The sequence below is a fragment of the Pantoea cypripedii genome (assembly GCF_011395035.1).
GTDB classification, from domain to species: domain Bacteria; phylum Pseudomonadota; class Gammaproteobacteria; order Enterobacterales; family Enterobacteriaceae; genus Pantoea; species Pantoea cypripedii_A.
In genome coordinates, this window is record NZ_CP024769.1 from 42,869 (window position 1) to 100,539 (window position 57,671).

Below are 57,671 nucleotides of genomic sequence, written 5' to 3' on the forward strand. Positions count from 1 at the left end.
AACGCCCGGCACGAACGGATGCATCGTTCACTGAAGGCGTCGATGAGCCACGACAACATCTTCACGACGCTGGCGGAGCAGCAGGCATGGTTCATACGGTGGCGTGAGGAGTTCAATAACGAAAGACCTCATGAGGCCCATAACGGAAAAACGCCGGGGAGCTGCTGGACGCCTTCAGCACGGCAGTGGGATGGCAAAGTGCCAGAGGTGAGCTATCCGGAAGGGTCGACGTTACGCCTTGTGGGAATAAAAGGAGATATCTGTCTGGGAGGAAGGCTGTTCGTGAGTGCAGCGCTGAGAGGAGAATATGTGCGGTTCGTTGAAGTGGATGACGGTCTGGACGTCATCCTCTTCGACAGGCTGATCCTGGCGTATTACGACCGGTCTGAAAGACGTATTATCCGGATAGACTGAGCACAAATGTGTTACCTATGTGCCCGGTCTGATCTGTTACCCATGTGCCCGGTCGTACCTTAATGCCGACCAGGTTAATAATCGCGCAGAGCCGTAACGGTTAGTTCTTTTCCGGATAACTCAGCGTAATCGCATCGTCAGGAAGTTTGGTGAAATCTTTAATAATGGTGTGGAAATCGGCGGTTGGATTGAGATCGCTAAATTGCTGCGGATAGAGATCTTTGGCCAGAATTTCCATGCCGATGATATTGTACGGATGGTTATAGAAGTGGTGATAAACCCCGTACACCCGGCCCTGTTTCACCGGTTCGATCTGCGCCAGACCGGTACGGCTCAGCAGTTTCTGGAAGGTGACACCCACATCTTTGGGATCCACACCGTAACCAAACGGCAGCACATTGGTATTCGGACGCTTTGAACCGGTCATGATGTAGACATCCGGCTTCATGGCGATGATTTTTTCCAGCGCGACAAAACCAGAGCTGCCTGGCAGCAACGCGGAACCGATATTTTTGCCGCCCACGGCTTCAACCAGACCACCCCAGCCATTATGACCGTGAGTAAAGCAGCAGTTGTCGCTGTTACCCGCAATCGGCTCGATAAATACCGTGGGTTTATTTTTAATCTTATCAATCGTCTGCGTCAGCTTTTGCATATGCTGCTGATAGAAATCAGTATAGGCTTTGGCCTGCGCTTCGCGGTTCAGCACCTTACCCAGCAGGGTGACAGACGGCGCGGTATTCTGAGCGGGGTGCAGTTCGTAATCAACAAACACCACCGGAATATGCAGGTTGTTAAGCGTATCCAACACACCCGATTGCTTCAGCGCCGGTTTGGCGCGCAGCTGCGCAATCATCAAATCTGGCTTTTGCGCCAGTACGCTTTCCAGGTTGACCTGCCCCTGATCGTTGAACCCCATATCGACGATTTTCGTCGCTTCCGGCCAGCGCCCTTTCAGCATGTCCCAGGTCTGGGTGTCCTGCTTTTTCGGCAGGTTATTCCAGGCAACCACGCGTTTGAAGGGGTCATCACGATCCAGCAAAGCCAGCGTCAGGACATCACGACCATCCTGCAAAATAATGTGCTGCGGTTCTTTGTTGATGGTCTGGGTATGACCATCCATGTCGGTAATGCTCACTGGATACGTGGTGGCCGAAGCCGCCGTTGAAGCCAGTAACCCCATAGCCAGTAACAGGCGTGTTTTCATCGCAAACTCCGTGATAAAAAGAATAGTTATTATTATCAATAACCTTAACACAACCTTAAGAAGCAAAAATAAACGCTACTTCAATCAGTTGTGTCGGAGTCTGGAGAAAACTCGGAGGGGATCAGGTGAAGTCAGACAATCGTTGCCCGGAAACGATCAACTCTTGCAACAGCATCTGGCGACGCTCATCTGGCGTATCGCGGCTTACCATAAAGCAGATGGCTGCTACCGCTTGCCCGCTACGCGAGCGAATCGGGGCCGCCATGCAGCAGGTAAAGCTCTCGGATAACCCCTCCGTCAGGCAATAACCCAGCTGCCCGGCGCGGTGGATGTCCGTCAGAAACGCCTGTTTATCGAGGATTTGTCCATTCGCCAGTTGATAATCTTCTTCCGGAATCAGATCGAGAATCGCGCGATCGGACCAGTTACTTAACAGCAAACGTCCTGTGGCTGTCCAGGTGATGGGGACCCGTACACCGATATCCGAGGTGATTTTGAACGGATGCGCATTGCTTTCCGACAGCACCACGGTGTACTTATCCCCTTCCAGCATGCAGAGCTGCACGGTTTCGCCATGACGTGCGACTATTTCTACCATTAACTGATGGGCACGACGGATCAGATCGTTATGGGCCATGTAGTCTGCACCGTAGTAGTGCATTTCCCGCCCAAAGAAAACCGCGCCATCGGCATCCAGTTCCACCAGACCCGCTTCACTTAACAGGCTGACTAACTCATAAACGCTGGAGCGTGGTGCGCCAGTGGCATCGATCAAATCACGCATTGCCATCGGCTGCCGGGCGATGTGCAACTGGCGAAAAATGTCGATAACCCGGTCAACGCCGCGCGCCCGTGATGGCTTCTCATCCGGCATAAGCAAATTCTCCTGAGGCAATAATGCGGTGGCTGAACTGTGCCAAAAAGAAAAGCATCATACACCCAGCGTTGACGTTAACCCATCCCTGTTAATTAAAATTTTATTTTCTGTCCTTATATTTCCCTGTTCTATTTTGGTGCCTCATTTTAGCGCATGATGTTTGATGTATTTTTTAAAATCACGAGACTGGTCACATTCCGATTACGAAAACTTTAGCTTCGCTTTTTTATTTTGCGATCGCGACGACATCACAAAAAATTAAATCCCCTCCCACATATTGCAAAAGCAAAAATCCTGTGCAAATCTTGCCCTATCCGATATTGCAGATACATGTCCGATATACCGGACAACCCAAATAAGGTTTGTTCTGACCAAAAAGGAGCAGAGTTGCATGACGATAAAACGTTATGGCATTGAAGGGGGTACCGGCACCGGCGGCCAGAAACTGCCGTTCGCACGGGCTGTGGAGGCGGATGGCTGGCTGTATATCTCCGGCCAGACTCCCATGCGTGAGGGTGAAGTGGTGGAAGGCGGCATCATCGAACAGACCCGGCTGGCGTTCGACAACTGCCTGTCCATCATGCGGGAAGCCGGTTACCGGGTTGAGGATGTGGTGCACGTCACGGCGGTATTAACTGATGCCCGCTACTTCAGTTCATTTAATAAAGTATTCAGTGAGATATTCAGCGGAAATCCTCCGGCGCGCATTTGTAGCGTGCAGGATTTAGTTGTCGACTGCAAAGTCGAAGTCGATATGAAATGTTTTCGTGCCGACCGTAAATAACATTACCTCAGCCACAATAAACTGATTTTTTATTTTTTCGCCCACACCAGGGCAGGCATTAATAATTCCTGTTTTTTCATGTTGTCTCCATTAAATAAGAGAGCATAAAAAATGAATGCAATTTCGTTGAAGATGAGCGCCAGAATGGTCGCAGGTGCGCTGGTTATGCTGGCCGTCGCCGGTTGTACCCCCACCGAAGAGAAAAAAGAGGCTGGAGCGGCTCCCCAATCCGCGCTGCAAACCGTGCTACAACGCGGCACGCTGCGCGTCGGTGACTGCCTGAGTTTCGCACCTTTCGGCTTTTACGATAAGGACGGCAATGCTGATGGCTATGACGTCGATTTAGCCAAAGCGCTGGCGAAAGAGATGGGTGTCAAACTGGAAATGGTCAACACCACCAGCGCCAACCGCATTCCCAATCTGCAAACCAATAAAGTGGATGTGGTGTTCTGTAACTTCACTCGCAATCTGGAGCGCGCCAAAGAGATTGGTTTCACCAACCCGTATGTGGTGGCGAGTGAAGCGATGCTGGTACGCAAAGAGAGTGGCATCAAATCCGCTCATGACATGGCCGGTAAAACCATCGCGACCGTCAAAGGTTCAACCAACGGTGACGAAGTGCGCAGCATGGGCATCGACGTGAAAATCCAGGAATACGATTCCTCGCAGGCGGCAATCCTCGCGGTGAAACAGGGACAGGCGGATGCGATGATCGAGGATAACAACTTCCTCGCTTATCAGGCCAAACTCGATCCGACCCTGACCGTCACCAACGAAGCACTGGTACCGCTGGAATACAACGCCTTTGGCGTGAAACAGGGCGACCAGGTATGGCTTAACTACCTGAACGAGTTCCTGTTTGAAATCAATGCTTCCGGTGAAAACGCCACGTTGTACCAGAAATGGTTTGGCAGCAAACCGCGTTACCCGCTGAACCCGCAATTCTGACCGTATGCGGCGCAGCGCTGCATGCTGCGCCGTCAGAAGGAGTAAGCCCATGAGTTATCAATGGTTAACCCTGTGGAATTATGGCGAAACCTTTCTGGCCGCCGCCTGGTTGACGCTCCAGGTCACCCTGCTCGCCTTTGTTCTGGCGGTGGCCCTGGGGTTGCTGGCGGCACTGGCGAAAGCCTCACCGCTGGCACCGGTTCGCTGGGTAAGTCACTGTTATGTCGAATTTATTCGTAACACGCCGGTACTGCTGCAAATCTTTATCATTTTTTTTGGTCTGCCTTCACTCGGCATCACCATGAGTGCTTTCACCGCTGGCGTGCTGGCGCTGGGTATTAACGTCGGTGCCTATCTGTCGGAGACTTTTCGCGCCGGGATTCAGTCGGTGGCCAAAGGGCAGTTGGAAGCCGCATGGATTCTGGGTATTCCGCGTCATCAGGTATTTCTCAGCGTGGTGTTGCCCCAGGCCGCGCGCGCGGTATGGCCAGCGATTATCAATAACCTGATTCAATTGCTACTCGGGACTTCGTTGCTGTCGGCAATTGCCTTGCCAGAACTGACCGGCACGGCAACGGTGATCAACGCCCGTACCCTGCTCTATATCCAGACTTTCAGCGTGGTGACGGTGGTGTATTTGCTGTTGAGCAACCTGTTCTCCTGGCTCGGTAATCTGGCAGGACGACGGATGTTCCATCCGCCGCTGGTGACCCAGGTAAAAAAGTCCGCCTGGTGGTGGGCAAGAAAATGGCTGACTAACCCACTGAAACGGGAGAACGCGCTATGAATGACCTGATCATCAGCTCGTTACCGCTGTTGCTGAAAGGGCTGGGTATCACCCTGCTGCTGTCAGTAGCGGCGATTGTTGGCAGTACCTTACTGGGTCTGCTCGCCGCGGTGCTGCGTACCAGCCGGTTACCGGTCGCGCGCCAGGTTGCCGTGCTGTATACCGAACTTTTTCGCGGTACGCCGGTGCTGATCACCCTGATGTTTATTTACTTTGGCGTGGCGTATTTCGGCTATGAGATCAACCTGTTTGCCGCCGGGATTCTCGGTCTGAGCATTTACCAGGGTGCCTATATCGCCGAAGTGTTTCGTGCCGGGATCGAAGCTGTGCCGAAAGGACAATGGGAAGTCTCGTGGATCCTTGGCCTGTCGAAACGCCAGACCTTTCTTAGCGTGGTCCTGCCGCAGACGCGCGGCATCGTGCTGCCGCCGCTGGTGGGCCAGTACCTTTCCCTGATTAAGGATACCTCGATCGTCAGCATGATCGGCATGTCGGAGCTGATGCATCAGGGTCAGGCGATTGTTGACCGCATCGGCCAGCCGGTGGTGGTTTATGGCCTGGTGGCCGTGCTGTACTTCGTTGTGTGCTTTCCACTTTCCCGTTGGGTTCAACATCATCAAACCAGGAGCCAGTTATCATGAGCCAATCCGCCATTACGCTGAGCCGTATTACTAAATCCTTTGGTGCCACTCAGGTACTGAAAGAGATCAGCCTTGATGTCTCGCCCGGCGAAGTGCTGGTATTGATTGGTGCATCGGGTTCGGGGAAAAGTACCGTGCTGCGCATTATGAGTGGGCTGGAAACTGCCGACGGTGGCGAGATCTGGGTCAATCAGGTGCCATTGCACGATCGCAAACGCAGCCGGGAAATCTGTGGTCACGTTGGCATGGTGTTCCAGCAGTTCAATCTGTTTCCACACAAAACTGCGCTGGGTAACGTGACGCTGGCGCTGATCAAAGCACAGAAACTCTCCGAAGCCGAAGCCAATAAGCGTGGCATGGCGGCATTGACCCGTGTCGGTCTGGCCGAGCGCGCGCATCATTATCCGGCGCAGCTGTCAGGCGGCCAGCAGCAGCGTGTGGCCATTGCCCGTGCGCTGGCGGTTGAACCTAAAATTATGTTTTTTGATGAAGCCACATCAGCTCTCGATCCGGAGTTAGTGGGCGAAGTGATGGAGGTGATGCGTAGCCTGGCACGCGAAGGGATGACCATGGTGGTGGTGACCCATGAGATGGGTTTTGCGCGCAAAACCGCCGACCGCGTGGTGTTTATGGACCAGGGTGTGATCGCCGAACAGGGATCGCCAGAGCAGATTTTTGTCCATCCACAGAATCCTCGCACGCAGCAGTTTTTATCACGCGTACTTGAACATTGATCGGGGGCGTTATGTCGATTCAATTCCCGCTGGTGGCGGATGGCAAGCTGGATGCGCAGCAACAGGCTCCAAAATTTAAATCCGTTGCCGGGGCGGGTGATACGCCGCTGCCAATCGGCACGGCCGTGCTTGCCAGTGACAAGGTGTTTTCACCGCTGCTGTTGATGAAGCAATCGGCGCTGGAGAATAACCTGCGCCAGCTGGCGGATTTTTGTCGTGAACAGGGCGTGATGCTGGCGGCACATGGCAAAACGTCAATGTCGCCCGCCATTTTGCGTCGCGCCATCACCGAAGGCGGTGCCTGGGGACTGAGCGCCGCCACCCCGGCGCAGGTACGCGCGCTGCGTCAGTTTGGTATCCGCAACGTCTTCCTCGCCAATCAGCTGGTCGATCCTGCGGGTATCCGTTGGATTGGTGAGTGGCAAAGACAGCATCCCGACCACGGTTTTCTCTGCTACGTAGATTCACTACAGGGAGTACGTTTGCTGGAGCAGCACCTCGGTGGCGGTCAGATTGCGGTATTGCTGGAAATGTCCGTCAGTGGCGGACGCACCGGCTGCCGTAGCCTGGGCGAGGCACTGGAAATTGCGACGGCAATCGCTGCCAGCCCTGCCCTGCAACTGGTGGGGGTCGCGGGCTATGAAGGCGCATTGGGAGCGGGTCGCGATAGCGCCGGTATCGCCCGCGTACATGACTACTGTCAGATGCTGATCGCCACTGCCGCACGGCTGGCGGAAAAACAGCTGTTCGCGAGCGAGCACATCATTCTCAGCGCCGGTGGTGGTGCCTGGTTTGACGTTGTCACCGCCTGTTTCACCGAAGCGCAACTGCCATTACCCGTTACCCCGCTGATTCGTTCCGGTGCTTATATGGCGCACGATAACGGGTTATATGCGCGTATCAATCCCTTCTCGCAAGCGGGTGCCACGCATCACTTTAATGCCGCACTGGAGATCTGGGGTCGCGTGTTATCACGCCCGGAGCCGGGACTGGCGTTTGTGGATTTTGGCCGCCGCGATGTGCCGTTCGATCAGGATTTGCCGAACCCGATGTGGGTACGTGAAGCCGATGGCAGCGCACCTCGTGCGGCTGGCGCGATGCGCATCAGCGAAGTTAACGATCAGCATGCGTATCTGCTGTTGCCGGAGGACGATGAATTAAAAGTGGGAGACTGGATTGGTTGCGGCATCTCGCATCCCTGCACCGCATTCGATAAATGGCGCTATCTGCCGCTGGTGGATGATGATTATTGCGTCACAGATTCACTGGAAACAGCATTCTGAATAATTTATTGCGGATACAGATGGCATTCATAAAACCTGCGCGATAAATCGCGCCGCTACAAAACCGTGCGATTATTGGCCTGGTCGGCATCAATGCCGACCTTACAGCACCGTAGCGGCGCAATTTATTGCGCATCTGCTGTCTTTGATTAATGAACGGCATTTATAGGGGCTAGCGACCGAAAAAGCTCATTCCCTCTTTATCCAGGCGCTATGCTTTTTAGTTCTCCATCGACACAGGAAGGATAAAATGCAAAGCATCCTGTTAAATAACGGCGTCAGTATGCCAATGCTGGGATTTGGTGTTTACCAGATTACCGACCCGGCAGAGTGTGAAAAATCGGTGCTGGATGCCATTGAGGTCGGCTATCGTCTCATCGATACCGCAGCTGCCTATCTGAATGAAACCCAGGTCGGCAACGCTATCCGCCAGAGTGGGATCAAACGCGAAGACCTGTTTATTACCACCAAACTCTGGTTGCAGGACACCAGCTACGAAGGGGCTAAAGCCCAGTTCGAACGTTCTCTTAACCGCCTCCAGCTTGATTACGTGGATTTGTATCTCATCCACCAGCCTTATGGCGATGTGCATGGTGCCTGGCGCGCGATGGAAGAATTATCCGAGCAGGGAAAAATCCGTGCCATCGGCGTCAGCAATTTCCACCCGGACCGGCTGGCAGACCTGATCGCCTATAACCGTATCGTTCCGGCAGTGAATCAGATTGAGGTAAACCCCTTTCACCAGCAGCTGCATCCTGTTGCGTGGATGCAAAGCCGCCAGATTCAGCCGCAGGCATGGGCACCTTTCGCTGAGGGCCGCAATAATCTGTTCGAAAATCCCCTGCTCACCGAAATCGGCCAGCGTTATGGCAAATCGGTTGGACAAGTGATTCTGCGCTGGTTATGGCAACGCGGCGTGGTCTCGCTGGCAAAATCGGTGCGTAAGCAACGGATGCAGGAGAACTTTTCTATCGGTGATTTTGCGCTAAATGCGGAAGAGATGATGTTGATCACCGCCATGGATAGCGGCACCAGCGCCTTCTTCTCGCACCGCGACCCCGCTCGCGTTGAAGCAATAACCAAACATAAGCTGGATATTTAAGCCGCGTGACGCTGGCCACTCCGGGTGGCCAGAGGCCCGCCTGATTAACCCGGTGTTTGCAATTTTCCTGCGCGCATTGCCGCAATCACACCGCCATCAATCAGTAAATCGCTGCCGGTAACAAATCCGGCATCCGGACCCAGCAGGAAAGACGCTGCGACAGCAATTTCCCCGGGAGGAGCCATACGTTTTACCGGAGAGGCATCGACCATAGCGCGATAGATGTCGCCAATCTCGGAGTTGAGTTCATGCTGCGCCAGCGGAGTCACAACCACGCCTGGGCTTATTGAGTTAACCCGCGCCCCCTTCTCACCCCAGCTGATTGCCGATGCCTGCACACGCAGATGATTGGCACGCTTCGCCATCATATAAGCTACCAGGGTATTCGGGATGGCATCCTGTTGCAGGAAAGGTAAATCCAGTAATTCATCTGCTGGCGTAAAGGCTAACGCCTGGTCCTGTTCCGCTGACAACGCCGGCATCATATGGCCTGCCATGCTGGAGATAATCAGGCCAGCACCACCGGGAGCGATAACTTTTTCAAACTCATCAAACACCAGCGCAGCACCGTAGAGATCAACCGCAAGTACTTTGTCTACCGGGGCCATATTCGGTGACAGACCCGCTGTATTAACCACCTGCATCACATTGCCGAGTGACGCCGCATAAGCAGCCAACTGTTGTACCGAGTCACGGGATGTCACATCAACATGTTGTGACTCGACGCGGTAACCCGCTGCCAGAAGTTGGTCAGCAGCCTGTTGCAGAGTTTGCGTATTAAAATCGGCCAGCAGCAGTGTCTTGCCAAATCCCTGACGGCGCGCAATCGCCTGACCAATGCCACCCGCGCCGATAATTACCACGATGTCTTTCGTCATGTTGACCTCTCAATAGTTCGTCATAGGTGATTGCCGCCCTGCGGTTCAATCAATGAGCGAAAGTCTATACGTGGGTGATTCAGGTGATAATATGCTTAATAGTTAATGAACTTATATTTGAGATTTATGAATGCTACGAGACGAGCTGGGCGACCTGGCCGCTTTTTTGGTGGTGGCAGAAGAAAAAAGCTTCACGCGCGCGGCTGCGAGGCTTGCCACTTCGCAACCGTCGCTGAGCCAGACCGTGCGACGACTGGAAGAGCGCCTCGGCGTACGTCTGTTGATACGGAATACGCGCAACGTGGCGGTAACCGAGGCCGGTGAACAGCTGGTAAATACTCTGCGTCCGGCGTTTAGTGATATCGATAACCGCTTACAGGCGCTCAGTCAGTTCCGTGATAAACCCGCCGGAACGGTGCGTATCACCGCCGGTCAGCATGCGGCAGACACCTTAATCTGGCCCGCCATCAACGAGGTGCTGCAAACTTACCCCGATATTAAAATTGAATTGTCGCTGGACTCCGCGCTGACCGATATCGTCAGTGAACGCTTTGATGCCGGTATTCGCCTCGGTGAGCGGGTGGAACAGGACATGATCGCTGCGCGTATTGGCCCTGAGTTACGTCTGGCGGTGGTGACAACACCTGATTATTTCACCAGGTATGGTGTCCCCACATCACCACATGATTTAACCCATCACTCCTGTATCAATATCCGTTTGCCCAGCTCGGGCGGAATCTACGTGTGGGAATTTAATCAGGGAGAACGCGAACTTAACGTGCGCGTGGAGGGGCAATTTATTGTTAACAACATCGTCGCAGCGCTGAAAGCCGCTGAAGCCGGGTTGGGGTTAGCCATGGTGATGGAAGATATGGTTGAGGCCCAGATCGAGGCAGGTACGCTGGTTCGGGTGCTGGAAACCTGGTGTGCGCCCTTTGCCGGTTATCATATTTATTATCCCAGCCGCCGCCTGCTTTCTCCGGCGTTTCAGGTGTTTTTACAGACCTTACGCCAGAGAAATGAGGCAGCAGAAAAGCAGCGCAGGGAGAAACGTTTAGGCTGAAAGCGCCAGCTTCACCGCGTCCTGAGCATGAATCAGCGTGGTGTCGAACAACGGGACAGTCGCATCTTCCGGTTTGACCAGCAGGGTGATTTCTGTACAGCCAAGAATGATCGCCTCAGCGCCGTCGGCGACCAGTTGCGCGATGATCTCGCGATACTGCGCAAGGGATTCCTCACGAATCACACCGAGGCACAACTCCTGATAGATGATATCGTGCACCACTTTGCGCTGCGCTACCGCAGGCACCAACACATCGATACCGTATTGCTGTTGCAGGCGGCCTTTGTAGAAATCCTGTTCCATGGTAAAGGCCGTCGCCAGCAACCCCACGCGTTTAACCCCCGACTGACGGATACGTTGCGCCGTGGCGTCAGCAATATGCAGTAGCGGAATCTGCACTGCTGCGGTTATCTGGTGAGCGACTTTATGCATGGTATTGGTACAAAGCACGATGAAAACCGCCCCGCCCTCCTCCAGGCTGGTGGCGGCCGCAGCCAAAATCTCCCCGGCCTTTTCCCACTCCCCCGCCACCTGCAACTGTTCAATTTCCTGAAAATCGACGCTGTACATCAGGCTGCGCGCTGAGTGCAAACCACCCAGCTGCTGCTTCACCTGCTCATTGATGATGCGGTAATAAAGCGCGGTCGACTCCCAGCTCATCCCACCAATCAGGCCGATCAGTTTCATTGTGCGTCCTTTATTTTGTCCGGCCATCGTGCCGTCGGAAACAACGATAACCGAATATTGAATAAATGGAACAGCGGAACGAACAGGGCGCGATCCTGTAACGCACCCGTCTCAAGCCCCAGCAACAAACGGTTCAACTCCAACAGCAATGCGGGCTGAGGCTGAGTTTGCAGGGACTTCAGCCGTTGTTTCAGGAATACATTCAGCTCATGAAACATCGCATCGCTATCAATGTTATGCGTCGCCAGTAACGTCTGATGGCGGGCATAGAAGTCATAGCAATTGGCTCCCAGCCAGGCTTCTGCGATCAGGTTGCCACCTGACACCAGGTCCGGCACCGGATCAACGCGTTTACGTGGCAGGATCACATTCACCTTATCCAGCGTGCGCGCCACAAATTGCTGGCGCATCGACATGGTGACGCCGCTCAGCCGCATCGTCGTAATAAATTGCAGCAGTTCACGAATGCCTTTGCGCATCGCGCGTTTCGCCGTCCATGATGGCCGTTTATTACGGATCAATGCGGTTATCACCACACCAAACACAATCCCCAGCATGGTGGAAAGTACCGCGTTCACTATAAGCAGCAAATCAGGTTTGAAGTGATGACTCATCCCGATAAAACCCGGTATCTGTGTCGCCACAATCAAACCAATCAGGTTCGTGGACGGATTGGCGATCACTAAACCCAGCGCCAGCAGGCCCGGTGCCAGACAGATGATCAGCGCTTCAAAGGTGATGGCCTGCGGAATAAGAAACACGATATACATCAGGCTGATGGCTACCGCGATAATCACCCCTTTCAGGAACAACTTCATCGGTGCAATGGGGCTGTCCATACCGGCAAAGAATGAGCACAACACCGCCGCCATCATCGGCGCGGTAGAACCATCCACCCAGCCACTGCCGATCCAGAACAAACAGGTGGCAAAGGTGGCGATAAACGCGGTAAAGGACGAAAGCAGCAACAAACCTTTGTCGATATGCCGATGGGTACGTGCCACGGTTTTTCCGGGTTTCACCGTTGGTGTCCACTCACTCACACGCTCACTCACGCTGTGGTAGGCATGCGCGATACGGACAAAGTTCAGCAACCGTTCCAGCAATCCGAGCAATAAAATGCTCTCCTCGCTGTTCAACCTGCCCTCTTCCCATGCCTGCTTCAGTTGATCCTGCGCCGCCACCAGATTGGCATGCACGGGCTGATCGTCATCCCCATTTAGCCACAGCAGGAATTGCGAAAACGCCTGCGCGACATACTCGGGAAAAAGAATTCCCTGTTGTGCCAGCAGGTTAAGTCGCGACTCAATTGCCGTCAGTGTCGGGATAAGGTAAGACAGATGCTGATACTGCACGCTAACCAGCCGCACCAGCCGCCGCGCAGCATCCCCTTCGTAGACGCAGTGGGTAATCAACGTCTCGACATTCAGCGGGTAGTTAGCCATCTGAATCAGGATACCTTCCCGTTCAACCGTCTTATCTGCGGGCATCGCCGTCACCAGTTCACGGCAAAGATTGCGCGCGTTCTGATACCACTGGCTGACGCTCTGTTCCAGCAGATGACGCATCGACACCGGCATAATCAGGCGATGTACCAGGCTACTACACACAATCGCCACGGTGATTTCTTCAATACGCGAGATGACGGTGTAAGTAATCGAGGCGGGTGATGTCACATCGGGGAAACCCATAATGGCTGCACTATAGCCCGCCAGCATAAACACATAGCTTTTCGGGGTGCGGTCGTGCAACGACAGATAGAGGCAGACCGCCACCCACAGCGAGATGGCCATGCTGAACAGCATCGGATCCTGCACCGTGACCGGGTAGATCAGCAGCGTAAACAGGCCACCCAACACCGTACCAAAGAAACGGAAGATCGATTTCGATACCGTTGAAGCGGAGTAGAGCTGAGAGGCAACATACACTGTAGTCAGCGACCAGGCCGGTTTATCGAGATTGAGTTCCAGAGCAATGTAAAAAGCCAGAAAGGCAGCAAGACAGGTTTTGGCAGAAAACAGCACTGCGCTTTGAGAAAACCACTTCATAAAGCTTAAAAGACCTTGAGCAGGCAGGGATGGCGTCTATCCTGGCAGAAGCGTCTGTGGTTGGCATTTTGATTTGTTATACAAATTATTACCGTGCTAATTATATGGGCATCTATGGAAATTTTTCGCGACATTTTGCCCGTTTACTGATTACAGTGAACACCAACAAAAGCAATATTTAGGTTATAAGCGATCGAAAATCGTTATTTATTGGTTATATATGCGTTTTGCTATGGTGGTGAAAAAACCACGAGAGAACAACGATGAAACGTAAAACGCATGTATTAAGCACGCTGGCGTTAAGCCTTGGGCTGCTTTCCGCACACAGCTTCGCGGCGAATCCGGAAACCGTCACTATCGGCTATCAGAAAGCCAACATTTTCGCGCTGTTGAAATACCGTGGCACGCTGGATGACACCTTTAAAAAGGAAGGCATTAATGTTCGCTGGGTCGAATTCCCTGCCGGCCCGCAAATGCTGGAAGGACTGAATGTGGGCAGTATCGATCTGGCCGCTACCGGGGATGCCCCACCGGCCTTCGCGCAGGCGGCAAAAGCTGATCTGGTCTACCTCGCGCATTCGCCAGCTAACCCAAAAACCGAAGCGATTGTGGTGCCAAAAGATTCAGCCATTAAAAGCGTCGCCGATCTCAAAGGTAAACGTGTTGGCCTGAATAAAGGTTCTGACGTCAATTACCTGCTGGTGAAAGCGCTGGAAGAAGCTGGATTGAGCTACAAAGATATCAAACCGGTTTATCTGCCCCCCGCCGATGCCCGCGCTGCGTTCCAGAAAGGTGCGATTGACGCCTGGGTGATTTGGGATCCGTTCCTGGCCGAAGTGGAAGCACATACCGGCGCGCGTCAGGTACGCAATGCCGAAGGTTTGGTGCCGCATTACACCTTCTATCTGGCCAGCCGTCATTTCGCTGAAACCTATCCACAAGCGGCGCAACAGGTGGTGGATGAGCTGAGTAAACTGAGCGACTGGGCTAACCAGCACCAGGATGACGCCGCCGCGATTCTGGCAAAATCAACCGGGCTGGATCAAGCTATCTGGCACACCACGCTTACGCGCTTGCCTTATGGCGCACAGCGCATGACACCGCAGGTGTTTGCTGAACAGCAGGCCCTGGCGGATAGTTTTACCCGTGTCGGCCTGTTGCCGGTGAAGGTGGACGTGCGCAGCGCAACCTGGTCACTGGATAAACACTAAGCTAACTTTTAGCTCGAACCGTGCATCGTGCCGGAAAAACGCGCGATAAATCGCGCCGCTACGGTAGTGTGCGGAGATTGGCACCGTAACACCATGTCGCACCCGGCTGTAGCGGCGCAATTTATTGCGCGGGTGTTTTCTACATCGCGCGCAGGATTGCGCGATAAATCGCGCCGCTACAGCCTCCTGACTACCCCTCTCCCCTGCCGATTTGCCAGATCGCTGTCGGCGGTGTGCCATTGACTTTCCAGTCGCCAATATCGCGTGCTTTGTAGATCACTGGATTGTGTGAAGCCACGGTACGGGCGTTACGCCAGTGACGGTCCAGCGCTTTGCTCAGGCGGGTATCCGATGCCCCCAGGGCATTGAACAATTCTGTCGCGGCGCGGGGCACCAGTTCACTGGCAATCACCTGTGCCTGTCCTGCTTCGGCTTCCGCCTCAGCATTGACAGTGTTGATGTAGTCCTCATCAGCACTGATATGCGCTTCATATGCTGATTGCAATGAATGTGCTGCGCGGATCACCGTCGCCTCCACGGCAAAGGCCAGGCTGGTGACTTCACCTACCACCTGTAACACCTGCACATCCTGACGTGACGCGCTGCCGTTGCTGTGGCTGTAAATCCGCTGGCGAGCCGCTACTCCCTGTGCCGCATCCCGTGCGGCCGCACGGGCGATCCCGGCCAGCGTCGCCAGCAACACATGTTGATAGAATGCAGTTTGATAGCGGAATCGCTCGGCAAAGTCGTACACATGTTGCTGCTCAACATGGGCGTTATCGAAGCGGGTGGTGCCGCTGCCGGTTAAACGCTGCCCGAAACCATCCCAGTCATCTTCACGGATCACGCCTGGCTGATGGGTACTGACCAGGGCGATGACATCCCCCTGGTTATCATTGCGGCGTGCATAGACATCAATCCAGTCGGCAAACAGGGTCCCGGTGCTGTAAAACTTCTCACCGGTGAGCGTCCAGCCTTTTTCATCCGGCGAGACGCGGGTAATCACGTCCCCCAGTTTGACCGCACCAATTTCCGTCCACCCGCTGCCCACCAGCTCCCCGTCGATAAAACGACGAAACCAGCTATCCCGTTCCGGGCTATCCGGTTGGTTCAGGCGATCTTCGACAAAGGCAAAATGCGCCCGCAGCGCCTGCGGCAGATTAGAATCCGCTTCGGCAAGTTCGGTGAGCAACTGGAATAGCTGCGGCAGTGATGCGCCCCAACCGCCTTTTTCACGTGGGATACGCACCGTGCCGAAGCCCGCTTCTTTCAGCCATTGCAGCGGTTCATCTGGCAGCGTTCGTTGACGTTCACGATCGGCAGCCCCGGTGGCGATACGGGCAAAAACCGGGCGGAAATGGGCGGCAAGCTGCGCATAATCAGTGCCTGTTGCAAGTAAGGTCATGATTTACTCCTGAGGGGAAAGGTCGTCGATGTCGTGACGGGTTGGCTCATGGCGCACCGCCAACAGAAAGAAGATCGGGATAATCGCGCTCAGCGACACCACCCAGAACATGTTGGTACCGAGAGCCGATTGCAGAATGGGCAGAATAAACAGCGCTAAGGCGCTACCAATGCCCGACAGCGCACGGCTAAAGCCGACACCGGTGGCGCGAATCGAAGTGGGATAAGACAATGCCGGATAGACCATCAATTGAGCGCCCGGACCGAAACCTTCAGCAAACAGCCACAGGCCCAGCATCAACACCGCAAACACGATGCCTGCGATCGCCTCGGGATGGCCAATCAACGCCAGCGCAATCAAGGCGAGAAATTGCAAAGCAAATCCGGCGATGGCCACATGGCGTGACGGATATTTCCATGCCAGGCGCATGCCCAGCAGACCACCGGTGAAGGCGAACAGCGCATTCAGGCCCAGCGAAGCCGAAATGGTTTCAAATACGCCCGCGCCGAGAAACTGCGCCAGAATCGACGGCAGGAAGAAAGCAATGGCGGTGTATTCAAACGAGATACAAATGTTCATCACCCCTGCCACGATGGTGCGTTCACGCCACGGTTTCTGAAACAGCACGCGGAAGCTCACCTTGGGCGCGGCAGATGCCGGAGGCGCTTCTGGCTCTGCTTCATGGGCATGGATGCCATAGGAATCACGCAAAATTCGCACCGCCGATTTCAGGTCGCCCTGATTGGCAGCCCACAGCGGGGATTCGTTCATAAATTTGCTGCGCACCGCGATGATAAGCAGGGCTGGCACCGCGCCAAATAACAGCGAGGCGCGCCATAGCCAATCCAGATGTTCTTTCGGTAACAGAAAATAGAGGCCGAAGATCAGCAGGAAGCACAGCGTTGAGGCGGCATACCACATCGGGCACCAGGCCGCGAGCCGGGCCGCTTTGTTACCCTTACCGGCGAATTTGGAAAACTCCGCCAGATAAGACATCGCCACGGGCAAATCAATCCCCACGCCAATGCCCATCAGGAAGCGCGCGCCAATCAGCACCCAGACATTGGGAGCCAGCCCGGCGGCAATCGCCGACACCACAAAAAACAACATGTCGGCCATAAAGACCGAGTAGCGGCCATATTTATCGGTCAGCCAGCCGCCAATCAGGTTGCCGACGATTGTCCCGACCATGATCGATGAAGTGACCAGTCCGGTAATAAACGGTGAGATCTGGAATTCGCGCACCACGTCATCAATACCATATGACAACGTAGTGAGGTCATAGGCGTCGAGAAAGACGCCGCCAAGAGCGAGAAACACAATCATGCGGGCATAGTTGTTTTTATCACTGCGGGTGTTGATCAGTCGCGCGACATCGCTGACCGAACGAACCGGTTCTGAAACCGGCAAGGTGTTTTCTAAAGGGATGCTACTCATAACGCCTCACGATGCTTTTAGTTATGCAGGTGAGGTTGTTATAAGCGTTAATCATGTCGATCCAAAACAACAAATATTGATATTTATTTGTTATATATCAATAAGATAAATAGAAAAAAACACAAAAGCCCGGGCACGCATAGCGTGACCGGGTAAGCGCGAAAAATGACGGGTTCAGTCAGCGGAAACCGGCACCAAAACACCTTTTACCAGCGGATCATCGGTGGTCTTCAGCCATTGCTGTAAGCGCGGGTCAGAAAACGCCTGTTTCAGCTTTTCGATATTCTCCTGCGACAGATACGGCGTGCCGATCACCAGCTGTGAGGCAAACGTCTTTGGCGCGGGCGGGAACAAAATGCCTTTGTCACGCGGCACCTTCCCGGCATCAAACTGCGACACATAACCTATCGCCGCATCAACTGAGTTCAGTGCACGTGGCATCGTCAGCAAATCCAGTTCTTTGAACACAAAACCGTGTGGATTGCCGGTGATGTTTTTCAGTTTTGCAGTACGAGGTTCAACATTAGGATCGAGAGTAATCAGCCCCTGGCGTGCCAGCAGCCACAACGCTTGCCCCTGGTTCGCCCCATCATCCGGAACAACAATGGTTGCGCCCTGTGGCAACGCCTCAACCGAGGTATAACGATCGGAATAGATACCGAATGCCCACTGGAATAACGGTAATGCTGGCGTCAGGGCAAAATTATTCGCATCCACGACCTGCTTTAGCCACCATTGATGCTGGTAAACCGTGGCGGCATATTGTCCCTCGGCTACCGCCCGGTCTGCCTGCACCGGGTCCTGAACGCCTACCGCTTCCAGCTTCAGGCCATAATCTGGCGCGATATGGTCGTTCACAAACTCAATCAGCTTCTGCTCACCCGCCATCGCCGGTTCATAGTGAATTTTTAAGGTAGTGCCAAACACCACCGCCTGTGGTTGCTGGCTACGCCATAACCACGCCGCCGCCGCGCCAGCAATGACCACTATAATCAGTAGCAGCCACGGCCAGCGGCGGGTTTTACGTAATTCAAATTCTTGTGTTGTCATAGCGATGTCCCCTGAGGATGGCGTAATGCGGTAACCAGCCGGTCACCGAGAAATTGAATCGTTTGAATAAGGGCGATCAGCACCACGATGGTGGCGACCATGATGTGGTTATCAAAACGCTGATAGCCATACACCACCGCCAGATAGCCAATCCCGCCTGCGCCGATGGTGCCAGCAATCGCGGAATACTCGATCATCGAGATCAGGTTGAGCGTGATGGCGGCAACGATGGCTGGCAGGGCTTCACTCAGCTGCGCCTGACGAATGATCTGCCAGCGCGAACCACCGCATACCAGCCCCACGGCCGTCACTTCGGCCGGCAATTCACGCAGCGCGTTATCCACTAAGCGGCCAAAAAACGGGATACCCGCAGCGATCATTGGCACTACCGCAGCCGGAATGCCGATGGTGGTACCGGTCAGCCAAAAGGTGAACGGAATAATCGCCGCCATCAGGACCAGAAAGGGTAACGAACGGCCCATATTGACGATCCAGCTCAGTACCCGGTGCACGCCACGGTGGGGAAACAAACCCCGCACGGAGGTGTTAAACAGCACCACCCCCACTACCCCACCGCAGCTCACGACAAACAGCATCACGATACCGACCATCAACGCGGTTTCTTCGATGGCAGGCAGCATCAATGCCGGGATCTCATTCCACGGAGTATCCTGACTCATCACGGAGACACTCATACCGCCTCCTTTAATACCGCTACACCCGCGACGACGCTGCCGCTTAACCCCAGCTGTTCCAGCTGGCTGAGCAGATGTGACAAAGGCACACGCTCACGCTGAAAATGAACGCCAACCTGCAGGCGTCCCAGTTGCAGGCCATTCACCTGCTCAACGTGTGCCCCCAACAGATCGATGCGCAGTGCAAATTGCTGGCTCAGGCGTGATATCCAGTCACTGGCAACCGGCACATCGGTGCGATAACTGAGCTGAAGCACCAGTTCTGACGACGCGGGCTGTGGAGCCAGCGGCAACAGCTGCTGTGCCAGGCGTGAATCAGGCTGCGCCAGCAGCTGTTTCACCACGCCGTAATGCACAATCTGCCCGTCGCGAATCTCCGCGACGGCATCTGCTGCCCGACGCACCGCGTCCATCTCATGGGTAATCAATACGATTGCCAGACGATACTCATCACGCAGCTTGCGCAGCAGGTCGAGAATGGTGACGGTGGCTTCAGGATCAAGGCCGGATGTCGCTTCATCGGCCAGCAATACCGAGGGGCGCAGTGCCAGCGCTCGGGCGATACCAATACGCTGACGCTGCCCGCCGGAAAGCTGCGCAGGAAAGGCCCTGGCTTTATGGCTCAGCCCGACATTTTCCAGCAGCTCCCCTACCCGCGCCGCGATATCACGCTCAACCACACCGAGATAGCGCAGCGGTAGTGCGATGTTTTCCCACGCCGATTTACGCTGTAGCAATGCGGAAGACTGAAACACCGTCCCTATGGCGCGTCGTTCACGACGCAGGACCTCACCACTCAGCCGTGAAAGATCGTGACCATTAACGCGGATGCTACCCGCACTCGGCTGCTCCAGCAGGCTGATGCATTTCGCCAGCGTCGATTTTCCTGCCCCGCTCGGCCCGACCACCGCCGTGATGTTGCCTGGCTGGACTTCAAGGTTGATTGACTTCAGCACCTCAGTCACGCGACCATCGGGGGCGCGATAGTGCTTACTCAGCGCGTCGATTTCGATCATATAACCCCCTGCGGCACCGGCTGTACGCGATAACCCGCCCCGGGATGGGGTGCCTGTAACTGTGGCCCGGCAGCAAACAACTTCTCGCGCAGCGTGCCGCTGGCGTACTCTTTCTTAAATACGCCGCGTTTTTGCAGCTCAGGGATCAATAACTCCACTACGTCTTTGAAAGTTTCATGAGTCAGCGCATACGCCAGGTTGAAGCCATCGACGTCAGTTTCTTCTACCCAGCTTTGCAGTTCATCTGCGACTGTTTCCGCGCTACCGACCAGCAGCGGCCCGAAGCCACCAATGCCGACCCATTCCGCCAGGGCGGCAACGGTCCACTGGCGATTGGGATCGGCAGTCGAGAAGGTTTCAACCGCTGACTGAATGGCATTGGTGTGCAGGTACTTCAATACCTGGTCCGGCTGATACTGGCCAAAGTCGATGCCGGTCCAGCCTGATACCAGCGCCAGCGCACCTTCGTAGCTCACCCAATTTTTGTATTCCTGCCACTTCGCCTGAGCCGCTTTATCGGTTTCACCCACAATCACCGTTTGCAGGTTAAAGATCAGAATGCTGCGTGGATCGCGTCCCGCTTCGGCCGCGCGACGACGAATATCTGCCACCGTTTTCTTCAGCAGCACTTTGGAGGGCGCAGCCACAAAAACGCATTCGGCATGTTCCGCCGCAAACTGCTTGCCCCGGCTGGAAGCCCCTGCCTGATACAAAACCGGGGTACGCTGTGGTGACGGTTCACAGAGGTGAATCCCCGGCACGTTGAAGAAGGTGCCCTGATGGTTAATCGGATGAATTTTGCGTGGATCGCTGAAGATACGCCGCTCGCGGTCACGCAGCACGGCATCCGCTTCCCAGCTCCCTTCCAGCAGTTTATAGACAACCTGCAAATACTCGTCGGCATAGTCATAACGGCTGTCGTGATCGGTTTGCGCTTTGTGGCCAATATTGCGCGCGCCACTCTCGAGGTACGAGGTGACAATATTCCAGCCGATACGCCCTTTGGTCAGGTGATCGAGCGTCGAGAGGCGACGGGCAAACGGGTAAGGGTGTTCAAACGATAACGATGCCGTCAGTCCAAAACCCAGATGTTCGGTAACCAGTGCCATCGGCGTAATCAACGCCAACGGATCATTCACTGGAACCTGTGTCGCCTGGCGAATCGCTGCATCGCCATTACCGTTGAGCACGTCGTAGATACCTAGTACATCGGCGATAAACAGCCCATCGAATTTTCCCCGCTCCAGCAGGCGGGCTAAATCGACCCAATATCCCAGGTCTTTGTATTGCCAGGAACGGTCACGCGGATGTGCCCACAGGCCCGGCGACTGGTGTCCAACACAGTTCATATCAAAAGCATTCAGGCGAATTTCACGTTGCGATGGCATAGCAATCTCCATAGCGAGGCCGTGATCGCGGTGCGACCCGGCGTTCGTCAGTTAATTTTGGGGAAATGTTGGGAAATTAAGGTGCGAAAGGCGGACATCGCTCAGCGTGAGCGAGTTGCAGAATCTGGCGCGCCACAGCAGCGGCGTGGTCAGCCACCTGCGGCAGGCCCATCAGTTCACCAAACCGTGCTCTGGCCGCTGGACCAACCACGAACAACGCCGCGTTAGGCTGACCGGATGACGTCAGCGCGCGCGACTGGCTATCGACATCAATACCAAAGCCGAGCGCATCAGCGCGGATAATGCCCTGCTGGCTAAGGGATCGCAGCAATGGCTGGCTGGCCGTCAATGCTTCATGAGCAGGGCCGGTAGTGACAATCAGGTGATCGAGTTGATGATTTTCCGTCACGCCATGGCGCGTATGCAGCTGAATTGTCAGCTGTTGCGCACTGGCATTGATGCTGACGAGGCGAGCAGCCAACACCCGCATGCTCCCCGCCTGCTGCCGCTCGGTTATAACCGCTGCCACCTGTGGCGCAATGCGATAACGATGCACGTCCCACCAGGAGCGCAGATGGCGCACAAAACGCTGCTGTTCAACCAGTGCCAGCGACTGCCAGATACTTTGCCCCTGTACGCGCACCTCATCCAGAACACGCTGCCACGGCAACTGTTGTTCAGCGGCGCGTGCCACTTCCGCGCGAATATGGTGTAGCCACGGACGAACGCCTGGCTGCCTCTGTGGGGCTAGCGACCATTCCGGCCACTCCCCACTCAGATTGGCGCGTGATAACTGCCCACGGCGCGAGAAGGCCAGCAGCGGCCCATAATGCTGACGCGTTGCCAGCGATGCCACTACATCGGCCATACTCAGGCCGGTACCGATAATCGCAACCGAGGCATTGCCTGCGATGTTATCCAGAACCCCCCGCTGCCACGGGTTGGCAATCAACGCTGGATGTGCTGCAAAGGGCTGTAAGGCGCGTGGTAGCGCGGGTGGCGGATGGCTGATAGCCAATGCCAGTACATCGCCTTGCAGCGTCTCTCCATTGCTCAGCAGCAGTTGCTTCCCTTCCCACGCGATGGCGCTGGCCTGAATGTGGCGTAACGCCACCTGGGGATATTGTCTGGCTGCCTGCGCAAACTGCTCCGCCAGATAGCGGCCAAACATCCCTCGTTGCGGGTAAACCGCGCCATCGGCGCAATGCGCTACTGAATCCAGTGAACATTCGGGTTGCTGACGATACCAGCGGTCAAAGGCTCCTTGTTCGTCACCGCTCAGTTGCATACGCGCAGCAGGGACGTTGATGCGATGCGCAGGCTCCTCGGTTGAATAAGCCACACCTGCACCGAGGGTGCTCCGGGGTTCAACTACCGTCACACGCAACAGCGCTGTCGCAGTGCGGGCAAGATGAATCGCCAGCGCCGTGCCGCTGAATCCTCCCCCTACGATAATCACATGCGGTGTCTGCATCGCCTTGTCCCCACTGCCTGTCTTCAGCATTAGCTGGCGCTCGCCTGTTTAGTCGGACGTTTATCACCACCGATAGTTTCACCAACAAGCCCGATGTTGACGCTACGTGCGCGCTGCCGTTGACCATGTGCCAAAGGTAGCAGAGTCAGAAGTAACTCTGCCACCGAATAGCGCTCATCGCCGTGTGCAGGAAGAAACCAGAAGACATTGATGTTCTCATTTGCAGAGTCAGCCATTCTGCATTTCCTATATAACTTTATTAAAAAATGATCATTCGGGTGCATTTATTTAGTTATAAAGACCATAGCGAAAACCATGCCAGCTTCGTGACACCGATAAATCCACCTTTATCAGTACGTTATTGTCTGATGTGGCAACTCCGCTTGTTGCAATCGCAACCGTGCCACAACAGCATTTGCTGCATATGCAACTCCTTATGCTTTTTTCCTGCTGTTCACAGTGAACGTGCCTGGTTAGCGTGTGCCTATGCTTCAATAAGGATAGTTACCATGCTGACAACCTATACTGATTTCAATGATTCACCTCGCCTGGTCGATCCAGCTTCACGCGCTTTCCAGTCGCTGCTTGATAAGTTTGCGCCAACCGATGCTACGGTGCTGATTGTTGGTGAGACAGGTACCGGTAAAGAAGTGGTTGCGCGTTATCTGCATCATAACAGCACGCGTCGTCATGGCCCTTTTCTGGCAGTCAACTGTGGCGCATTAACCGAGAGCCTTGCCGAGGCTGAATTATTCGGGCATGAGAAAGGCGCCTTTACTGGCGCAACCCAAGCACATCCTGGCTGGTTTGAATCGGCTCAGGGCGGCACCCTGTTGCTGGATGAGATCGGTGAGCTGAGTTTGTCATTGCAGGTAAAGCTTTTACGCGTGTTGCAGGAACGCGAAATTACACGCGTCGGTTCGCGAAAACCCATCAAAGTTGATGTCAGGGTGATCGCAGCGACACACGTTGACCTTGTCCAGGCCATTCGGGAACGTCGTTTTCGTGAGGATTTATTTTATCGTCTCAATATTGCGGTTGTCCCTTTGCCGCCCTTGCGGCAACGCCGCGAGGATATTCCGGTTTTGGCTCAGCATTTCCTCAATTTGTATGCCCGACGCCTTGGTCGTCCGGCAAGGCACTTGTCACCAGACGCACTTGAAGCGCTGCTGGGATACAGCTGGCCTGGCAATATTCGGGAACTTGAGAACACATTGCATAACGCGGTACTGCTTAGTCGCGAAGAAACGCTCACCCCCGCACAACTGCGACTTGCTGGTTACAGTGAACATCGTTTTGTCGATATGCAGGATTCATCACTGGATAATTTCCTGCGTCAGCATTTGGCTAATGACCCCCATAAGTTGTTTGATCGGGTCATCGATAGCCTGATTAATAACGCGCTGGCGCTATCGGATAACAACCAGACCCAGGCCGCCACCTTATTAGGCATTAGCCGCCATACCTTACGTACTCATTTAGCTAATCAGGGGGTAATCAAGGGCCGTCGCAAGTCATCACCTGCTTCCCAGGCTGCGTCGCTGGTGTCTCAGTCCAGTGAACGCGAACTCCACATCGGTTATCAAAAGTTTGGCAATCTTGGCGTGTTAAAAGCCCGCCAGAGCCTTGAACAGTGCTTTGCAAAGCAGGGCGTAAATGTGCTTTGGAGTGAGTTCCCCGCTGGCCCTCAGTTACTTTATGCCTTACAGAATAACGAAATTGATTTCGGTACTACCGGGGAAGTCCCCCCGATTTTTGCTCAATCCAGCGGCAATGCGGTGACCTATATTGCCTGGGAGCCGCCTGCGCCAGGTAGCGTGGGCATCGTTGTTCCCATCGAAAGCGACATCACGACACTTGCCGATTTGCGTGGCAAGCGTATTTCTGTCAATAAAGGCTCCAACGTTCATTGGTTATTGTTGCAGTTGCTGGATGAAGCCGGGATCGGTCTTGATGAGATAAAAGTGGTTTACGCTCCGCCAAAATATCCGCTAACCGTAAGCGATTACCTTGCTGTTGATGCCTGGATGATGTGGGACCCCTTACTTAGCGCAGCGGAAAATAACCCAGCGCTGCGGATTATTGCGAATGGTGAAGGGCGCGTGCGTAATCATCAATTTTATCTGGCCCGCCGTGATTACGTGCAGCAGCACGATGATATTGTCCACCAACTGGTGGAAGCCTTACAGCACACCGGGCAATTCATTGATAACCATAGAAAGGAATCCGCCATGCTGCTGGCTCAGGAATTGGGTCTTGAAACGCATTCGGTTGAACGTGCTTTATCGCGTCGTAGCCATCAGACGCGTGCCATGTCCTTTGAGGTTATCAAAGAACAACAGGCGATTGCCGATCGTTTCTATGCGCTGGGTTTAATTAATAAACCTGTCAAGGTCAGGGATGCCGTCTGGCAGTTCTCTTCAGCATTACAGTTGCTGGCATGATATTGCGCTGTTAGCAAATATCAGACTGATGAAAGTTATCCACTTTTTCTGTGGATAAATCGTTGCATATCATCTGACTATTTTTGGCCGGTATCTATGCTGGCATCACGACAGGGTGCATCCATGTGGCGATTTCACCCTGAAATCTTTTTCTAAATATCATGATATTCATAGAGATAGGCGTGAAATCGGCGTGGCGAGCTTTATGGTTCCCCAGCCAAAGCTGACTCTCAGGGGCATCAATTGCTTGATTGTCGCATTGACATTCAGATGGTTAATTTGCGATCACAGGTTATGCGAAAGAATCTGAGGGGTTGGCGATTTCGGCCTGAAATTTTAGGCCTCATTACTGAGATTTCATGCAGTTAGCGGTGAAATCACGCTGGCGAAGGAAATAAGGGCAAAAAAAACCGCCCGAAGGCGGCGTTGCTCACTGATTGAGGTATTTGCTCAGGGTCTCGTTAATCACCCGATCAAGTTCATCCTGAAGCTCTTTTGACTGTCGATTGAACTCATAGCTGAACATGCGGCCGCGCGTCTTTTTACGCGCAAAGCGATCTTTATCGGCAAAGGTCCAGAGTGCGGTGGCGACCACTTTATCTTTTGCCGGGGATTGAACCAGAGTCTGGCTTCCATTACGAACCAGACGCAGAATAGCGTTCTTCACTTCATCTTCCGCTAATCCGTCTCTGGCACAAACGGTATCAACATCCATACCAATGGCATCAATCAACGCTTCAACCGTCTGACCCGTCTCCTGCAACTTTTCATAAGCCTGCAACAGGGATTTATAATCAGGATAGGTCAGCTCCGAATGGTTGGGGAATAACGTGATGAGATCGGCAGGTACGCTGGCCGCCTGCAATGCACGCGTCACCTTAGCCTGTGAAAGTCCTTCGCTCTGGGCAATTTCTTTTTGCGACAGGCCACCCTCTTTCAGCGCCAGCAGGCGCATCCCCACTTCACGCAGGTTGTGTTCGCGAGCAGTCTGAATATCCTGTGCCAGGCGACGAGCCTCTTCTGCCGTAATAGAGGCATCGGTAACCAGAACATCAAGACCCGTTCTGCAATGCAGCGCGGCCGCACGGCGGCGTGAACCATCGAGAATCTCGATGCGATCATCACGCTTAACACCAATGGCCGGGAAGAACTGCTGGAGTTTGATGGTACGGATGATGTCGCGCAGGGATTCAGGTGTCAGACCTGATTGGTCGCGACCATTCGTTTCCATCACAACAAAGGTTTTTTCTTCAATATCTTTTGCAGCGATGTGTTCCAGGGTGAACTGGGCGCGTTTACCTGTGGACAGGATAAAGGTTTGGGTATGGCCTTCTGATGTTTCTTCTGTTTGCAGCGGTGTCTGGCTAAAAGTTCTGCCAATCGTTATGCGTTTTGCGCTCATAGTAACCTCAGTTCAGGCGAATAAATTCAATGCGATCAAACACGGCTTTGGCAAAATCCTCAGCAGCCGAACGTGCATTCTTCAGGGCTTCACTACTGCCGACATAGGTAGAAGGATTGGCCGAAATTACAGTATCAAACGACTCTCCGCAGCGCTCAAAACCATCAAGCCTTGGCAAGGCTGCATCCAGCATGTCACCGCCAAAAATTTCTTTAGCGAGGCTATGACAAAGTTTGTGGTCAGCTTTGTTGGAGAGCTTCGACATAAATCCTATATTGCCTTGTAAACGGCAACTCGCACCGGATTCCTCAATGATGCCAATCAGCTCCGGCAGACGCGTCAGATACTTCAGCGTCGAGTGAAAATCGACCTGAGCCGGGGGAACTGGCGTCATCAGTAAATCAGACGCGGCAATCGCGTTTTTCAGGAATGCATCGAGGTGAGGGCCACTGTCGATGAAGATGAAGTCATAATCTTTCTTCAGCTTGGCAATCACATTATCGTGCAACACAGAATGAACATTGTGCTGGGGCAGATGCTCGGCACAAAGTTCATCCCAGCGTGAAGCGATGAACGCATCATCAATGGATGCGGGTAGTACATCAACACCAGGAATAATGGACGGAACGATAAATTCGTTCAGCAATTCTTCGCGACTGACATTCTGCAACATCGCCTGTGCGGCGGTTGCTTCAACTAATCCCACTGAACGCTCATGATTGAGGAACATGGTTGCGGAGGATTGCGGGTCCAGATCGATAACCAGAATACGCAAATCTTCAAATAACAAATGTGGATGAGCACGAAGTGCGTGGGCCAGCGATACGGTCGATACCGTTTTAGACACACCACCTTTCAGGTTACCCACGAATAACGTGAATGCATCACCGTGACGGTCGCGGTACTTTGGCACACCGCGATGGTGATAGATGTCGATAATGTTCTGAATCGACATTGCATATTTGGTTGAGCTACCGGCGGCACGCTTATCAAACGGATAACCGTTTTCTTCCATCTCATTCACAGCATAATCGACACTGGCGCGCGTCAGCTTAGGTAACTTTGCCAGTGCCGCTTTAGCGTAAACCTGGTAAAAAGTATTTTCCTGCAATTCTTCTTTTTGTGCCTGAATCTGTTCTGTCAGGCTCATTAGCATTTTCTCAGAACGTTGAGCGACCTTCAGAACCTGCTTTTCATCGTTAGCCATAGTTGCTCCACACATGTAGGATTTATGACTTTATACCGAAATCCTGCACATCAGGCAAATCTATCTCATTTGCTCAGAAACAACTGATGCGAACCAAACACCTTGCGCAAGAGGGAGTTATTTAAAACGTTCACTGTAATCAGTGCTGAAATGAGAGCCATCCTGCTGAAGCGAACAAATGATGAGCTGATTATTTTTCGAACGTACATATAAAGATTCACTGTAATCAGTAAACATGCGCCTGGGAGCAGGGAGCAGGGAGCAGGGAGCAGGGAGCAGGGAGCAGGGAGCAGGGAAGATTCACTGTAGTCAGCAAGCTTTACCAGCAACGCAAACGACAATTCACTGTAATCAGCATAACGTTCACTGTAATCAGCAGAACAGGGCTATACGTTCACTATAATCAGTAACCGGGTTAACGCGGATAGGGTTAAGGTAATGTGTTTAACCCCCAAGCGATGGGAACTCAATCATTCACTGTAATCAGTAAAAGAGAAGCCGATCATGGCCCTCAATAAAACGTTCACTGTAATCAGCGGTCACGATTAAGGAAACCGCAATCATTCACTGTAATCAGTAAGCCAAATTTTCCGACATCCTCAGACGTTCACTGTAGTCAGCAAACCTGGCTACATAACCATCTTAGATTCACTCTGTTCAGTTCAAGGTTTCAGCAAACCGGCAAACATTCACTGTAATCAGCAAATGTTTCCTCATTCTGAGACACCGCCATCCCTCCTCGTCTAATGCATTTTCCACGATGAAAAGGGCAGGGAAGATAAAACATTCACTGTAGTCAGTACGAGTGGGAGAGTGATTTAGTGGTTCTCCCGATAGTTTATACGTCAGGACGTGTGAGTAAGATTCACTGTAATCAGCAATCAGAAACGCTAAAAAACCACTGTTATATTCACTGTAGTCAGTAGAGGACAAACTGAAGGATTGCGTTAGACGTTCACTGTAATCAGTAAGTGGTATCCAGGAAGACAGGGACTAAGCATTCACTGTAATCAGTATCGGGTTAAAGGGCGGGCAGGGGAACGTTCACTGCAATCAGTAAGAGACTGCATGCAGGAGATGATGTGCTATTGGCAGCAACCGCCAAAATTCACTGTAATCAGTAAGAGGTAAGGACAAACGCCCGAGCAAAACATTCACTGTAATCAGCGCCCGATAACGAACAAACCAGTATCCTATGTTCACTGTAATCAGTAGCAGGAAAACCAGGCTCAAAGGAAAACGTTCACTGTAATCGGTGACACCGTGACGCTCGTAGTTGATGACTCAACTCAACTCATCGCATCAGGAGCCGATCTGGCGTTCACTGTAATCAGATAGTGAGGCAAAAATTCACTGTAAACAGCAAACGTGACCAACCCTGTCACTTTTTTATCCCTGAAAATACCCGAGATACTGATTACAGTAAACACTATCGGCCTGAATCATAAAAAACATTAAAAATCATCATGATAAATGATGTCATTCACTGTAATCAGTAGCCTGCCATGCCGTAAGCATTCACTGTAATGAGTGGGGCTATACGAACCAGTGATGTTCACTGTAATCAGCAAATCATGCCCGCATAACGATCATCTGATGATGCAACGCTAAAATGTAAGTGCTCACTATCAATATATGCCAACAATTTCGTCACCTTCTGCGACGTGTGTTGAATCAGGTTTGGTAGCAGAAGGCAGGAATGCTGATTACAGTGAATGTTACTGATTGCAGTGAATCTGATGGGCAGCTGCTGATTACATTGAATGTATTGAGAAGGGGGAGTGTCACTTTTCTGCTAAAAGTGACACTGCAACGCGCGGTTTACTGATTACAGTGAACGATATGGCTTAGTCATCGAAATCCAGATCTTCCAGCGCATCGATGCTTTCAAGATTGCTGATCCCATCCAGTTTTGGTGTCCGGCTATGAATAATAAAAAACACTGAACGCCCACGTTTTACTTCTGAATAGTCGAGATAACCAATCTCTTTCAGTTGTTCCATTGCACGACGAACCACATGGTTCTGGGTGGTGGTTTTGGAACCCAGGTTGAGACGCATACGCAGGCGAGCCAGTGATATGGGAGCAGGGTTAGTAGGCAGACTCTCCAGATAGGTGTAAAGCGCCTGTGCAGATTCCTTACGCTTGAGCCGGGATATGGCCCGGAGTTGCAGTAAAACTTTGTGGTCGAAGTTATACAACTCAAACAGCTTAGGATCCGCCTGAATCTGTACCACATCCTTTTCACGATCGTAATAAGCCGATTGTACCAGGTGGGTATGATAGGCTTTACCGTTGCCTTCGAAAGAAAGGGTATTGGTCGCGATACGGCGTAATGACGCATCTAAACGCTTGCGTAAGGCCGCAGAAGAGTTTGCCGAAGGGATCCCGCACATTTTTACGAAATCGATAAACGGCAGCGTCACCGTGTCTCCTTTCGATGGATAGCGCGAGAATGACTGAATGATCCCAGCCCAGGTTTTGAAATCATTATCCATATCCAGCCTTGCGCCGGAAATGGTAATCTTTTCATAGCCTTCGGCTTTTACCAGTGAGAGGTTTTTCAGCTCTTTAGTGGCATCAGTTGAAGCCATTGCGCCGGATTTACCACGAGCAGTGGATTTCAGCGTCGGGACAAACAATCCCAGGCGCATCAAGGCGACCGGTTGTACGGTGTTATTTTTGTTAGGGTGGAGCTGAATAACTTCACCGCTGTTTTTTGTCACCGACAGAAAAGGTTCAAGTAACGCCTTGTTTTCACTCTCTTTATCTGCCATAGCCTGAGATCTTCATTCTGTGGATGAAAAGGGTCGGTTTCTGATTACAGTGAACATTAACACTGTTTATAGTGAACATTCTACTGCTTACAGTGAATATAATGCTGATTACAGTGAACACTTTGCTGATTATAGTGAACACGATCACCTTCTCAGCCCTTGTCCGGTGCGGCCTGCGACGATCGGGGATCTCTTAGGATCTCTTTAAGATCTCTCTATGATCTTTCTTAGAGATCTAATCACTGTATAACTGGATAACTCTTTGAAAAACACTGTCGGAACGGGGAATAAAGCACGATCGGGAATAAAACGTCTGCGACAACATATTCAGGATCCTGACATTAGCCAAATGCAAGTTAATCTGCTTTGCGTTCTTATACTGAGAACAAGTTTGTTATTAATATTCATTTTTCAACAACCCGGTCGCAGCGTAAGGTGAACCTCATCGACAACACAAACTCACGATGAAGGCTGTTATGACTGACAATGTAATCTCACGTAACCCTGCCAACGGTGAAATCCTGGCAACATATCCGCTGCAAACCCCGGCTGAACTGGAAAACGCACTGCAACAAAGTGCTCAGGCTTTCAGCCAGTGGCGCAACACAACACTGGATCAGCGAGTACAGGTTTTGCGCCAGCTGGCAGAGCAGATCCGCCAGCGCCAGGATGAACTGGCTACCATGGCAACGCGAGAAATGGGTAAACCTATTGCTCAGGCACGTGCTGAAGTGCTCAAGTGTGCCAACCTGTGTGACTGGTATGCTGAACAAGGCCCGGCGATGCTGGCTGACAAACCGACGCTGGTGGAAAATCAGCAGGCATGGCAGGCATTTCGTCCGCTTGGTGTCATCCTCGCAGTTATGCCATGGAACTTCCCTTACTGGCAGGTATTACGCGGAGCAGTCAGCATGCTACTGGCAGGAAACACCTACCTGCTGAAACATGCAACCAGCGTGATGGGTTGCGCCAATCTGATGACCAGCCTGTTCGATGCCACTGACTTACCCAAAGGGGCATTTAATGTCATCAATGTGGATAACGACGGTGTTTCGGTTGCGATAAAGGATCCGCGCGTTGCTGCTGTTGCCGTCACCGGCAGCGTTCGTGCAGGTGGGGCAATTGCCGCACAGGCGGGTGCCGTACTGAAGAAAACCGTCCTGGAACTGGGTGGTGCCGATCCTTTTATCGTTCTCGCCGATGCGGATCTGGATGCCGCAGTTGCTTCAGCGGTCACAGGACGCTACCAGAACACCGGACAGGTGTGTATGGCAGCCAAACGGTTCATCATTGAAGAAAGTGTCGCAGAAGCGTTTGAGGCGCGTTTTAGCGCAGCGGTACAGGCACTGAAAATCGGTGATCCGCTGGATGAAGCGAATTATATCGGACCGATGGCACGTTACGATCTGCGCGACGAGCTGGATAATCAGGTGCAGCAAAGCATCGCTCAGGGCGCACGTCTGGTGATTGGCGGTCATAAGATCGAAGGTGTGGGTAACTACTATGCCCCGACGATCCTTGCGGATGTCACACCGGAAATGACGGCATTCCAGCAGGAGATTTTTGGGCCAGTTGCGGCGATCACCATCGCTCGTGATGCGCAGCACGCACTGGAACTGGCAAACAATAGCGAATTTGGCCTCAGCGCTACCGTGTGGAGCGGCAATGAAACCGTTGCCGCAGAACTGGCCAGCAAACTGGAAACCGGTGCAGTCTTCATTAACGGAAATGGAGCCTCTGATCCGCGCGTGGCCATTGGTGGCGTGAAGAAAAGTGGCTATGGCCGCGAGCTGTCCAGCTTTGGTGTTTACGAGTTCTGTAATATCCAGACGGTGTGGAAAAATCGTCGCTAACTCAACCGGGGCACGAGATACTACGTGCCCCGACTTAGCAACCATCAATTCATATGAACACACCTGGCATAATCATCCTTGCTGCTGGCCTGGGTTCACGGTTTATCCGTGCCGGAGGGCAGGGCAATAAACTGCTGGCACCCCAGGGAAATCGGCAGCCCCTGCTGGCACTCACGTTGCAACAGGCACAGGCTTCCGGTCTGCCTTTGTTGCTGGTCACGCGTCCTGAATATCACGCCATTCTCGAACTTGCGGAGCTTTATCAGGTTCCCTCCATCACGATTGCCAGTGCAGGCAGCGGCGAAAGTATTGCTGCAGCGGTACGGCAGACCCGAGGCTGGTCAGGCTGGTTGATTCAGCCGGGTGATATGGCATGGGTGACCGCGCAGGATCATCAGCGCGTAGCGGCCTTGCTTACCGCAGGAGCGCAGCAGGTGCGTTTATGCTGGGATAGATTGCCAGGGCATCCGGTAGGCTTTGCGGCAGGTTATGGTGACGCGCTGAGTCAGTTAAACGGGGATAATGGAGCACGCGCATTGCTGGATCCGGCGATTCTGCAAAAAATCAGCGCCCACGCTGGGGTGATTCGTGATGCCGATCTTCCTGATATTACAAACCATTCCTGACACGAACAATATCCGCCAGCGTCGCCAGGGCGATTTCTCCCGGGGTTTTGCTGCCAATCGGCAGACCGACTGGAGCATGAATCCGCGCCAGCGCCTGTTCGGATAATCCTCCCAATTCTGCAAGGCGTTGAAAGCGGCGCTGGCTATTCTTCGCCGATCCCATGGCACCAATATAAAACGCCGGGGTATTGACCGCTTCCATCAACGTTAGATCATCGACGCGTGGATCATGGGTGAGACAGAGGATCGCCGTTCCTGCTGAAGCGCCCGATTGCTCCAGATAACGCGCGGGATGCTGCCGTGTGCAATGCAAATTTTCACTCGGCTGGACCGCCGCGTGTAATTGATTGAATTCTGCATCGCGATGTTCACACACCACGACGCGAAAGCCGAGCATCAACGCCAGCCGAATACAATCACTCGCCACCGCGGAATAACCTGCAATGAACACCGTGGTCACGGCACCGACCGGCAGCACGGCACAGTTGTCGTCATAGCGCAGCACCGGAAGAGATGTACCGGCAGCGAGAACCTGCCATTCATGATCGACACCCAGCGTGATGTAACGCGTCAGCAACGGGCCGCCACTCAGCGCAGCCTGCATGGCGCTCAGTAACATCAGCGATCGTTCCAGGGGGGCGAAACATTCCACCAGCACATCCAGCATGCCGCCACAGGGGAGCTGCACCGGGGGGGCCAGTCCTTCCGCTCCGTAGCGCACCCGTTCACTCGGCTGCGGATACGCTCCCTGTTGCAGCCGCGCCAGGAAATCCTCTTCGATACAGCCGCCTGAAAGTGAACCCAGCCAGTTGCCTTCCGCGTCAGCCACCAGCATGGCGCCGGGAGAGCGGGGGGCTGACCCCCAGCTATGCAGCACGGTGCATAGCCAGATGGTCTTCCCCTGTTGCAACCACAGCAGCGCCTGGTCGATAACGCGTTGATCGAGTGACAACATAGTTTTCCTCCGCGTTAGTGGCTGCTGGGATTCGCGCGTACCTGCGCCACTTTTTCCGTTAAGTCAGTCCAGGCGGGCTGGTCCGGGGCATAACGCTGGCGCAGCCAGGCGGCGATATCCGCCACTTGTTTATCCGACAGACTGGCAGCAAAGCCCGGCATATAGCCCAACTCATCGGTGGCGGGTTTGTCGATGCCGTGCAGCACCACCTGTAACAGGTTATCCGGTGTCGCGCTGGTCAGGCTGCTGCTGTTTGCCATGGCAGGGCTGACGCCAAACAGCTTCGGTCCGCCGTCACTGGCGCTGTGGCAGGCCTGACATGCGCCTTTGAACAGGCGTTCCCCGGCGGCCGTGTTCCATGCAGGTTTGAACGCTGGCTGTGGCACCGCTTCAGGTATCGCCGCCTGACCATTAATATCCGCCAGATAACTCGCCATCGCCCGCACATCCGCTTCCGGCAGCGTAGCGAGATGGCTTACCACCGGAGCCATCGGCCCGGCAGCCACGCCATGCTTATCGTCGTAGCCAGTACGCAGATAATTGTAGAGCGACTCCGCCGTCCAGGGCTGCGGCGCTTTGCTGAGCTGATTCAGGGCCGGTGCTTCCCAGCCGTCAACCCAGCCTCCCGCCAGGAACTGTTCGCCGGATTTTTCCGCCCCCATCAGGTTGCGTGGGGAGTGGCAGGCACCACAGTGACCGGCCCCGTTGACCAGATACGCTCCGCGATTCCATTCGGCGCTTTTGGCCGGATCGTTCTGATATTCACCACTGCGCAGATACAACGTATTCCAGCCCGCCATCAGGAAACGCATATTGAACGGAAAACGCATGTCATTGGCCGGTGGTGTCTGTTCAACCGCAGGCTGCGACATCAGGTACGCATACAACGCCTGCATATCCTCTTCGTTTAGCTGGCGAAACGAGGTGTAGGGAAACGCTGGATAGAGATGATGACCGTCGCGGCTGATACCCTGGCGCATGGCGCGATCGAAGGCAGTAAACGACCAGCTACCAATGCCCGTTTTCTTATCCGGGGTGATATTGGTGGAGTAGAGGGCACCAAACGGCGTATCCATCTTCAGTCCACCGGCGTTGGTCGCTCCACCCTCGGTGGTGTGGCACACCGCGCAATCACCGGCTGCAGCCACCTGGCGACCACGTTCCAGCATCTCCATTGACCAGCTACCCGCCTGCGGCGGGGTGACCGGGGCGATAGCCGCGCGCCAGGGCAGCGCATTGGTGGCGATGCCGATCGCAGCACCGAGTAACCCTGCGGCACCGCCAAAGGCCCATTTACGGCGGCGGGTGGATTTTTTGCGTGGCGGCGCGGGCAATGCTGGCTCGGGTTGCGGATCCGGTCCGTTCAGTGCCTGGCGTAGTTTGTCCGAGGTGATGGGTAACTCGCGAAAGCGGATGCCGGTCGCGTCAAACACCGCATTGGCAATGGCTGCCGCGCTGGGAACCGAGGCGGATTCCCCGGCTCCGAGCGGTGGCTCATACGGGCGCGGCATCATCATCACATCAATATCCGGCACTTCCGGAAAGGTCAGGATCGGATAGCCGCCCCATTCCTGGCTGGCGATCATATTGCTTTCAATCGTCACCTGTTCTTTCAGCACGCGGCTGGTGGACTGGATAACGTTGCCGTGGATCTGGTGTTTCACCCCAGCAGGATTGACCATCATGCCCGCATCGTGGCCAACGGTAATGCGCGTCACGGCAATTTCACCGCTCTGCTTATCGATAGCAACGTCCGCCACCCAGGCGGCCCAGGCGGCACCAAAGCCGGGAAATTTGCTGTGGATATAGCGCGCATAAGCGAAGCCGCGCCCGCGTAACACGCCGGATTCGCTGGTGCTTTGCATCGGTTCGGTACGTGGCGTCCAGCCCGCGCGGTCGGCGGTGGAGCGGATCAATTCTGCGGCGCGTTCGTCCTGGATATAACGCAGTCGGTACTCGACGGGATCGACGCCTGCCGCGTGCGCCAGTTCGTCCATATAGGATTCGTGGGCAAAAGTATTCGGCAAAGCCGACACGCCACGCATCCATGACGCGCGCACAATCGGGGCCATATCTTCGATGGTGACGCGCATATGTGGAAAGTCGTAGGGCGGGATAGAAGTACGATCGCCCATCTCGTAGGCCAGCGCTACCGGGTCAACGCGTCCGGTCAGTAACAAAGCCAGGGTTGGCGCGCCGTTGGAAGGGTAGGAGGTGGTGAAATCGTACACCTGAGGGTTGCCAGCCGCATCGAGGCCGCCATCGACATCCATTAACTGGGCGGTGCCTTTCGGCTCCCAGACGTGTTCCTGCGCGCGCGTCAGCTGCACGCGCACCGGCTTACCGACCGCACGGGAAAGCAGTGCAGCGTCCGCGGCCACATCATCCGCGCAGTTGCGACCATAACAACCGGCCGCTTCCATGCGGTTCACCTCAATATCGCTTTCCGGAATTTCAAACAGCCAGGCGAGGTCAGCACGCAGCAAATGCGGGTTCTGGGTACCACTCCAGACCTGTAGACCCACCTCATCATAAGCGGCGACCGCACAGGAAGGGCCAATCGAGCCATGTAACTGATACGGCCAGACATAGTTGCGGGTAAAGCGCTGCGCCACGTTTTCCAGCGCCGTATCAACCTCGCCGGTATCGTGTACCACACGCGAGGTGCGGGGGTTGTCGCGAATCGCTTTCTCGACGTCACGCATATCCGGCAGCATATGCTCCCAGGGCTTCCAGCGAATTTTCAGGCTTTCCATCGCCGCGATGGCCTGATCTTCGCGTTCCGCCACCACGCCCACAAAGTCGGCGATTTGCACCACTTTGACGATACCGTCGAGATGGGCAATGGAGTTTTCATCAATGCTCAGCAGCGACGTCCCGACAAATTGCCCGGTGTCATAACCGGCATAGGGCGGACGGATCACCCGGCCATGTAACATCCCCGGCAGGCGCATATCATGCACCCAGGTCAGTTCGCCGGTGGCTTTGGCTGGGATATCGACACGCTGTGAGCTGGTGCCCACTAACCGGTATTCGCTGGCGGGTTTGAGCGGTACATCGTGAGCAATGGGTAACTGGTAGCGCTGTCCGTTGACCAGTTCTGCAAAGCGCAGGGTGGTGCCGTCTGCCCGGCGAAACTCCCCGGCATCAAGGGTTAATTCATCAACGGTGACCTGCAAACGCGTCGCAGCCTGCTGGGTCAGCCATTGGCGCGCAACCGCTGCGGCTTTACGCAGCGGGACGGCGGAAATTTGTAAGGTGGCGCTGGCAATGGTCGCTCCCTGGTTCGGCACCCGCAGCGTATCGCCCAGCACCATCCGCACCTGATCCATGTGCAGATTCAATTCTTCCGCGACGATTTGCGTCAACGCCGTTTTCACGCCGGTACCGAGATCGACATGGCCGTTAAACGCCCAGACATTACCCGCACCATCAATGGCGAGAAACAGCGCCAGTTCTTTCGGTTTGAGGCTCGGGGTTTGTCCTTTTGGCACCAGACCGGGCGGAGGCTGGATTTCATCAACGATCAGCAACACATTATCGGCATCCAGCAGCTGTTGCTGGGTGGGTACTGCGGAATGGCTCATTGCTGCGCCTCCGCCTGCTGTAAACAGAGTTGTACCGCACGCTTCACCGCACAGAGGATTTCCTGATGGGTGCCGCAGCGGCACAGGTTGCCACTCAGCGCGGAGCGGATTTGCTGGTCACTGGGGCAGGGGAGATCGCGCAACAGCGCGGCGGTGGTCATGATCATGCCATTCAGGCAATAGCCGCATTGTGCGGCCTGTTCATCAATAAACGCCTGCTGCACCGGATGCAGCGCGTCACGGCTACCCAACCCTTCAAGGGTGGTCACCGCGCGCTGCCGCACGCCATACGCCGGAATGACGCAGGCTCGCGCCGCAACGCCATCGATCATTACGGTGCAGGCACCGCATTCGCCGAGGCCGCAGCCATACTTTGGACCGTTAAGCGACAATTCATTACGCAATACCAGTAATAACGAGGTATCGCGGTAGCTGGTGACTTCCCTTTCTTCGCCATTAACCTTCAATGAATAACAGCGTAAACCTGCAGGTGAAACCGGTGTGGCAGACTGTTGTGCCATCATTTTCATTATTGACCGCCTTACCGAGGCGGCTCACTCGCCCCGGGTTATGGCTGGCTCGTGTCGTCCAGCATTTTCCTGAGCAGATAAACCAGCGCGACTCGTTCGGCGGGGTTTAACTGCCCATACGTCATTTCAGTAATACGAACTGCGTTATCGGTGGTGTGCTGAATCAGCGTCTGTCCGGGCTCGGTCAGCATCACAATCACCTTACGCTTGTCAGTCGGATCGGGACCGAGGCTGACCAAATCGCGTGCTTTCAGGCGTTCAACCACGCCGCGAATGGTGGCCTGATCGACAGCGGTGTAACGTACCAGGTCATTCTGCGCACTGGGGCCGTGGTCGCGTAGCGCACAGAGGGTAATAAATTGCACCGCCGTAATCTGTGAATCACCCACATGTTGCTGAAAAATCGCCACATGACGCTGGTAAACTTTGCGCAGCAGATGGCCAACCTGTTGGGTGTAGTCGTAATTGTCTTCCGCTGAGGAAGTGTGGTCGTGTGACATAAAAAGGTCCTTTTTCCGGATACTGCCAGGCAGTGTAATGCATTGTTACTGCGCTGACAGCCGCTCCCTGCGCAAGATTAACGCGCGCGTGAAGCCTCCGGTGCCACCACTTCGCCTTCGGCCACCACCAGCAGATCGTCAACTTTGATATCGCAACGGCGCAGGGCGATATCCATATGACAAGGCGTTTTACGTTTGCCGCCCACTTCGGTGTTCGGACCGGTGGAGAACAGGAAGTTGCCGTAAAATGCGCGTGCATCCATACACATACCGTCGTTTTTGTCGTGCAGTCCCATGGCTGTCCACTGCGCACGTGGCTGCAATCCCCAGCCGATATGCGAAATGCCATACACTTCCGGATCGTTGAAGTAGCTCATGTAATCGCGCAGATATTCCGCTTCAAAGCCACCGTGGATCTTCGTCACAAAACCTTTTTCAATTTCCAGCGTGATACGTTCACGGGCATAGGATTTGAACGGTAGCAGGATGTCACCCACTTCGAGTACCAGCACCCCTTCCGCCTGATCTTCATTCGGCCAGGTGAACAGGAAACCGCTTGGCCAGTGGTCCCAGCGGCCGGGTTCATCGGCATAACCGTATTCTGTCACCGTCGGATACTGCCCCAGCGGTGCGCGGAAATCGCTACCTGCCTGCGATTTCACCGTCATCATGCGCGCTTTCTCCAGCACCGCCGCCGCAGCCAGCACACGCGTTTTGTCCTCTTCGGTTGGCAACATTCGTGCCAACACTTCCGGTGGTTCGACGGCCAGCAGGATGCGCGTCCCGGTCTTCAGGATTTGTTCCTGCTCCGGCGAGTGCAGCAGCATCATGGTATCGACAATCAGGTCCGCCGCTTCCAGCGCACGCTGGGCTGCGATGTTTCCGGTCAGCGCGGTATCGCCGCAGTAGGCGGTCATGTCGTTGCCCATCGCCGTGGGATGGTTAAACGCCGGCAGTTCAACGCAATACACTTTTGCGCCCAATCGTAGTGCAGCGTCGGTCGCTGCCTGCACAGTGCGTGCATCAGAATAGTGACTTTTCAGAATAGCGACGCTCTGGGTGGCATCGACTTTCGACAGACGTAATACCTGTTCAAACATCTGTCCTAACTGACTCTGATTTACAGCCATCGTGGGTTCCTCTCCGGTTAGATGCCAGATGATATCGGGTACTGATCAGCCGTAGCGGCGCGATTTATCGCGCGCTTTGCAACACAGTTGCTGTCGGATTTGCGCGATAAATCGCGCCGCTACGAGTCAGTGCAATAACCCCATATCGCATGGTTAAAACTTCATCTTTTTATAGCGAATACGCTCGATATATTTGTTATAGACGTGTTGCGAAGAAGAGTGCAAGCATTTCTTTTTGTCATAAGAAAAGCCTATTTAACGCAGTGCCAATGCTGTGATTAACATCATGACATGCAGTTTTCACCACAATAACCATTGCAATTCACAAAAAAATAACGCCAATAATTATAGTGTACACACTCAATAATTTGAGCCGGAGTCGAAACGGATACCGCAGGTGTACCTTCAAATCAGCGTGAGTTTTGAGAGGAAAATATGAGCAATATGAAACGCATCGCCATCGTTGGCGCAGGTCTTGGTGGCCTCGCAGCGGGTTCGCTGTTACAGAAAGCGGGCTTCAATGTGCAGGTTTATGAGCAGAGTCCGGCGTTTTCGCGTCTCGGTGCAGGGATCCACATGGGACCGAACGTCCTCAAAGTGTTCCGTCGTATGGGGATCGAGCAGCAGCTGGAAGATCTGGCATCACACCCGGATTTCTGGTTCAGCCGCGACGGCGAAACCGGGGAATACCTGTCACGTATTCCGCTGGGGGAATATGCCCGCAAAGAGTACGGCGCGGCTTATGTCACCGTGCATCGCGGTGATTTGCAGGCGATGCAGATGACCAGCCTGGAACCGGGTTCAGTGCACTTCGGCAAATGCCTCAGCAGCGTTGAAGATAGCGGCAGCGATGTGGTGTTGCGTTTCCAGGATGGCAGCGAAGAACGTGCCGATATCGTGATCGGTGCTGATGGCATCAACTCAAAACTGCGTGAACATCTGCTGGGCGCAGAAGCGCCGACCTACAGCGGCTGGGTGGCGCACCGCGCGCTGATCCGGGGTGAACAGCTGCGCAAATACAACCTCAATTTCGAAGATTGCGTGAAGTGGTGGTCGGAAGATCGTCACCTGATGGTTTACTACACCACCAAATCACGCGACGAGTACTACTACGTTTCCGGGGTGCCGCATCCGGCGTGGGATTTCCAGGGCAGCTTTGTCGACAGCAGCCAGCAGGAGATGCTGGACACCTTCGGCCATTACCATCCGGTCGTGCAGGCGCTGATCGAATGCAGTGAAAATGTCACCAAATGGCCGTTGCTGAATCGCCAGCCGCTGCCGGTCTGGAGTGAAGGCCGCATCGTGTTGCTGGGCGACGCTTGCCATCCGATGAAACCACATATGGCGCAGGGCGCTGCGATGGCCATCGAGGATGCGGCGATGCTGGCGCGCTGTCTGACTGAAACCGGCCTGGAGGATTACAGCACCGCGTTCCGTCTGTATGAAGTCAACCGCAAAGAACGCGCTTCACGCGTGCAATCTGTCTCCAACGCCAACACCTTCCTGCGTACTCAGGAAGATCCCGCCTGGGTTTACGGCTATGACGTCTTCGCCGCGCCGTTGAAAAGCGAGGGGGCGTGATGAGCACTTTTGTCAGTGGTGGACAGGTCCAGGCGAACGGCATTCGCCAGCACTACCTGCGCTATGGCGGCAAAGGCCCGACGCTAATCCTGGTGCCGGGTATCACCAGCCCGGCCATTACCTGGGGTTTTGTTGCGGAAGTGTTTGGTCAGCAGTTTGATACCTGGGTGCTGGATGTGCGCGGGCGTGGTTTATCCAGCAGCGGCGAAGGGCTGGATTACGGCACCGAAAGCTGCGCCGATGACATCAACGCGTTTGCCAGCGCACTGGGGCTGACGCAGTACCATCTGGTCGGCCATTCGATGGGGGCGCGTTTTATTATGCGCGCAGCCGTCAAGCAGCCGGATGGCGTGCTGTCACTGTCGCTGATTGATCCGCCGGTATCAGGACCGGGGCGTCGTCTTTATCCTGGACAGTGGCCGTGGTATCAGGATTCGATCCGTGAGGCGGAGCAGGGCATGGATGCGGAAGCGATGAAAAAATATTGTCCGAGCTGGAGCGAAGAACAACGCCAGCTGCGCGCGGAATGGCTGCATACCTGCTATGAACCGGCGATTCGACGTGCCTACGATGATTTCCATCAACTCGATATCCATCAATATTTCCGCCAGTTGCCCGCCCAAACCCTGCTGATGGTGGCAGGCAAGGGTGGGGTGATCCTGCCGGAAGATGAGGCAGAGATCCGCGAACTGCTGCCCTCCATTACCGTCGCGCATGTGGAGCAGGCTGGACATATGATCCCCTGGGATGATTTTCCCGGCTTCTTTGCCGCCTTTGGTTCTTTCCTTGGCGCCACCCTGCAACCGGAGACCCAGCCATGACTCGTCAATATCGTATCGGCCAAATCGTGCCGAGTTCTAACATCACCATGGAAACGGAAATCCCGGCCATGTTACAGGCGCGTCAGCTGATTCGCCCGGAGCGTTTTACTTTCCACTCCAGCCGTATGCGCATGAAACACGTCAACAAAGATGAGCTGGCGGCGATGGATAAAGAATCGGACCGTTGCGCACTGGAACTGTCGGACGCGCAGGTTGATGTGCTCGGCTATGCCTGTCTGGTGGCGATCATGGCGATGGGACCGGGCTATCACCGCCAGTCACAGCAGCGCCTGACCGCGATCACACGGGAAAACGACGCACTGGCCCCGGTGATTAGCAGCGCCGGTGCGCTGGTGGACGCGTTGCACATCATGGGGGCGAAGAAAATCGCGCTGGTGGCGCCGTATATGAAGCCGCTCACCGAGCTGGTGGTGGATTACATTCAGCGCGAAGGCATTGAGGTAAAAGTCTGGCGGGCGCTGGAGATTGCCGATAATCTCGCGGTCGCCCGTCACGATCCCAGCAATCTGCCGGGCATTGTTGCTGATATGCCGCTTGATGATGTGGATGTGGTGGTGCTGTCGGCCTGTGTACAAATGCCTTCCCTGCCAGCGGTCGCCAAAGTTGAAGCGCAAACCGGTAAACCGGTGATCACCGCCGCGATCGCCACCACCTACGCGATGCTCAAGGCGCTGGAGCTGGAGCCGGTTGTCCCCGGAGCCGGTGCGTTGCTGTCCGGAGCCTGGTAAGGAGAAACGTGATGACACAAAGCGCCAGTGACAATTACGCCGGTGTCTGGGGCAACCGTATCGGTTTTGGTAAGCGTCCCGCTCTGCTGATGATCGATTTTCTGCAAGGCTACACCACCGAGGGCGCGCCGTTGTATGCGCCGGGCGTGGTGGAGGCGGTACGCGAATCAGAAGCACTGCTGGCGACGGCGCGCCGTTACGGTATTCCGGTGATCCACACCCAGATTCGTTATCACCCACAGCACCAGCGTGACGGCGGTATCTGGGTACAGAAAGCCCCGGTGATGCGTGACATGGTGGAAGGCAATCCACTGGCCGCATTCTGCCCGGAAGTGCTGCCGTTGCCGGAAGAAGTGGTGATCACCAAGCAATATGCCAGCGCTTTCTTTGGCACTGCACTGGCATCGCTGCTGGTGACGGAAGGCATCGATACCCTGATCATCGCGGGTTGTTCCACCAGCGGCTGCGTGCGCGCCAGCGCCGTGGACGCTCTGCAATACGGCTTTCGTGCCATGGTGGTACGTGAATGCGTCGGCGATCGCCACGCGGCTCCACACGAAGCCAACCTGTTTGACATCGACAGTAAGTACGGCGATGTGGTGTCCAAAGCCACCACGCTGGAGTATCTCGGACAGTTCAGCGCCCGTTAAGGGCGCTTATTCACCTGCACGGAGTGCGCACAAAGAACAGGTTTCGCTGGTAAGCGAAACGCATAACAACATGCCCATCAGGGTTTATTGCGCCCGGAGAAAATCATGACTGTTGCTACAACCCGTCCTGCTGTGCTGGCAGCCGAGGACACTGCCGCGATTTACCGCAAGATCACCTGGAAACTGATTCCTTTTCTCTGTTTATGTTATCTGGCGGCGTATCTGGACCGTATTAATATCGGCCTGGCGAAGCTGCAAATGGCGAGCGATCTGTCGCTGAGCGAAACCGCGTTTGGCCTGGGTGCCGGGCTGTTTTTTGTCGGATACATTCTGTTCGAAGTGCCGAGCAACCTGATTTTACAACGTGTCGGCGCGAAGATCTGGATTGCGCGCATCATGATCACCTGGGGTTTACTCTCCACCGCGACACTGCTGGTGCAGACGCCGATGCAGTTCTACATTGTCCGCTTCTTACTTGGCGCGGCAGAAGCCGGTTTCCTGCCGGGTGTGTTGTTCTATCTGACTAAATGGTTCCCCTCGTGGCGTCGCAGCCGCATCATCGCGCTGTTTATGATTGGCCTGCCGCTCTCCAGTTTAATTGGCGGGCCGCTTTCCGGCTGGATCATGGGCAATTTTCATGAGGTTTACGGCCTGCGCGGCTGGCAGTGGTTGTTCCTGCTGGAGGGCATTCCGAGCGTGCTTCTGGGCGTGATGACCTTCTGGCTGTTGCCGAACAGCGTGGAAAGCGCCAGCTGGCTCAGTGAAGATGAAAAACAGGCGGTGCAACGTGAGCTGGCGGCTGACGAAGGCGAAGCGAAAGGGGTGAAACATCGTCTGCGCGATGGCCTGCTGAATATCCGCGTGGTGATGCTGGGGGGTATCGATTTCTCCATTCTGCTGAGTGCTTATGCGATGGGCTTCTGGATGCCGACCTTTATTAAAAACGCCGGAACCACTGATATCGCCACCATTGGCTATCTGACGGCGATCCCCAGCCTGGCGGCGCTGATCGGTATGCTGGCGATTGGCGGCAGTTCGGACCGCATGCGTGAACGTCGCTGGCATATCATCGTGCCGTTTATTGTTGGTGCAGCGGCGATGGGAGTCAGTACCTTTTTCTCCCATAACGTGATGATGACGGTGCTGCTGTTCTCTGTCGCGCAGGCGATGATCATTGGTGCCGTGCCGGTATTCTTCAGCTTGCCTGCCACCTTCCTGAAAGGCACGGCGGCCGCGGCAGGGTTCGCGCTGGCCTGTTCTATCGCCAACATTGCCGGGCTGGTCAGTAACTCGGTGATGGGAATTGCGCTGGATCTCACCGGCAGCGGCAACGGCGCGCTGTGGTTCTTTGCGGCTTGTCTGTTGCTGAGTTGCCTGCTGGTTATCGCTTTACCGGCGAAACTGGTTAACCGTTAATTTTCTTCCCTGCTAAAACCTGCGCGATAAATCGCGCCGCTACCGGTACGCACTGGCCCGTAGCGGCGCGATTTATCGCGCGTTTTTGTCTGTTAACCATCGGTTAAAATTATGTGGGTTAGGTCAAACTATCAGCTAATGGTATTATAAAGGTATTGTTACTGGTGTTAGATTGGTTCTACCAACACCGGGGAGTGAGTTCGATGAAAAATACAATGCCAAAACTGTCGTTCATGATGTTCCTTGAATGGTTTATCTGGGGGGCATGGTTTGTGCCGCTCTGGGCCTTTCTTAGCAAAAACGGTTTTACGCCGATGGAGATCGCCTGGTGCTATGCCTGCACCTCCATCGCCGCCATTCTGTCACCGATCCTGGTTGGCTCACTGGCCGACCGCTTCTTCCAGGCGCAGAAGGTGCTGGCGCTGCTGATGATCGTCGGGGCGATCCTGATGTTCTTCGCCGCGCAGCAGACCCACTTCGGTAGCTTCTTTCCGCTGCTGCTGCTTTACGCGCTGACTTATATGCCCACCATCGCTTTAACCAACAGCATTGCCTTCTCCCATGTCGGCGATGTGGAGCGTGACTACCCACGCGTGCGTGTGATGGGGACCATTGGCTGGATCGCGTCCGGCATCGCCTGTGGTTTCCTGCCCCCGCTGCTGGGCTTTGGCGATATCTCCGCGAGCAACGTGCCATTGTTGATCACCGCCGCCAGCTCGCTGGTGCTGGGTATCTTCGCGTTGATGCTGCCTGCCACCGAACCCAAAAGTACCGGTAAGTTCAGCCTGCGCGTGGCGCTCGGTCTTGATGCGCTGCATCTGCTGAAAGATCGTAGTTTCCTTGTTTTCTTCGTTTGTTCGTTTCTGTTCAGCATGCCGCTGGCGTTCTATTACATCTTTGCCGAAGGCTACCTGACAGAAGTGGGATTGCCACACGCAACCGGTTGGATGACGCTCGGCCAGGTATCGGAAATCTTTTTCCTGCTGGCGCTGCCGTTCTTTATCAAACGTTTCGGCATCGGCAAAGTGCTGCTGCTGGGGCTGGTGACCGCTGCGTTACGCTATGTGTTCTTTGTGTTTGGCGGCGATCAGAACCTGCTGACTTTCGGCCTGCTGTTTATGGGCATCCTGTTGCACGGCGTCAGCTATGACTTCTACTTCATCACCGCCTACATTTACGTGGATAAGAAAGCGCCGGTGGCGATGCGCAACGCGGCACAGGGGTTGATCACGCTGGCCTGTCAGGGCATCGGCAGCCTGCTGGGTTACCGCCTCGGGGGCTATCTGATGCAGGAGATGTTTGCTTACGACAAACCGCAAAATGGCCTGACCTTTAACTGGGCCGGGATGTGGATGTTCGGTAGTGTGATGATTGTGATTATCACCCTCGCCTTTATCACGCTGTTCCGCGATGGCAAAAAACGCAGTGAAGAATTAACCGCTTTTGAGACTTCAGCAGCCGCTGAAAGCCATAAATAAGAGAAGTGAAGATGACAATGACACACCAGGAAAAACGGATTTTGGGCGCCTTTTATGGTCAGGCACTGGGCGATGCGATGGGGATGCCGTCAGAACTCTGGCCGCGCAGCCGCGTGAAACAGCATTTTGGCTGGATCGATCGCTTTCTGCCCGGTCCGGCTGAAAATAATGCCGCCTGCTATTTTGGCCGGGCGGCCTTTACCGACGACACCTCAATGGCGCTGGCGCTGGCTGACGCCATCATGACCCACGATGGTGACATCAATGCGGAAACCATCGGTGCCAATATTTTGCGCTGGGCGGAAGCGTTCGATGCCTTCAATAAAAATGTGCTGGGGCCGACGTCGAAAATCGCGCTCAATGCGTTGAAAGCCGGGACACCCGTGACGCAGCTGGAAAATAACGGCATGACCAACGGTGCGGCGATGCGCGTTTCGCCGCTGGGGTGTCTGTTACCGGCGCGTGATCTGGCAGGCTTTATTGATGCGGTGGCGCTGGCTTCCAGCCCCACGCACAAATCCGATGTAGCGATTGCCGGTGCCACGGCGATTGCCTGGGCCGTCTCGCGTGCGGTTGATGGTGCGAGTTGGGCAACTATTCGCGATGAGTTGCCGTCCATTGCCCGCGCAGCCCAGGAGAAGCGCGTGACCACCTTCAGCGCCTCCATCGCCGCGCGTATTGAGCTGGCGTTGCAGGTGGTGGCGCAGGGCAGGGGTATCGAATCCACCTTGCAGCAGATTTACGATCTGGTCGGTACCGGTACCAGCACCATCGAATCGGTGCCAGCCGCCATTGCAATGGTGGAACTGGCCGCCTGCGATCCCAACCGTTGCGCCATTCTCTGCGCCAATCTGGGCGGTGATACCGACACCATTGGTGCGATGGCGGTGGCGATTTGTGGGGCATTGCAGGGGATTGAGGCGATCGATCCGGCATTAAAAGCCGAGCTGGATGCGGCCAACAAGTTGGATTTCACCCGCTACAGCAGCGCGTTCAGTCGCTTCCGTCAGCAGCGTGAGGCCGCCTATGCTGACGCCTGATTGCCTCACGCGGTTGACAGCGCGTCTGCCGGTCTGCGTCATCGGGGCGGCGGTGGTTGACGTGATTGCCGATGCTTATTCGCTGCCGCATCGTGGCAGCGATATTGAGTTGCAGCAGCAGGGTGTCAATGTGGGTGGTTGTGCCCTTAACGTGGCGATTGCCTTACATCGGCTCGGCATTCCGTCGCTCAATGCCTTGCCGCTGGGGAAGGGGATCTGGGCCGGGATTGTGCGCCAGAAGCTGGCAGAATATGGCATCGAAAGCGTGCTGGAAACCGCGTCCGGTGATAACGGCTGGTGCCTGGCGCTGGTGGAACCGGACGGGGAACGGACCTTTCTTTCGGTGAGCGGCGTAGAAAATCAGTGGGATGCGGTGCTGCTCGATGCCTTACCACAACCGGAGCATCGCTGGATCTATCTGTCGGGCTACCAGCTGACCAGTAAAAGTGGCGAGGTGTTGATCAGTTGGCTGGAACGCCAGGCGCTACCTTATCAGCTGCTGGTGGATTTTGGTCCGCGGCTGGCGGATATCGCGGATGCCGATTTTGCGCGCATCATAGCGTTGAAACCACTGATTACAGTGAACAGGCAGGAGGCGGAACTGCTGTGGCAGGAGCGTCTTGGCGCAACGGAAACCTTCGATGCGCACAGCCTGCTGACGCGCTGGCAGCAACGGTTTGGTGGCGCGATGGTGGTGCGGCTCGACAGCGACGGCGCGGGCTACAGCGATGGCGTGACGCAGGGCTGGGTTCCGGCACTGGTCACCCACGTAGTGGACACCATTGGTGCAGGCGACAGCCATGCTGGCGGTTTACTGGCCGGACTGGCTTCCGGCTGGTCACTGGCTGACAGCGTTGCGCTCGGCAATGCAGTGGCGTCTTATGTGGTATCGCAGCGCGGCGGTGATTGTGCACCGGACCTGGCGACGCTGACGACTTACTGGCACCAGCGGCTTACTCAGCAATAAACACGTACATATCGCTACGGCAGTAGCTGATGCTGTACTCCAGCGGATTGCCTTGCGCGTCGAGTGCCAGCTGCTTAATCACCAGCACCGGCACATTGGCGGGCAGGGCGATTTGCTGTTGCAACGCTTCATCCGGCATACGTGCGCTGACGCGGCTCTGCGATTTTACCGGCAGAATTTGCTGCTCGCGAAAGTAATCGTACAGCGAGATGCCGATATCATCCGCATCGGCAATCAACTGGGTTGATACCCACGACTCCTCCACGGACACCGCCTGTTGGTCGACATAGCGAATGCGTTTCAGCTGCCAGACATCGCTGCCGCTGCTCAGGCCCAGTTTCTCTGCAATCTCGGCGGTGCAACGAATTTTGCTTTTGTTGATCCACACGGTATCGGGCTTTTTGCCACGCAACACCGCCTGCTGCGAAAGTCCCTTCGGTTCTTTGAGTGAATACTCAAACTGGCTGCAAATTTGCGTGCCATAACCGCGTGAGCGAAACACCACGCCCTCTTTTTCCAGCTCATCCATTGCTTTACGAACCGTAATGCGCGAGATCCCCAGCGACTGGCTGAACTCGCGCTCACCCGGCAGGATCTCCTCATGGACCAGTACGCCTTCGCGCACGGCATCTTTAATCGCGGAAGCAAAGCGCTTGTACAGGGGGGTTCGGCTCTCATCCGCCAGGATGGATGTAAGCCGGGCAAACAGGGAAGTGTGTTGATTGGTCATACGCAATCCAGAAAACCGCAGATCGGGCTATGATACTGAAAATTCGATGGCTGCGAAGCGGATTTGCGCTGTTTCGGCGTCGTTTCGGTTGTGGATGGGTGCGGTGTTATCTGACGAGCAAACGAGCCGCACCTGAAGTTTTATTTACCATGAACCATTAAGGGCCATGATTATCACTCACCGCCGGTAATTCATCCGTGGATTTATCTTTCCATTTATCGCCTGAGTTTGAGCAGCTTGAATCATGATTCTGCCCAATTTGCAGGCAGACTTCTGAAGAATAATTCCCGTAAATCGGGGAGTTGTTTTGGCAACCTCCGATAAGGGATATCATCGATGCAGCAATCGTTAAAAATAAGGTTGGTTTCATATTATGCCTTGCTAGCGTATTCAGAATAACAGGAGTGAAAATGATAGGTGTGGGTGGCATTAGTAACGAATTATTTATTTTTAATTTTAATCACTTCAAGGGAGTTAAATTTTTAATGTCTTGATAATGAGGTTTGTTGAGTGACTTCCCTGGTGTAATGAAATGACTATCTTAATGTTCTTTTTATATTGTGGTGACTAATGTAACAGTTCATTCCGTTAATGCATCTTTTTTAAAATAGCTAACCTGCATATCCTGGACATCAATCTGGATTTAATGAACAATGTTAGCGTCCGTCTGCTATGTGAAAGCATACATCCTTCTTTAAGTGATGATCTTAATATCACTTCTCCATCTGCTTCGAGTATTTTCTTTTTCACTTTGAAGGTAAGTTGGGAAAGATTGTTCTGCGATGTTACCGCTTCTCTGCCGGGCCAGATGTGTTCGATAACAAGGTCGGCAGGGACTATTCTTCCTTTGTGTTGAGCAAGCAGATAATAATAAGAGAACTCCATCTTTGTCATTGGTAACTCCTTATTTTTTAAGTAAATTGATTTGCAAAAATCATCAATGATTATAAACACACTTTTCTCCTTTAGCGGACGCACATTTGTCCCGCTGTGTAAAGTACGATCTCCCGGCCTGATGTGCAATTGTTCACCCCTCTAATAATTTACTTATTTTATGTGTTGATGATGTCAAAGCATTGACATTATTTGTGATGTGCATCCGATAAAACTTACGACATCCGCTAATTAATTGGACAGACTAGTCACCTGATTATTTTTCGTGTCGCCTTTGATAATGAGATTAACCCATGATATTTTTTTGTTATCTAAATATCCGCCGTATAATAATCATATTAATGATCGCTTATTTTAATCTTTTCTTATTGTGAAGACTGTTTTTCTATCGAATGATGTTCAACGCAACGCATCATCCGAAATTTCAATGTGACGGATGTGATTGTTGCATGTGTGAATAACTCACTTTTGGAGAAGTTTAATTTAAGAGGATATTTTATGGGTAATGGATTTGATAACACCCACAACAACCAATTCGGTGACGGAGGTCGCGGACCGACCGGTGGTGTTAATACGGGCGGCGGCAATGCCGGTTCTGGAAATGCGGGTGACAGAGGTTATGGCTATTGGTCATATAACCCAGGCAAACCCGAAATGGTCATGGTCAATGGTGAACAACGCATTCAAATAACCGGTGGCTGGAGTTGGGTCAGTGATGATCATCTCCACTGGTCCGACGGTAATGACGGCGGCAATAGTAATGATAATTTGCGCACCAATGTTACGGGAAAAAGTACCTTCCGGTTATCGTGCTGCGGTAGATGGTTATATCTATATGGTGTCCGTTGACGGTAATGACGATATCGTCAGCGTCAGTCTCTATTCCCGGCCACTGAATTCCAGCCGGCAGGAATGGATGAAAGGAGAATCAACACGTCAGGAGCAGGCTAAGGCACTGGCTCAGGAGCAGATTAACCTGAAGAAAGCCATGGAGGCGGAAGCTGCACGTAAAGCAGCAGAAGCCGCCGCTGCGGCTGAAGCACAACGGCAGGCCGAAGAGGAGGAAAGGCGTCGTCAGGCGGAATGGGATGCAGCGCATCCCGTTGAAGCTGCCGAGCGGGATGTTAATAACGCATCAGCAACCGCAAACGCCGCCAGCAACCAAATCAGCGCTGACAATGCACAGATCAACAGCAACAATGCGGAGATCAACGTACGTCAGCCCAGATTGGATCAACTGAATGGCGAAATTGCCCAATTGCGTGAGGTCTGGGCCTCCATGATGAAGGCAGGGGACACGGCACGGGCTAATCAGTTCCATAAATCGCAGATAGATCCGCGACTCAATGAAAGGGAGCCGCTGCAAAGTGCCGTGGATACCTTACAGGCACAAAATAACGCGTTAAGTCAGGATGTTGCAAACCAGACGGCAACGCTCAATAACGCTAATCAGGCGTTGCAGGATGCGCAGGGACGTTTGCAACAGGCGCAGGCTGATGCGGAAGCTAAGCGGCAGGCAGAACTCGCCCGGCAGGCAGCCGAAGAAGCGCGTGTTCAGGCTGAACGCGAGGCGGCTGAACGGGCCAAAGCCGAAGCGGAGGCGCAGGCACAAGCTGAGGCTGAGGCAGCGCTTGAAGCTGCTCGTTCAAAACTCGAAGAACCGAATGTTTTTGGTTTTGCTGGGTTTCCTACCGCCGCAGCTATTACTGCTCCGCTCACGTTTGCCGAGACGGGACTGGGTGGTTACGCGCTGGGTGAAGCAGCCGCTGCCGCTGCATGGGGCACTGTCCGTACCGTCCTTGCTGATTTACTCGGCACTATTTTGGCCGGGAGTGGTGTTGGTGCAATGATTGCCGCTGTCACTTATATTCCGGGGGCGGGTGAGGGCAGCGACCAGGTGCCTGGTCGTGATGATATCAATATGTTCCTTTCGGCAATGCCCGGTGAAGCCATCAACCTGCCTGATGAGCATGAGTTGCTGGCTGCGGCGGCGGATGACGGCTCGGTTGAAATGTCGGTACGCGGCCGCGTCTACTTCAGCGACGGACTGCTAAAAACCTACCTGGTACGCACAATAAATCCCAGCCGGGTACGGGTATTGAGCGCGACGATGGATGCGGTGACAGGGTTGTATAGCGTCACAATTCCGGCGGAGAGTGGACTGCCTTCGCGAACCATTCTGGTCTCGCCAGAAGGTGCTCCGGGATATCAGGGGCTGCCGCCACTGGCTACACCCGCGCACAACGAAGCGGTGCCAGATAATACCGGCAATACCGCTCCCGGCGTGATCAGCCCGTCGGTGGAGAGTTTCCCACAAGCCGATGATCTGGATTTCCGCGACGCTATACTTATCTTCCCGGCGGATTCCGGGCTGGCCCCGGCTTACGTCATGCTGCAAAGTGGTCGGGATTTGCCGGGAAAAGTCACTGGTACCGGAGCTGATGTGGAGGGAACGTGGTTAGCCGGGGCAAGTGAGGGCTTAGGCTCACCTGTACCGACCCGCATCGCTGATCGGCTGCGCGACCGTGAATTTAGCAGTTTCGACGCGTTTCGTAAGGCGTTTTGGCAGGAGGTGGCGGCGGATCCGGAACTGGCGGCGCAGTTTTCTGATTTTATGCAAGGTCGAATGAAAAATGGTTCCTCTCCCCGAGTAAGAAATGGGGAAAATGCTGGCAAACGTGTCACACACGATCTACATCACGTTGAACTGATTTCAGAAGGCGGGGAGGTCTACAACGTAGATAATATTCGTGTAGTCACACCCAGAAACCATGTCGAAATTCATAAAGGTCAATGAGGAGTTCAAATGGAACGTAAGGAAAAGTTTGAAGATTATACGGAAAAAGAATTTACCAACCTTCTGGAGGAAATTTATGAAGGAAAAGGTGAAGAAAGCTATCAGGATGAGTTAGTTGACCTTGTCTGTTCTTTATCTGAACATCCGGATGGTTCTGATCTTATTTTTTATAACAAGGATAAACACATCACACCAAAAGGTGTTGTGGATGAAATAAAAGCATGGCGTGCCGCCAACAATAAACCTGGTTTTAAATCCTGATGTGTAAAGCAAATCGCTGAATATTAAGCGAGCATGGCCGGAACGTTGAAATAGGCGGTCCGGCCATGATGACACATAATATGCCAGTCTTTAAATCTGGACCCAGGTTAATTCATCGGGTTTATACCGTTACGATTATTGACCGTTAAATCACTGGCTGGTTGTCAACTCTCTGCGGGCTGCCGGGAAACCATGATTTCCGGCGCGCAACGCGATGGTAAACGCCGCCAGCAATAAAACGATCAACGCCCAGGGAAAGGATTGGCTCCCGACATGTTTCAGCAATAATCCCCCCACCAGGCCACCCAGCGCGATAGCGCCGTTCCAGGTCACCACGTTCATGGAAAGTGCGACATCAGCATGTTCCCCTGCGGCGTCTGCCAGTGCCGTCTGCAACAAAGTAGCCGCACCGCCAAATGTCAGTCCCCAGACGCCGATCCCGACCAACATCACCGCCGGAGATGCGGCACCGATGGCAAACACCAACGCCACAGCGGCAAATACCGCCAGAGACAGCAACACGGCGTTGCGCAGGTGGCTATCGATAATCCGTCCCGTGATATAAATCCCGCCCAGCGCCGCCAGGCCAAATATCAGCAAGACTACGTCAACTCTTGGGGCTAACCCCGCAGGCGTAATAAACGGGGCGATGTAGGTATAAAGAATGTTGTGCGCCAGCATCCAGGTGAGAACGACCCCGAGCACCGAACGAACACCCGGAATCAACAACACCGCACCGATACGCATTTTTTGCGCTGCCGAGCTGCCCGGATAATCCGGCACTGCCAGCAGGATCCAGCCCATCAGCAGCACAGATAACCCCGACATCACCGCAAACGTCAGACGCCATCCCAAAAACGCTCCCATCCAGGTGCCCGCCGGTACGCCTAAAGACAGCGCAATCGGCGTGCCGACCATCGCCAGCGCTAACGCCCGTCCCTGCAACGATGGCACCACCATTTTTCGTGCATAACCTGCGAGCAGGCTCCAGGCGAGTCCGGCGGATGCCCCGGCAAGGAAGCGGGCCGTCATGATCACCGCAATGTTGCCAGAGATGGCTGTCAGCGAATTGAAAAGCAGAAACCCACCCACCGTGCTGAGCAACACCAGGCGACGTGACCAGGTGCGGGTGATGATGGTCAGCGGGATGGCTGCCAGCAATGAACCGGCTGCGTAAGCGGTAACCATCTGTCCGGCGAGTGAAGGGGAAATATGCAGTCCGGCGCTTATCTCCGGCAGCAGCCCGGCGGGAATCGTTTCGGTCAGAATGCAGATAAAACCCGTCATGGCCAGTGCCAGCAGGGCAAGGATGGGCAGGTGCTGGGCCGGTTCAGCCCGATGGTTTTTCTTCATAAATATAGCCTTAGCGGTTATTAATTAATATATCGATCGGTATATATATATTGAAGTGGGGTTGCTGCGATTGTCAATGAGTTATGTATCGATTAGTATGTATGTAGTGGAGGAGAGAAGATGAGAACAGGCCGACCAAGACAGTTTGACCGGGACGAAGCGGTGATTCATGCCATGCACCTATTCTGGGAAAATGGTTACGAGTCCACCTCGCTCGCCCAGCTCAAGGCAGCAATTGGCAAGGGGATTACTGCGCCAAGTTTTTATGCGGCCTTTGGTTCCAAAGAGGCGCTTTTTCAGGAAGCGGTGGGTTGCTATCTGCGCACGCATGCGCAGGTCACGGAGTCATTGTGGGATGCGGCATTACCGCCGCGTCAGGCACTGGAAATGGCGTTGTTTAACTCCGCCCGGATGCAGTATGAACCCAGTCATCCGCGCGGTTGCATGGTGGCATTGGGCGTGATGTCCTCATGTTCGGAGGAAAACCGTCATCTGCTGCAACCGCTGAAGGATTCACGGCGGCGTACCCATGAAGGGATAAAAAATTGTTTTCAGCGCGGCATTCGTGCGGGTGAACTGAGGGATGATGAGGCGACGCTGGCGCTGGCGGTAAGTTTCAATAGCTTCCTGCTGGGGATATCAACGCTGGCGCGCGATGATGTGCCGCTCGCGGAAACGGAACGTGCCATCACGCAGATGATGAAACTGTGGGATGCGGCCAGAATCTGACACAACAAAATGCCTGCCCGTTTCAGGTAACGGACAGGCAGTTCAGCGTCAGTTAGCGCTCGTCAAAGGGGATGCCGCCCTTCGATTTGTTCTGCAACGGGGTTTCCACAATCGATACCACCACCGCATTCTTGTCGATCTCAAAAGATTCCGACACGGCAGTGGTGATGGCTTTCAGCAGTTTCTTTTTCTGTTCAACAGAGCGGCCTTCCGCAGCATAAACGACAACTTCTGGCATAACGTCTTCTCCTGTAAGGGTAATTTTCGTCATTCAGCATACTCCTGACATGAGCAGAAAGACGTAGCCAATTGTTGCTTTCTGTACCTTTATGCGTCCACCGCATCACGCTCAAACCATTCCGGTACCGGATCGGGCAATTTCACCCAGCTTGCCGGACCTGCGGCCATCTCGGCTGGCGTCAGCAGGGCGTGATCCAGTGCGCTCCGTACCTGGTCTTCATCCATCTCAATACCGATGAACACCAGTTCCTGGCGTGCATCGCCGATACCTTCCTGCCACTGTTGGGCAATAAATGCCAGCGATTCGGTATCCTGCGGCCAGCGTTCACGCGGGATACTGGCCCACCAGTGTCCGGCATATCCCTGACGCGCCACGGCTCCGGCCTGTGACCACATCGCCGCGTATTCCGGGCGGCTGGCGAGCCAGAAATAACCTTTCGAGCGGATCACGCCCTCCAGCTGGTGATTCACGGCATGCCAGAAGCGTTGCGGATGGAATGGGCGGCGAGCGCGATAAACAAAACTGCGGATACCGTATTCTTCGGTTTCGGGCTGATGTTCGCCGCGTAATTCCTTTAACCAGCCGGGAGCCTGAGAGGCGGCATCAAAATCAAAGCGACCCGTTTCCAGCACCTCACTCAGCGGCACCTGACCAAAGCGGGAAAACACCATGTGCGCGCGAGGGTTAAGGGATCGCAACATCGCGTGTAGTGTTTGCTGATCCTCTGCATCAATCAAATCGGTTTTATTCACCACCAGTACATCACAAAACTCAATCTGATCGACCAGCAAATCGACGACCGACCTTTCATCGGCCTCACCCAGCGACTCGCCTCGTGCCTGTAGCGAATCGGTTGAACGGTAGTCGCGCAGGAAATTAAAGCCATCCACCACGGTGACCATGGTATCGAGCCGGGCAAAACGTGACAGGCTCTGGCCGTCTTCATCCTCAAAGGTGAAGGTTTCTGCCACCGGCAGCGGCTCAGAAATTCCGGTGGATTCGATCACCAGCTGGTCGAAACGGCCTTCCTGGGCCAGACGTTTCACTTCCAGCAGCAAATCTTCACGCAGCGTGCAGCATATGCAGCCATTACTCATTTCCACCAGCTTCTCATCGGTGCGCGACAGCTCCGCACCACCGTCTCGCACCAGCGCAGCATCAATGTTCACTTCCGACATATCATTGACGATCACCGCTACACGGCGGCCTTCCCGGTTATTGAGAATATGGTTGAGCAGCGTGGTTTTACCCGCGCCAAGAAAACCAGAAAGAACGGTAACGGGGAGACGTGAATCTGAATCGAGCGGCATAGCATTTCCTCTGAATTACGTATTGATATGTTATAACATAACAATAATAACCCAGAGATGACAAGGGAGATTGTTCGGGGAGGGTAAAGGGAAAGGGGGAGACGCCGGGCGATGACCCGGCGACGACGGGATTAGAGCAAACCCCAGTAGGCACCAAATTCCGGCAGGATATGGCCCTGTAAAGCCACCAGCGCACTGTCGTAATCGTTGTTGCGTAGCGCGGTCACAATGGTGACGTGCTGATTCCATGAGCGATGCATATGCTCATCATTGCTGCCGAGATAGTTACGGATGGTCGCCATGCGCGATGAAATCAGCGTGTAGGCTTGCTCCAGATAGGGGTTCTGGCACCAGGTAAACAGCGCCTGATGGAACAGGTTATCCAGCCGGATGTATTCCACAGTGGAGCCGTTGTTAATGCAGAACTCCATGTTATCGAGTATCGCCGAAATCTCCTGCACCAGCTGCTTCGGATTCTTTTTCAGCGCCAGCTCCATCGCTTTGGATTCGACAT

Annotated in this window: 53 protein-coding genes (1 of these 53 cut by a window edge); 25 read left to right on the forward strand and 28 right to left on the reverse strand. The window is 54.2% G+C overall.

Annotated elements, in window-relative coordinates:
• Positions 1-414 (forward strand): integrase core domain-containing protein (locus CUN67_RS20585; protein WP_208717322.1); only part of this gene is annotated, 414 nt, incomplete at its 5' end.
• 100 nt (positions 415-514) lie between these two features.
• Here the strand turns inward: CUN67_RS20585 and CUN67_RS20590 are convergent.
• The gene (locus CUN67_RS20590; protein WP_208717323.1) at positions 515-1,621 is read right to left on the reverse strand and encodes an ABC transporter substrate-binding protein; all 1,107 of its coding nucleotides are present in this window, start codon (positions 1,619-1,621) and stop codon (positions 515-517) included.
• Between the two features lie 121 nt (positions 1,622-1,742).
• Positions 1,743-2,495, reverse strand: a complete 753-nt coding sequence (locus CUN67_RS20595; RefSeq protein WP_208717324.1) for an IclR family transcriptional regulator — start codon at positions 2,493-2,495, stop codon at positions 1,743-1,745.
• A gap of 394 nt (positions 2,496-2,889) precedes the next feature.
• On the opposite strand from CUN67_RS20595, the gene CUN67_RS20600 reads away from it, so the two are divergent.
• From CUN67_RS20600 to CUN67_RS20630, 7 genes are all read left to right on the forward strand, one after another.
• Entirely contained in the window at positions 2,890-3,282 is a 393-nt protein-coding gene (locus CUN67_RS20600; protein WP_208717325.1) for a RidA family protein, read from the forward strand.
• 111 nt (positions 3,283-3,393) lie between these two features.
• Entirely contained in the window at positions 3,394-4,230 is an 837-nt protein-coding gene (locus tag CUN67_RS20605; RefSeq protein WP_208717326.1) for an ABC transporter substrate-binding protein, read from the forward strand.
• 49 nt (positions 4,231-4,279) lie between these two features.
• Positions 4,280-5,017: an amino acid ABC transporter permease gene (locus tag CUN67_RS20610; RefSeq protein ID WP_208717327.1), complete on the forward strand. Its 738-nt coding sequence runs from the start codon at positions 4,280-4,282 to the stop codon at positions 5,015-5,017.
• On the forward strand, positions 5,014-5,658 hold the full coding sequence (locus CUN67_RS20615) for an amino acid ABC transporter permease (protein ID WP_208717328.1): 645 nt from the start codon (positions 5,014-5,016) through the stop codon (positions 5,656-5,658). Before CUN67_RS20610 ends, CUN67_RS20615 begins: the two co-directional genes overlap by 4 nt.
• Positions 5,655-6,392, forward strand: a complete 738-nt coding sequence (locus tag CUN67_RS20620) for an amino acid ABC transporter ATP-binding protein (RefSeq protein WP_208717329.1) — start codon at positions 5,655-5,657, stop codon at positions 6,390-6,392. The genes CUN67_RS20615 and CUN67_RS20620 overlap by 4 nt, the downstream gene beginning before the upstream one ends.
• Before the next feature lie 11 nt (positions 6,393-6,403).
• Positions 6,404-7,675, forward strand: coding sequence for an alanine racemase (locus CUN67_RS20625; protein WP_208717330.1), 1,272 nt, complete (start codon positions 6,404-6,406; stop codon positions 7,673-7,675).
• Between the two features lie 250 nt (positions 7,676-7,925).
• The gene (locus CUN67_RS20630) at positions 7,926-8,777 is read left to right on the forward strand and encodes an aldo/keto reductase (RefSeq protein ID WP_208717331.1); all 852 of its coding nucleotides are present in this window, start codon (positions 7,926-7,928) and stop codon (positions 8,775-8,777) included.
• Positions 8,778-8,821: 44 nt separating this feature from the next.
• Here CUN67_RS20630 and CUN67_RS20635 read toward each other — a convergent pair whose 3' ends face one another.
• Complete coding sequence (locus CUN67_RS20635; protein WP_208717332.1) at positions 8,822-9,655, reverse strand: SDR family oxidoreductase; 834 nt, start codon at positions 9,653-9,655, stop codon at positions 8,822-8,824.
• A 130-nt stretch (positions 9,656-9,785) separates the two neighbouring features.
• Here CUN67_RS20635 and CUN67_RS20640 point away from each other — a divergent pair, with 130 nt between their 5' ends.
• Positions 9,786-10,718 carry a LysR family transcriptional regulator gene (locus CUN67_RS20640; protein ID WP_208717333.1) on the forward strand — a complete coding sequence of 311 codons (933 nt, stop codon included), beginning with the start codon at positions 9,786-9,788 and terminating at the stop codon, positions 10,716-10,718.
• Here CUN67_RS20640 and CUN67_RS20645 read toward each other — a convergent pair.
• Both CUN67_RS20645 and CUN67_RS20650 read right to left on the reverse strand, forming a co-directional pair.
• On the reverse strand, positions 10,710-11,405 hold the full coding sequence (locus tag CUN67_RS20645; protein ID WP_208717334.1) for an aspartate/glutamate racemase family protein: 696 nt from the start codon (positions 11,403-11,405) through the stop codon (positions 10,710-10,712). The two genes, CUN67_RS20640 and CUN67_RS20645, sit on opposite strands and share 9 nt — an antisense overlap.
• Complete coding sequence (locus CUN67_RS20650; RefSeq protein ID WP_208717335.1) at positions 11,402-13,453, reverse strand: FUSC family protein; 2,052 nt, start codon at positions 13,451-13,453, stop codon at positions 11,402-11,404. The genes CUN67_RS20645 and CUN67_RS20650 overlap by 4 nt, the downstream gene beginning before the upstream one ends.
• Positions 13,454-13,716: 263 nt before the next feature.
• On the opposite strand from CUN67_RS20650, the gene CUN67_RS20655 reads away from it, so the two are divergent.
• Positions 13,717-14,664: a sulfonate ABC transporter substrate-binding protein gene (locus CUN67_RS20655; RefSeq protein ID WP_208717336.1), complete on the forward strand. Its 948-nt coding sequence runs from the start codon at positions 13,717-13,719 to the stop codon at positions 14,662-14,664.
• 190 nt (positions 14,665-14,854) lie between these two features.
• Here CUN67_RS20655 and CUN67_RS20660 read toward each other — a convergent pair whose 3' ends face one another.
• From CUN67_RS20660 to CUN67_RS20695, 8 genes are all read right to left on the reverse strand, one after another.
• A complete protein-coding gene (locus tag CUN67_RS20660) occupies positions 14,855-16,069 on the reverse strand; it encodes an acyl-CoA dehydrogenase family protein (protein WP_208717337.1) in 1,215 nt (404 codons plus the stop codon).
• A gap of 3 nt (positions 16,070-16,072) precedes the next feature.
• Positions 16,073-17,506, reverse strand: a complete 1,434-nt coding sequence (locus CUN67_RS20665) for an MFS transporter (protein ID WP_208717338.1) — start codon at positions 17,504-17,506, stop codon at positions 16,073-16,075.
• A 174-nt stretch (positions 17,507-17,680) separates the two neighbouring features.
• Positions 17,681-18,556, reverse strand: a complete 876-nt coding sequence (locus CUN67_RS20670) for a MetQ/NlpA family ABC transporter substrate-binding protein (protein WP_208717339.1) — start codon at positions 18,554-18,556, stop codon at positions 17,681-17,683.
• Positions 18,553-19,251, reverse strand: coding sequence for a methionine ABC transporter permease (locus CUN67_RS20675; protein ID WP_208717340.1), 699 nt, complete (start codon positions 19,249-19,251; stop codon positions 18,553-18,555). The genes CUN67_RS20670 and CUN67_RS20675 overlap by 4 nt, the downstream gene beginning before the upstream one ends.
• Positions 19,248-20,267 carry a methionine ABC transporter ATP-binding protein gene (locus tag CUN67_RS20680; protein ID WP_208717341.1) on the reverse strand — a complete coding sequence of 340 codons (1,020 nt, stop codon included), beginning with the start codon at positions 20,265-20,267 and terminating at the stop codon, positions 19,248-19,250. Before CUN67_RS20680 ends, CUN67_RS20675 begins: the two co-directional genes overlap by 4 nt.
• On the reverse strand, positions 20,264-21,655 hold the full coding sequence (locus tag CUN67_RS20685; RefSeq protein ID WP_208717342.1) for an LLM class flavin-dependent oxidoreductase: 1,392 nt from the start codon (positions 21,653-21,655) through the stop codon (positions 20,264-20,266). The genes CUN67_RS20680 and CUN67_RS20685 overlap by 4 nt, the downstream gene beginning before the upstream one ends.
• A 76-nt stretch (positions 21,656-21,731) precedes the next feature.
• Complete coding sequence (locus CUN67_RS20690) at positions 21,732-23,129, reverse strand: FAD/NAD(P)-binding protein (protein ID WP_208717343.1); 1,398 nt, start codon at positions 23,127-23,129, stop codon at positions 21,732-21,734.
• A gap of 29 nt (positions 23,130-23,158) precedes the next feature.
• The gene (locus CUN67_RS20695; RefSeq protein WP_208717344.1) at positions 23,159-23,365 is read right to left on the reverse strand and encodes a hypothetical protein; all 207 of its coding nucleotides are present in this window, start codon (positions 23,363-23,365) and stop codon (positions 23,159-23,161) included.
• A 273-nt stretch (positions 23,366-23,638) separates the two neighbouring features.
• On the opposite strand from CUN67_RS20695, the gene CUN67_RS20700 reads away from it, so the two are divergent.
• Positions 23,639-25,573, forward strand: coding sequence for a sigma-54-dependent Fis family transcriptional regulator (locus tag CUN67_RS20700; RefSeq protein WP_208717345.1), 1,935 nt, complete (start codon positions 23,639-23,641; stop codon positions 25,571-25,573).
• Positions 25,574-26,003: 430 nt separating this feature from the next.
• Here the strand turns inward: CUN67_RS20700 and CUN67_RS20705 are convergent, their stop codons facing one another.
• From CUN67_RS20705 to CUN67_RS20715, 3 genes are all read right to left on the reverse strand, one after another.
• Positions 26,004-26,975, reverse strand: coding sequence for a ParB family protein (locus CUN67_RS20705; protein ID WP_208717346.1), 972 nt, complete (start codon positions 26,973-26,975; stop codon positions 26,004-26,006).
• Between the two features lie 7 nt (positions 26,976-26,982).
• Positions 26,983-28,182, reverse strand: a complete 1,200-nt coding sequence (locus CUN67_RS20710; protein WP_084881176.1) for an AAA family ATPase — start codon at positions 28,180-28,182, stop codon at positions 26,983-26,985.
• A 1,847-nt stretch (positions 28,183-30,029) separates the two neighbouring features.
• On the reverse strand, positions 30,030-30,959 hold the full coding sequence (locus tag CUN67_RS20715; RefSeq protein ID WP_208717347.1) for a RepB family plasmid replication initiator protein: 930 nt from the start codon (positions 30,957-30,959) through the stop codon (positions 30,030-30,032).
• Positions 30,960-31,435: 476 nt separating this feature from the next.
• On the opposite strand from CUN67_RS20715, the gene CUN67_RS20720 reads away from it, so the two are divergent.
• Positions 31,436-32,812, forward strand: a complete 1,377-nt coding sequence (locus tag CUN67_RS20720) for an aldehyde dehydrogenase family protein (RefSeq protein ID WP_208717348.1) — start codon at positions 31,436-31,438, stop codon at positions 32,810-32,812.
• Positions 32,813-32,865: 53 nt separating this feature from the next.
• Positions 32,866-33,438, forward strand: coding sequence for a nucleotidyltransferase family protein (locus tag CUN67_RS20725; RefSeq protein ID WP_208717349.1), 573 nt, complete (start codon positions 32,866-32,868; stop codon positions 33,436-33,438).
• On the opposite strand, the gene CUN67_RS20730 is transcribed toward CUN67_RS20725, so the two are convergent.
• From CUN67_RS20730 to CUN67_RS20750, 5 genes are all read right to left on the reverse strand, one after another.
• A complete protein-coding gene (locus CUN67_RS20730) occupies positions 33,422-34,393 on the reverse strand; it encodes an XdhC family protein (protein WP_208717350.1) in 972 nt (323 codons plus the stop codon). The genes CUN67_RS20725 and CUN67_RS20730 overlap by 17 nt on opposite strands.
• A 14-nt stretch (positions 34,394-34,407) precedes the next feature.
• On the reverse strand, positions 34,408-37,980 hold the full coding sequence (locus tag CUN67_RS20735; protein WP_208717351.1) for a molybdopterin cofactor-binding domain-containing protein: 3,573 nt from the start codon (positions 37,978-37,980) through the stop codon (positions 34,408-34,410).
• A complete protein-coding gene (locus tag CUN67_RS20740) occupies positions 37,977-38,504 on the reverse strand; it encodes a (2Fe-2S)-binding protein (RefSeq protein ID WP_439332291.1) in 528 nt (175 codons plus the stop codon). The genes CUN67_RS20735 and CUN67_RS20740 overlap by 4 nt, the downstream gene beginning before the upstream one ends.
• 44 nt (positions 38,505-38,548) lie before the next feature.
• Positions 38,549-39,010, reverse strand: coding sequence for a MarR family winged helix-turn-helix transcriptional regulator (locus CUN67_RS20745; protein ID WP_208717353.1), 462 nt, complete (start codon positions 39,008-39,010; stop codon positions 38,549-38,551).
• Positions 39,011-39,087: 77 nt separating this feature from the next.
• Positions 39,088-40,140, reverse strand: a complete 1,053-nt coding sequence (locus CUN67_RS20750; RefSeq protein WP_208717354.1) for a 2,5-dihydroxypyridine 5,6-dioxygenase — start codon at positions 40,138-40,140, stop codon at positions 39,088-39,090.
• Between the two features lie 435 nt (positions 40,141-40,575).
• Here CUN67_RS20750 and CUN67_RS20755 point away from each other — a divergent pair, with 435 nt between their 5' ends.
• The 8 genes from CUN67_RS20755 to CUN67_RS20790 all read left to right on the forward strand — a co-directional run bounded on the left by CUN67_RS20755 (position 40,576) and on the right by CUN67_RS20790 (position 48,842).
• Positions 40,576-41,721 carry an FAD-dependent monooxygenase gene (locus CUN67_RS20755; protein ID WP_208717355.1) on the forward strand — a complete coding sequence of 382 codons (1,146 nt, stop codon included), beginning with the start codon at positions 40,576-40,578 and terminating at the stop codon, positions 41,719-41,721.
• Positions 41,721-42,542, forward strand: a complete 822-nt coding sequence (locus CUN67_RS20760) for an alpha/beta fold hydrolase (protein WP_208717356.1) — start codon at positions 41,721-41,723, stop codon at positions 42,540-42,542. The genes CUN67_RS20755 and CUN67_RS20760 overlap by 1 nt, the downstream gene beginning before the upstream one ends.
• Entirely contained in the window at positions 42,539-43,291 is a 753-nt protein-coding gene (locus CUN67_RS20765; protein ID WP_208717357.1) for a maleate cis-trans isomerase family protein, read from the forward strand. The genes CUN67_RS20760 and CUN67_RS20765 overlap by 4 nt, the downstream gene beginning before the upstream one ends.
• Positions 43,292-43,302: 11 nt before the next feature.
• Positions 43,303-43,941: an N-carbamoylsarcosine amidohydrolase gene (locus tag CUN67_RS20770; RefSeq protein ID WP_208717358.1), complete on the forward strand. Its 639-nt coding sequence runs from the start codon at positions 43,303-43,305 to the stop codon at positions 43,939-43,941.
• Between the two features lie 105 nt (positions 43,942-44,046).
• Positions 44,047-45,357 (forward strand): MFS transporter, encoded by a 1,311-nt coding sequence (locus CUN67_RS20775; protein WP_208717359.1) that lies wholly within the window; start codon positions 44,047-44,049, stop codon positions 45,355-45,357.
• 203 nt (positions 45,358-45,560) lie between these two features.
• Positions 45,561-46,835 (forward strand): nucleoside permease, encoded by a 1,275-nt coding sequence (locus CUN67_RS20780; RefSeq protein WP_208717360.1) that lies wholly within the window; start codon positions 45,561-45,563, stop codon positions 46,833-46,835.
• A gap of 17 nt (positions 46,836-46,852) precedes the next feature.
• Positions 46,853-47,875 carry an ADP-ribosylglycohydrolase family protein gene (locus CUN67_RS20785; RefSeq protein ID WP_208717840.1) on the forward strand — a complete coding sequence of 341 codons (1,023 nt, stop codon included), beginning with the start codon at positions 46,853-46,855 and terminating at the stop codon, positions 47,873-47,875.
• A complete protein-coding gene (locus CUN67_RS20790) occupies positions 47,862-48,842 on the forward strand; it encodes a PfkB family carbohydrate kinase (protein WP_208717361.1) in 981 nt (326 codons plus the stop codon). Before CUN67_RS20785 ends, CUN67_RS20790 begins: the two co-directional genes overlap by 14 nt.
• Here the strand turns inward: CUN67_RS20790 and CUN67_RS20795 are convergent.
• The 3 genes from CUN67_RS20795 to CUN67_RS20805 form a co-directional block, all read right to left on the reverse strand.
• Entirely contained in the window at positions 48,829-49,572 is a 744-nt protein-coding gene (locus CUN67_RS20795; protein ID WP_208717362.1) for a GntR family transcriptional regulator, read from the reverse strand. The genes CUN67_RS20790 and CUN67_RS20795 overlap by 14 nt on opposite strands.
• A 157-nt stretch (positions 49,573-49,729) precedes the next feature.
• On the reverse strand, positions 49,730-49,942 hold the full coding sequence (locus tag CUN67_RS20800; protein ID WP_208717363.1) for a hypothetical protein: 213 nt from the start codon (positions 49,940-49,942) through the stop codon (positions 49,730-49,732).
• Between the two features lie 218 nt (positions 49,943-50,160).
• On the reverse strand, positions 50,161-50,466 hold the full coding sequence (locus tag CUN67_RS20805; RefSeq protein ID WP_208717364.1) for a helix-turn-helix domain-containing protein: 306 nt from the start codon (positions 50,464-50,466) through the stop codon (positions 50,161-50,163).
• Between the two features lie 429 nt (positions 50,467-50,895).
• Here CUN67_RS20805 and CUN67_RS20810 point away from each other — a divergent pair, with 429 nt between their 5' ends.
• The 3 genes from CUN67_RS20810 to CUN67_RS20820 are packed head-to-tail and all read left to right on the forward strand — an operon-like array spanning position 50,896 to position 53,524.
• Complete coding sequence (locus tag CUN67_RS20810) at positions 50,896-51,315, forward strand: hypothetical protein (protein WP_208717365.1); 420 nt, start codon at positions 50,896-50,898, stop codon at positions 51,313-51,315.
• Positions 51,245-53,263: an S-type pyocin domain-containing protein gene (locus CUN67_RS20815; protein WP_208717366.1), complete on the forward strand. Its 2,019-nt coding sequence runs from the start codon at positions 51,245-51,247 to the stop codon at positions 53,261-53,263. Before CUN67_RS20810 ends, CUN67_RS20815 begins: the two co-directional genes overlap by 71 nt.
• Before the next feature lie 9 nt (positions 53,264-53,272).
• A complete protein-coding gene (locus CUN67_RS20820) occupies positions 53,273-53,524 on the forward strand; it encodes a bacteriocin immunity protein (RefSeq protein WP_208717367.1) in 252 nt (83 codons plus the stop codon).
• A gap of 150 nt (positions 53,525-53,674) precedes the next feature.
• On the opposite strand, the gene CUN67_RS20825 is transcribed toward CUN67_RS20820, so the two are convergent.
• On the reverse strand, positions 53,675-54,877 hold the full coding sequence (locus CUN67_RS20825) for an MFS transporter (protein WP_208717368.1): 1,203 nt from the start codon (positions 54,875-54,877) through the stop codon (positions 53,675-53,677).
• Positions 54,878-54,997: 120 nt separating this feature from the next.
• On the opposite strand from CUN67_RS20825, the gene CUN67_RS20830 reads away from it, so the two are divergent.
• Positions 54,998-55,606 carry a TetR/AcrR family transcriptional regulator gene (locus CUN67_RS20830; protein ID WP_208717369.1) on the forward strand — a complete coding sequence of 203 codons (609 nt, stop codon included), beginning with the start codon at positions 54,998-55,000 and terminating at the stop codon, positions 55,604-55,606.
• A gap of 52 nt (positions 55,607-55,658) precedes the next feature.
• Here the strand turns inward: CUN67_RS20830 and CUN67_RS20835 are convergent, their stop codons facing one another.
• The 3 genes from CUN67_RS20835 to CUN67_RS20845 form a co-directional block, all read right to left on the reverse strand.
• The gene (locus CUN67_RS20835) at positions 55,659-55,844 is read right to left on the reverse strand and encodes a tautomerase family protein (protein WP_084881198.1); all 186 of its coding nucleotides are present in this window, start codon (positions 55,842-55,844) and stop codon (positions 55,659-55,661) included.
• A gap of 89 nt (positions 55,845-55,933) precedes the next feature.
• Positions 55,934-57,157, reverse strand: a complete 1,224-nt coding sequence (gene zigA / locus CUN67_RS20840) for a zinc metallochaperone GTPase ZigA (RefSeq protein WP_208717370.1) — start codon at positions 57,155-57,157, stop codon at positions 55,934-55,936.
• A gap of 131 nt (positions 57,158-57,288) precedes the next feature.
• Positions 57,289-57,671, reverse strand: partial view of a GntR family transcriptional regulator gene (locus CUN67_RS20845; protein WP_084881200.1) — the 3' portion only. It continues 253 nt past the right edge of the window; the window shows 383 of its 636 coding nt (coding positions 254-636); the start codon falls outside the window, past its right edge; its stop codon occupies positions 57,289-57,291.

Excerpts from the sequence above, each read along its gene's own strand:
- CUN67_RS20595 (WP_208717324.1), bottom strand. The coding sequence starts at position 2,495 with ATGCCGGATGAGAAGCCATCACGGGCGCGCGGCGTTGACCGGGTTATC.
- CUN67_RS20830 (WP_208717369.1), top strand. The coding sequence starts at position 54,998 with ATGAGAACAGGCCGACCAAGACAGTTTGACCGGGACGAAGCGGTGATT.
- CUN67_RS20640 (WP_208717333.1), top strand. The coding sequence starts at position 9,786 with ATGCTACGAGACGAGCTGGGCGACCTGGCCGCTTTTTTGGTGGTGGCA.
- CUN67_RS20740 (WP_439332291.1), bottom strand. The coding sequence starts at position 38,504 with ATGATGGCACAACAGTCTGCCACACCGGTTTCACCTGCAGGTTTACGC.
- CUN67_RS20690 (WP_208717343.1), bottom strand. The coding sequence starts at position 23,129 with ATGCAGACACCGCATGTGATTATCGTAGGGGGAGGATTCAGCGGCACG.
- CUN67_RS20835 (WP_084881198.1), bottom strand. The coding sequence starts at position 55,844 with ATGCCAGAAGTTGTCGTTTATGCTGCGGAAGGCCGCTCTGTTGAACAG.
- CUN67_RS20780 (WP_208717360.1), top strand. The coding sequence starts at position 45,561 with ATGAAAAATACAATGCCAAAACTGTCGTTCATGATGTTCCTTGAATGG.
- CUN67_RS20800 (WP_208717363.1), bottom strand. The coding sequence starts at position 49,942 with ATGAAACCAACCTTATTTTTAACGATTGCTGCATCGATGATATCCCTT.
- CUN67_RS20655 (WP_208717336.1), top strand. The coding sequence starts at position 13,717 with ATGAAACGTAAAACGCATGTATTAAGCACGCTGGCGTTAAGCCTTGGG.
- CUN67_RS20735 (WP_208717351.1), bottom strand. The coding sequence starts at position 37,980 with ATGAGCCATTCCGCAGTACCCACCCAGCAACAGCTGCTGGATGCCGAT.
- zigA (WP_208717370.1), bottom strand. The coding sequence starts at position 57,157 with ATGCCGCTCGATTCAGATTCACGTCTCCCCGTTACCGTTCTTTCTGGT.
- CUN67_RS20710 (WP_084881176.1), bottom strand. The coding sequence starts at position 28,182 with ATGGCTAACGATGAAAAGCAGGTTCTGAAGGTCGCTCAACGTTCTGAG.
- CUN67_RS20760 (WP_208717356.1), top strand. The coding sequence starts at position 41,721 with ATGAGCACTTTTGTCAGTGGTGGACAGGTCCAGGCGAACGGCATTCGC.
- CUN67_RS20605 (WP_208717326.1), top strand. The coding sequence starts at position 3,394 with ATGAATGCAATTTCGTTGAAGATGAGCGCCAGAATGGTCGCAGGTGCG.
- CUN67_RS20750 (WP_208717354.1), bottom strand. The coding sequence starts at position 40,140 with ATGGCTGTAAATCAGAGTCAGTTAGGACAGATGTTTGAACAGGTATTA.
- CUN67_RS20700 (WP_208717345.1), top strand. The coding sequence starts at position 23,639 with ATGCTGACAACCTATACTGATTTCAATGATTCACCTCGCCTGGTCGAT.
- CUN67_RS20725 (WP_208717349.1), top strand. The coding sequence starts at position 32,866 with ATGAACACACCTGGCATAATCATCCTTGCTGCTGGCCTGGGTTCACGG.
- CUN67_RS20825 (WP_208717368.1), bottom strand. The coding sequence starts at position 54,877 with ATGAAGAAAAACCATCGGGCTGAACCGGCCCAGCACCTGCCCATCCTT.
- CUN67_RS20610 (WP_208717327.1), top strand. The coding sequence starts at position 4,280 with ATGAGTTATCAATGGTTAACCCTGTGGAATTATGGCGAAACCTTTCTG.
- CUN67_RS20705 (WP_208717346.1), bottom strand. The coding sequence starts at position 26,975 with ATGAGCGCAAAACGCATAACGATTGGCAGAACTTTTAGCCAGACACCG.
- CUN67_RS20795 (WP_208717362.1), bottom strand. The coding sequence starts at position 49,572 with ATGACCAATCAACACACTTCCCTGTTTGCCCGGCTTACATCCATCCTG.
- CUN67_RS20755 (WP_208717355.1), top strand. The coding sequence starts at position 40,576 with ATGAGCAATATGAAACGCATCGCCATCGTTGGCGCAGGTCTTGGTGGC.
- CUN67_RS20805 (WP_208717364.1), bottom strand. The coding sequence starts at position 50,466 with ATGACAAAGATGGAGTTCTCTTATTATTATCTGCTTGCTCAACACAAA.
- CUN67_RS20745 (WP_208717353.1), bottom strand. The coding sequence starts at position 39,010 with ATGTCACACGACCACACTTCCTCAGCGGAAGACAATTACGACTACACC.
- CUN67_RS20820 (WP_208717367.1), top strand. The coding sequence starts at position 53,273 with ATGGAACGTAAGGAAAAGTTTGAAGATTATACGGAAAAAGAATTTACC.
- CUN67_RS20695 (WP_208717344.1), bottom strand. The coding sequence starts at position 23,365 with ATGGCTGACTCTGCAAATGAGAACATCAATGTCTTCTGGTTTCTTCCT.
- CUN67_RS20685 (WP_208717342.1), bottom strand. The coding sequence starts at position 21,655 with ATGCCATCGCAACGTGAAATTCGCCTGAATGCTTTTGATATGAACTGT.
- CUN67_RS20620 (WP_208717329.1), top strand. The coding sequence starts at position 5,655 with ATGAGCCAATCCGCCATTACGCTGAGCCGTATTACTAAATCCTTTGGT.
- CUN67_RS20635 (WP_208717332.1), bottom strand. The coding sequence starts at position 9,655 with ATGACGAAAGACATCGTGGTAATTATCGGCGCGGGTGGCATTGGTCAG.
- CUN67_RS20785 (WP_208717840.1), top strand. The coding sequence starts at position 46,853 with ATGACACACCAGGAAAAACGGATTTTGGGCGCCTTTTATGGTCAGGCA.
- CUN67_RS20730 (WP_208717350.1), bottom strand. The coding sequence starts at position 34,393 with ATGTTGTCACTCGATCAACGCGTTATCGACCAGGCGCTGCTGTGGTTG.
- CUN67_RS20590 (WP_208717323.1), bottom strand. The coding sequence starts at position 1,621 with ATGAAAACACGCCTGTTACTGGCTATGGGGTTACTGGCTTCAACGGCG.
- CUN67_RS20660 (WP_208717337.1), bottom strand. The coding sequence starts at position 16,069 with ATGACCTTACTTGCAACAGGCACTGATTATGCGCAGCTTGCCGCCCAT.
- CUN67_RS20715 (WP_208717347.1), bottom strand. The coding sequence starts at position 30,959 with ATGGCAGATAAAGAGAGTGAAAACAAGGCGTTACTTGAACCTTTTCTG.
- CUN67_RS20625 (WP_208717330.1), top strand. The coding sequence starts at position 6,404 with ATGTCGATTCAATTCCCGCTGGTGGCGGATGGCAAGCTGGATGCGCAG.
- CUN67_RS20665 (WP_208717338.1), bottom strand. The coding sequence starts at position 17,506 with ATGAGTAGCATCCCTTTAGAAAACACCTTGCCGGTTTCAGAACCGGTT.
- CUN67_RS20675 (WP_208717340.1), bottom strand. The coding sequence starts at position 19,251 with ATGAGTGTCTCCGTGATGAGTCAGGATACTCCGTGGAATGAGATCCCG.
- CUN67_RS20670 (WP_208717339.1), bottom strand. The coding sequence starts at position 18,556 with ATGACAACACAAGAATTTGAATTACGTAAAACCCGCCGCTGGCCGTGG.
- CUN67_RS20615 (WP_208717328.1), top strand. The coding sequence starts at position 5,014 with ATGAATGACCTGATCATCAGCTCGTTACCGCTGTTGCTGAAAGGGCTG.
- CUN67_RS20650 (WP_208717335.1), bottom strand. The coding sequence starts at position 13,453 with ATGAAGTGGTTTTCTCAAAGCGCAGTGCTGTTTTCTGCCAAAACCTGT.
- CUN67_RS20770 (WP_208717358.1), top strand. The coding sequence starts at position 43,303 with ATGACACAAAGCGCCAGTGACAATTACGCCGGTGTCTGGGGCAACCGT.
- CUN67_RS20600 (WP_208717325.1), top strand. The coding sequence starts at position 2,890 with ATGACGATAAAACGTTATGGCATTGAAGGGGGTACCGGCACCGGCGGC.
- CUN67_RS20720 (WP_208717348.1), top strand. The coding sequence starts at position 31,436 with ATGACTGACAATGTAATCTCACGTAACCCTGCCAACGGTGAAATCCTG.
- CUN67_RS20765 (WP_208717357.1), top strand. The coding sequence starts at position 42,539 with ATGACTCGTCAATATCGTATCGGCCAAATCGTGCCGAGTTCTAACATC.
- CUN67_RS20680 (WP_208717341.1), bottom strand. The coding sequence starts at position 20,267 with ATGATCGAAATCGACGCGCTGAGTAAGCACTATCGCGCCCCCGATGGT.
- CUN67_RS20815 (WP_208717366.1), top strand. The coding sequence starts at position 51,245 with ATGTTACGGGAAAAAGTACCTTCCGGTTATCGTGCTGCGGTAGATGGT.
- CUN67_RS20630 (WP_208717331.1), top strand. The coding sequence starts at position 7,926 with ATGCAAAGCATCCTGTTAAATAACGGCGTCAGTATGCCAATGCTGGGA.
- CUN67_RS20645 (WP_208717334.1), bottom strand. The coding sequence starts at position 11,405 with ATGAAACTGATCGGCCTGATTGGTGGGATGAGCTGGGAGTCGACCGCG.
- CUN67_RS20790 (WP_208717361.1), top strand. The coding sequence starts at position 47,862 with ATGCTGACGCCTGATTGCCTCACGCGGTTGACAGCGCGTCTGCCGGTC.
- CUN67_RS20775 (WP_208717359.1), top strand. The coding sequence starts at position 44,047 with ATGACTGTTGCTACAACCCGTCCTGCTGTGCTGGCAGCCGAGGACACT.